Raw genomic sequence first — 57,671 nt, 5'->3', positions numbered from 1 at the left:
TCTCCCTGATGACTCCCATCGAGGGCACCCAGATGCCGGCGGCGTCAGCAGTGAACACGGCGTCGTTTTCGGGGTCCTCGAAGACGACCTGGTGGGGAGCGTGGCCGGGAGCCTCGTGGACCCGGAGCTCGTGGCCCCCGAGGTCGATGGCGTCGCCGTCCTCGATCCCCGTGATGCGATCCTCGGGGACCGGCTCGGGTTCGACATAGAACTCCCACTGGTCGCCGACCGCGCGCTTTGTTCCCTCGACGAGCCGCGAAGGGTCGGCGAGGTGGTGGGCGCCCACCTCGGGAACGTAGACCTCGGCGTTCGGACAGGCCTCGGCGAGAAAGCCCGCGCCACCGGCGTGATCGAGGTGGACGTGGGTGACCGCGATGACCGCGAGCTCCTCGCGGTCGATCCCGACCTCCGCCAGCGCGTCGAGGATCAGCTCGTGGTTCGTCCCGATCCCCGACTCGACTATCGCGGGCCGGTCGTCGTTGAGAAGGTAGACCGCGCCGTACTCCGACGTCCCGTACATCCCGGTATCGACGTAGTGGAGGTCGGCGCAGTCGCCGACCGTGCGGACGTCTCCGATTCCCATACCGGTAGCCCGACGGGCGCGTCCAAGTAGCTCCCGGTCCCGGACGGACGGTCCGGAACCGCCAGGGGAGGCCAACGCGACCAACCCCCACGCCCATCCGTCTCACAGCAGGACTAAATACTCTACCATAGTATATGATACTATGAATGAATCATATGAAAACTTCTCAAGTTCGACCGCGGATCCCGGGACCGGGCGTCGGACCGTCCTGAAGGGGCTTGCCGCCGGCACGGTCGGTCTCACGGGGATCGCGGGGACGGCCGCCGCCCAGGGGACGAAGGTCGCCGCGGACGAACGCGCGCTCTACGTCTGGGGGTACGCCCCCGTCCTGGCGACCGACGGTGCCGCCCGGGAACGGTTCATAGAGCGGACCGACCGCTTCGGGATCGACACGGTCTACCTCTCGTGGGGTGCCCTGCGGAGCGCATCCCCGGCAGCGATCGGCGGACTCAGCGAGGCGGCCCACGCGGCCGGGCTCGCGGTCCACGCGATGACCGGCGCCTACGGACTGGGTGCGACCGACATTGCCCGCGAGGTCGTAGGGGAGGTGCGTGCCCACAACGACGAATACGGGCCGGACGCAGGGTTCGATGGGCTCCACCTCAACCTCGAGTGTGCGCCCGGAGACCTCCGGCCCTTCCTCGAGTCCCTCGTCGCTCTCCTCGACGAGCGTCCATCGATCGCACCCGACCTCGAGGTTTCGGCGACGGTCGCCTGGTGGTGGGCGCTACCCGACTACGAGCCCGCCCTCGCGCGGGCGGTCGCGGCCCACCCCGCGCTGGCAGCCAGCGTGATCATGGCCTACTGGGACGAACCCGAGGAGGTCCGCCGGCGGCTCGCGACCATCGTCGAGGGCCTCGATGCGCCCCACCTCCTCGCGATAGAGACCCAGGAGTTTCCCGGTGGCGCAAGCTGGGTGACGACATACGAGGAGGGCTGGTCGGGGCTCCGCACGATCGAAGAGGCGATCGCGGCCGACCCGCCCGGCGGCGGGTACGGGGGAATCGCGATCCACTACTACGAGAGCGGGCTCGCCGCCTGGGACGCCCTCCGGGATGCACGGTTCGACCGGGAGACTGCCCGGCCTCGCGACCGGGTTGCCGTCGAGGCAACCGTCGTCTTCGACGATACGTTCCCGGCGTCGGCCCACGAGAGCGATCTGACGGTCGTTTTCGACGGCCCCAAGCGGTACACAGCGACGACGACCGTGACGCCTCCATCGAACGAGCCCGTGACGGCGAGCGTCGAGTGGCACGTACCCCACGACGCCCCCGCGGGCGAGTACGCGGTGCGGGCGACGCTGTCTGACCCCACGGTCGAGAACGGCGACCGCGAGGCCGTCGGGCGCCGGGCGGAGCCGGTCGTCCTCGGCGAACGCGACCTCGGGACGCTCTCGGTGCTCGGGCGCGGCCGTCCCGGCAGGTAGGGTCGACGCTAGTGGCCGCATCGACACTGTCGTGTCCGGCGAGTAGAACGACGGATCCCGGACGAGGGGGCCGCTGCGTGGCCGACGGGCGCGTTCGGGCGCCGGAGGGACGGATGCGCTAGATTTAGGTGAATCCGTGGTCCCTTCGAGAACGGATGGCGACCCGGCGACGGATGCAGTTCGTTCGCGGACAGGTCGCGTGGATGGTAGCGACGGTGCTGGCGCTCTCCCTGCTCGGCTCGCTGTCGTACGAGCTCTTCTTCGTCTGCTCGCTGATCGGGTTGCTGATCGTGACCGAGTTGACCGCGCCGTTCAACGTCACCCCCGAATGGCGGAGCCGGCTGAAGTGGCTCATCCTGGCCGGGCTGGCGGGCTTCGCCTACGTCGTCGTGCGGCGGATCGTCGAGATCCTCCCGCCGGAGGTGGTGCCGTGGTAGGCGTCGAGTGGCTCCGCAAACGGGGCGGCGGCGCCGACTGGCCCCGAGTGCTCCTGGTCGCGCTCGCGGCCACCGTCCTCCTCGCGGTCGGGGTCGCGGCGGCGACCTCGACGACTTCCTTCGGCCCCTACAACCCCGGCTGGGACGGCTCGAGCGACCTCCGGAGCCAGATCCAGGCGGAGCCGGGCGTCGAGGCGGAACTCCTCCGGGACACTGCCGGATACGAGGGGATCGAACCAGAGGGCACCGTCGCGTTCGTCGCCGCGCCCGACGAGCCCTACACCGGCGAGGACGCAGAGCGACTCCGGAGCTTCGTCGAGAACGGGGGCACTCTCGTCGTCCTAGAGAACTTCGGCGAGGGCGGCAACACCGTCCTCGCGGCGGTCGGCGCCGACGCGCGGTTCCACGGCGACCTGCTTCGCGACGAGCAGAACCACTTCCGGGGGCCGCCGATGCCGATCGCCGACAACGTCACCGACCACGAGCTGACCGACGGCGTCACCCAGCTGACGCTGAACTACGCGACCGCGGTCGAACCCGGGGAGGCGACCGTGCTCGTCCGGACGAGCGACGTTACCTATCTGGGGAGCGAGGAGACCGAGCTCGCCGAGGTCGAGGAACTCGACGCCTACCCGGTCGCGACGAGCGAGAACGCGAGCGCGGGGACGGTCGTCGCCGTCGGCGACCCGAGCATCACGATCAACTCGATGTTGGCGGAGCCGGACAACGCCGCGTTCGTCTCGGGGCTGTACGAGGACGCCGACCGGGTCGTCCTCGACGTCTCCCACGTCGGCGACGTCCCGCCGCTCGCGGCCGCGATACTGACGCTGCGGGACTCGCCGTTCCTTCAGGTCGTCGTCGGGTTCGGGGCGATCGGCGCGGTGGCGGTCCTGTCGGGTCGGCGGCTCCCGACCAACCGACTCCGTCGGACCCGGGCCGGCCGGGCCCGCGATCTGGAGCGGGCGGAGCCGGGCCGGGAGCTCTCGACCGCCGACCGGGCCGCCTACCTCCGGAAACGGTACCCCGACTGGGACGACGACCGGATCGAGCGGGTGACGGCGGCGGTCGAGCGCGCCGAACGACGCGGGCCGGACGGACCGGGGACGGAACCGACGAGGGGGAGCGACGAACACGACCAATGAGCGAGAACACCGACGACCGACCGGACGTATCGACCGACGCCGACCCCCAGGAGATATACGACGCGCTCTCGACGGAGATAGAGCGCGTCCTCGTGGGCAACCGGGAGGCGATCGAACACCTCACCATCGCCCTGCTCACGCGGGGCCATGTTCTCCTGGAAGGGGTTCCCGGGGTCGCGAAGACGACGCTCGCGAACCTCTTTGCCCGCACGACCGGCCTCGAGTACCGCCGCATCCAGATGACCCCCGACATCCTTCCGGCCGACATCACCGGGACCCACGTCTACCACGAGACCACCGGTGAGTTTACCCTCCAGCGCGGTCCCGTCTTCTCGAACCTGGTCGTCGCCGACGAGATCAACCGGGCGACGCCGAAGACCCAGTCCGCGCTGCTGGAGGCGATGCAAGAGCGGACGGTGACGATCGAGGGCGATACGCTCGAGTTGCCGACGCCGTTCATGGTCGTCGCGACCCAGAACCCCATCGAGATGGAGGGGGTCTTCGAGCTCCCCGAGGCCCAGCGCGACCGCTTCCAGTTCAAGCTCACCGTAGACCTCCCCGAGCGGGAGGGCGAACGCGAGCTCCTGGAGCGGTTCGACGACGATCCCGAACTCGGCCCCGACCGGGCCGAACAGGTCATCCCCGTCGACTCCCTGGTCGCGGCCCGCGAGCAGGTGAACGGGGTCCACGTCGCCCCGCCGGTCAAGGAGTACGTCCTCGATATCGTCGCCGCGACCCGCGACCACCCGGACGTCGTCTACGGCGCCTCCCCGCGGGCGAGCCTCGCCTTCCTCGACGGCGCGAAGGCCCGGGCGGCGATCCACGGCCGGCCCTACGTCATCCCCGACGACGTAAAGACCTTGGCGGAGCCGATCCTGATCCACCGGCTCGTCCTCGACACCGACGCCGAACTCAGCGACGTCGGCCCCGAGGAGGTCGTCGCCGATCTGGTCGAGGGCGTCGAGCCCCCGGGCGCCGAGGCGATCGAGCCGGCCGAAGCGGTCGGCGACGGCGGCCGCGAAGAGGAAGAAGAATAGTCACTCCGGGATCCCGAAGGTGTCGTCAGTCCAGTCCGTCGGCGAGAGGGTGTAGACGGACCGGTCGCGATCGAGTCCCTCGAGCCGCTCGAGGTCCTCGTCGGTCAGGTTCCAGTCGAACAGGTCGAGGTTCTCCCGGATGTGTGTCGGGTCCGTCGAGCTCGGGATCACCGCGACGTCGTTTTCGACGGCCCACTTGAGCGCGATCTGTGAGGGCGCCCGATCGTGGGACTCGGCCAGATCACGGACGACCACGTCCTCGAACACCTCCGTGCGCGCCACCGGCGCGGCGGCGTCGACGACGATCCCGGCCTTCCGGCAGTAGTCGCGGACGTCGGGGCGCTGTCGCCACGGGTGGCACTCGATCTGGTCGACCGCGATCGGGACGTCCGTGACGTGGCGAGCACAGCTGAGCCCGTAGGCGTCGAAGTTGGAGACGCCGACGTTGTCGACCAGCCCGCGGTCGCGAAGCGTCGCCATCGCCGCGAGCGACTCCCGGAGCGAGATCGTCGGGTTCGGCCAGTGGATCAGGTAGAGGTCGAGGTACTCGGTACCCAGGCGATCGAGCGACGACTCGCAGGCGTCGATCAGCGACTCGTAGTCGAGGTTCTTCGGGAGCACCTTCGAGGCGAGAAACAACTCCTCGCGGTCGTAGGGCTCGAGGGCCCTCCCGAGATCGGCCTCGTTGCCGTACCCCTCTGCGGTGTCGAACCGCGTGTACCCCGCCTCGATCGCCTCCTCGACGGCGTCTTCGAGCTCTTTGCCGGCCAGTCCGCCGGTTCCGAACCCGACGACGGGCATCGCGTCGCCGCCCGGGAGTTCCGCTGTTGGGACGGTCATCTCCGTTACCTCGTCGCTCGAACGGACGAACCTATCGGTTCGGCACTCCTACGTGACCCTCTCGAGGTCCCACCGGCAGGTCACCAGCCAGTCGTGGCGGTCGTCGCCGGGGCGGACCTCAAGGGCGACCGGCCGGTCGAGCCCGGTCGCGACCCCCGTGGCGACGAAGGCGGCGACGGGGTGGTCGAACCGGTCGGCGTCGCCGAAGGCGCTGCCCGTGACCGCGAGCGTGAGCCGGTCCCCCTCGGGGTCGGCGTCGGGCTCGGCGCTCTCGACGAGTTCGAACCCCTCGACGAGCCCGTCGGCGAGTTGGGTTCCGAGGGGGGCGGGTGCGGTCGCGAGGTCGCCCGCCAGGGAGTCCTCGAACTCGGCGAACAGTCCGCTCCCCGTGGTTTCGAGCAGGAGCCCGCGGCTCCCCTCGGCGGTGACGATCGGGCCCGCGCGGGCCTCGGGGAGCTCTCCCCCGGATCGCTGGGGGACGTAGAGGCGGACGGAGCCCTCCCGCGGGAGGTAGATTCGGTCCTCGCCGAGGCCGAGGTCGTCAGCGATGGCGGCCTCGTTTCCGGCCAGCGGGGCGTAGACTCGCTCGCCGACCTCGCCCGCGACGAACCGGCCAGGGGTGAGGTAGTAGGTGAGCACCGCCCCGAAGAGCCCCGTCGCGGCGAGGGCGAAGAGAACGTCCCGGGCGTCGGGAAAGAGCAGCCCGCCGAGGGCGGCGAGGGCGCCGATCGCACCGAGCCCGATGGCGGTGTGGCGATACCGCGACTGGCGGGCCCGGGCGTACTCGTCGCGCAGCCGGCGGTTCTCGGCGGCCAGCAGCTCGATCTGGGCCGCGAGGTCGAGGTCATCCTCCTCGCTCTCCGCATTCTCGTCGGTCTCGGGGGTCATCTCGTCGATGTCGTGTGCGCTCATGGCTCGGTGGGAGTGTCGGTCGTGGTGAGCCCCCCGGTCGCGAGGAGCCCGTAGCGGTGGAGGCCATAGACCGCGGCCCCGAACGCGAGGAGGAGGACGGCGGCGGCGACCGGAACCGACTGGGTCGCCCCGAGGCCCCAGGCGAGCGCGCCCAGCCCGGCCGCCGCGGCGACTCCGGCCGTCGCGAACCGACGGGGCGCCGGAGTTGCCGGCGACTCGAAGACCAGCAACGCGAGGAAACCGGCCTCGACGAGGCCAACCGAGAGGGGGTGGGCCCCGTCGGGAAAGATCGGGAGCAGGAGGACGTGACCGGCGGCGACGGCGTAGGGCGTGCCCAGCCAGTAGCCGACGGCGGCCGTCGCGAGGCCCGCAGGAATTCCGGCGAGCGGGCCGACGGCGACCGCGTAGGCCGCGACGACGACCGCGAGCCCGAGGAGGTATCGGCGCTCGCGCGGCGGGGTCACGCGAACTCACCCCGCGTGCTCCGCGAACGCCGGGAGCGCCCCGCCGAGAGCACCGTCGAGAGCCGGTCGCCGGGGCCGACCTCCAGGGCCCGCACCCGGTCCATCCCCGAGAGCTCGCGGCGAAAGCCCTCGAAGGCGACGTAGCGGTCGTAGGCGGCCTCGACGTCGGCGAGCCCCCCGGGCTCGTAGAGTACGGTCGGCGCGAGCAAGACGAGCACCTCGCCGCTCTCGCGGGCAACGGTCACGGTCTCACGGAGCTCGTCGGGCGCCGCGTCGTCGGTGAAAATCACCGTCCAGAGCCGCCCGGTGGTCCGGCCCTGGGCCGCCCGGACCGCGGCGTAGAGTGGATCGTCGTCGAATCGCTCGCGGTAGCCCTGCCGCCCGGCGTAAAAGGGCCGGAGCTGCCGTGAAAAGGCGTCGTCGGCCTCGAGGTCGGCGATCGTTCGCCGGAGGTCGGCGGCCCCGCCCGCAGTGGCGTCGGGCGCCGACCGCCCGCTGACCGTCGAGGGCGGATCCTCGGGGACCGTCGGCTCCATGTCGAGCAGCCGCCGGCGGACCGAGACGTAGGTCCGCGGGCTCGAGGCGGGCTCGATCCGGCCGGTGACGCCGGCGTCGCCGACCGCGAGCAAACCCAGGGGGTCGCCAAGCTCGCGGGTCGAGGCCGCCGTTGCGAGCGCGACCTCCCGGAGGTAGTCGAGTTTGGTCTCGCCGGGCCGGCCCGTCGCGAGCGCCCCCCGGTGGTCCGCGACCAGCAGCGTCCGCCGTTCGGTCTCGGCCTCGTACTCCCGGACGTGGGGGGAAGCCAGCCGGGCGGTCGCCTTCCAGTCGATGTTGTCGGCGGTGTCGCCGGGGACGTACTCCCGGAGTTCGGCCGGCTCGAGGCCCGACCCCTGGCGGCCGGCCTCGTGTTCGCCGTAGGCACTCGCGAGCCGGTCGCCCCCCTCGCCGACGTGGACGTTTCGCGGGCCCGGGGGTTCGGCGGTCACCGTCGGCCCCGAACCGATCGGAACGGAGTCGCGAAACCAGCCGTCGGTCGCCGACAGCGTCGCCGGCCCGAACCGGTGGCGCCCCGCGGTCGGCCAGGAGACCTCGCTCGTCGCCGCCCGGTCGGTCTCGCCAGGCTCCATATCGAGTTCCAGCTCCTCGTCGGCTGCCGCGGCGGTCGGCAGCCCCGCCCGGACCGAGAGCTCGAGGGTGGAGGGCTCCGCGAGGCGGGCGGCCAGCGTGACGGGGGTCGAGGTCGTCGTCCGGACCCCCAGCCGGGTCGGGGACTGCTCGACCGAGAGGTCGGCGGCGGCGTCCTCGAGGGCACGAACGAACGCCGCCTGGCGGGCGAGGAACCACCCGCCGGCCACGGCCGCCCCGCCCAGCAGGAGGGGGCGGGCGACGGCGACCGCGAGGGCGGCGACGGCGGCAACGAGGCCGGCGACCGCCCACGACCGGCGCGTGGGGTACATGGTTCCAGGGCGACGGCGTAGCGTATTTAAGGTACTGGTTGGCGGATCAGTCACGGAGAGCAGACCTTTTTGTGACCGGTCACGAACGGGGCGTCGTGTCCCGCTCGCGCCGGTACGCGTTCGCCCTCGCCGTGGCCGCCCTCCTACTGGTGGCCGCCGCGGGAGCGACGGCGGGGGCGCCCGCCGACGGCGTCGTCCTCCAGACCCAAAACGAAAGCGACAACGAGACCGTCCGCCACCAGGACCCCGACGAGTACAGCGAGGACGGCGACGTCGAGGAACTCGAGGGCTGGCTCTCGGGGTGGATGAACGGCCAACTCGAGGAGGGGGCAGTGGAGTTGAGCCAGGGCGAGTACGACGCCGCAAGCGGGTACGTCGACGAGGAGTACTACGACCGATTGGAGCAGTACGTCGACGTCGCCGGCGAGACCGGCGGCGAGAGCAGCGAGGAGAGCTTCCGGGAGGCCGGCGAGCGCCAGGAGGAGATGACCGACTCCGCCCGGGAGTACGAGGAGACCCGCCAGGAGTACGAGGACGCCAGGGACGAAGGCGACGAGCAACGCGCCCGCGAACTCGCCCGCGAACTCGAGGCGCTCGCCGGCGACGTCGAGGAGTCGAGCGAGGCCGTCCGGACCCAGTACGACGAGATCGAAAACGGGACGGGCGCCGACCTCGGGGAGGCCGACGCGGCGATCGAGACGGCAAACGAGGACGTCCAGGAGAGCCAGGCCGAGATCCGGGAGGCCGAGTTCGACGAGACGCAACTGTCGCTCGCTATCGATGAACGCGCCGAGATCTCGTTTACCGATCCCCTCGAGGTCGAGGGCGAGGTCCGGACCGCCGAGGGCGATCCCATCGACGACGAGGAACTGTCCTTCGAGGTCGGCAACCAGACGGTGACGACCGAGTCCGACGGCGAGGGGGCCTTCGCGTTCGAGTACCGGCCGACGACGCTCTCGCTCGCGACGGAGGAACTCGAGGTCGCCTACCGCCCCGACAACGAGTCGGCGTATCTCGGGACAAGCGAGAACGTCTCCGTGGCCGTCGAGCAGGTCGAGCCGACGATCGAGGGGCTGTCGGTCCCCGACCGGACCGCCTACGGGGAGGAGGTGACGGTCGAAGGCGAGATCGCGGTCGGCGACGTCGACGTCGAGAACGTCGCCCTCGCGGTGGTCGCAGACGGACAGCGGATCGGGTGGGTCGGCGTCGCCGACGGCGAGTTCGAGGGGAGCGTCGAACTCCCGGTCTCGGTCCCGGCCGGCGAGGTCGAACTCGGCGTCGCCGTCCCCTACGAAGGGCGGGCGCTGGCGCCGGTGACCGCGACCGAGACGGTGACCGTCGCGGAGATCCCCACCGACCTCTCGGTGTCGGCCGAACGGACCGGCGATGGCGCCCTCCGGGTCGACGGGAGCCTCTCGAGCGAGGCGAGCGGCGTGGTCGGCGAGCGAACGATCGACGTCGCGGTCGACGGCTCGACCGTCGGGACGGCGACGACCGGCGACGAGGGTGCCTTTTCACAGCGAGTCGAGATCCCCGAGAGCGCGTCGGGGAATCTGACGGTGCGGGCGGAGTACGACGGCTCGGAGACGAGCCTCGCGCCCGCGGCGACGACGACGCAGCTCGCTGGCGGGGGCGGTGGCGGCGCGCTCTCGGCGCTACCCGGCTGGCTCCGGTGGGCCGGCCTCGCCCTCGCGGGATTGCTCGTCGTCGGCGCCGTCGTTGGCGCCAGACGGTACCGCCGGGACGAGACCGCACCAGCGGGGGGCGCGGCCGCGTCGGCCGCCTCCGGGGGCGAGGAGAGAGGCGAGCGGGAGACCGCCGCCCGCCTCGCGCTTTCGCGGGCCGCCGCGGAGCTCGAGGACGACCCCGAGGCGGCGATGGAACACTGTTATGCCGCGGTCCGCCACGAGCTTGCCGCCCGCGTCGGCGGCGATCGCTCGATGACCCACTGGGAGTTTTACCGACGGTATTCCGGAGAGGACGACGACCTGCTCCGGGACGCCACCGAGAGCTACGAGCGGGCCGTCTTCGGCCGGGAGGACATCCCGCGCGGCGAGGTTCGGGGACTGCTCGAGCGCGCCCGGGAGCTCTCCGGGGTCGAGGACGGGTCGGAGTCGGGCGACGCCGGGTGAGGATCGGGAACGAATTTATACCCGTGGTCGTGGTGCCCCCGCTATGGGAGACGATATCACTCGACTGGGCTTCGGGACGCCGGTGTACAGCGAGGAGGGGACGGAGGTCGGCCGGATCCGGGGGTTCGACGAGGACGGCTTCTACGTCACCCTCCGGGAGGGAATCGAGGGGATGAGCGTCCAGCACGTCCGGTCGGGCCACGCCTTCGGCGAGGCCGAACTGATGTGGCGCTGCTGGGAGTGTGGCGAGATGGACGAGATCGAGGACGACCTCCCCGAGAACTGCCCGAACTGCGGGGCCGACCGCGAGGAGATCTACTACTGGACGGAGGATTAGGGGTCGGGCCGAACGGTTTTGGTTCCCCGCGAGCGAGGGCCGCGTATGGAGATCGTCGTCCTCGGCGCCGGCAGCCTCGGCAGCCTCGTCGGCGGACTGCTCGCCGGCGCCCACGACGTGACCCTCGTCGGCCGCGAACCCCACGTCGAGGCGATCGAGGCCGACGGACTCGAGATCCGGGGCGAGTACGACCGCCGGGTCTTCCTGCGGGCGACGGCCGAGGGCGAGGGGCTAGCTGCGGACTGTGCGGTCGTGACCGTCAAGTCCTTCGACACCCCCGATGCGGCTCACGTCCTCGCGACCGGGGAGTACGGCGCCGTCATCTCCCTGCAAAACGGGATGGGAAACGAGGCGGTTCTCGCCGGCCACCACGACACGGTGCTGGCGGGAACGGCGACCTACGGTGCCGTCCGGCGCGAACCGGGCGTCGTCGACTGTACCGGCCGCGGCGAGGTCGTCCTCGGGGCGCCCGGGGGCGGGCGTTCCTCGATGGCCGACCGGGTCGGCGAGGCGTTTCGGTCGGCAGGGCTCGAGACGACCGTCGCAGCCGACATGCCTCGTCGGCTCTGGGCAAAGCTCGCGGTCAACGCCGGAATCAACGCCGTCACAGCCCTCGCACGCGTCGAGAACGGCGCCGTCCTCGAGGCACCCGCCGAGGAACTCGTCCGGGCGGCGGTCCGGGAAACCGCCCGAACCGCGCGCGCCCACGGCGTGGACCTCTCGAACCGGGAGGCCATCGCAGCGACCGAACGAGTCGCCGACCGGACGGCCGGAAACGAGTCCTCGATGCGCCAGGACGTGGAAAACGGACGGCAAACCGAGATCGACGCGATCAACGGCTACGTGGTCGATCGGGCCGAAGACGCGAGCGTGGCGGCGCCGACGAACCGGCTGCTCGCGGGGCTGATTCGGACGTGGGAGCGCGGGCGAAAACTGCGATAACTACCTATTACCGCGGAAAACGGATCGCAAGACGGGGTTACGCGCGGGTCAGAACGGGGCCTGAGGGCCTTCGTCGTCCTCGCCGTCGTCGACGGTCTCGCCGGGGAACGAGGGGCTCATGCCGCCGCCACCGCCGCCCATGCCGCCGCCGTCGCCCTCCATCCCGGTCTGGGCGTGGACCTGCTCGATCTCGGGGATCTCCTTGACCATCCGGCTCTTGATCGCCTGGATCGTCATCGGCGAGATGCCACAGCCGCTGCAGGCACCGCCGAGCGCGATCGAGACCTCTCCGGTCTCGCGGTCGATGTCCTGAATCGCCGCCGACCCGCCGTGCATCTGGATCTGCGGGAAGTTCCGCCGCAGGAAGTTCGTGACCCGCTCCTCCAGATCGTCGCCGCCCTTAGTCTCCGTGCTCATGTACGGGCGTTGGGCGCGAGCCTCCTTAAGACCTCCGTCGGCTCACTCCGTGTCGAAGACGCGCTCGAGTTCGCGTTCAATCGTCTCGACGTAGGTTTCGAGGACGTCTTCGAAGCGCTCGCGCTCGACGACGATCGCCGACAGCCGGTCGTAGGGCTTGTCGGGGAGCTCGACCTCGAACTCCCCGTCGCGGTAGAACGGTTCGCTCTCGTTTAGCACCTGCTGGTCGATCGCGTGGACCAGTTCGGAGTCGTAGCGGTCGTTCATCCGGTCGAAGGCGTTCTTGTAGGCCTGCTGGAGCTCGGTGAAGTAGTTGGCGTACTTGTCCTCGAACTTCTCGGGGTCGAAGGCGGCCATGTCGGGGGCGACGGGCGGAGCCGACAAAAGTCGGCCGATCGGTCGAGGGTCGGGCGGCCGACGGCGCAACGGCGGCCGGCCGCCGATCGTTCACACACGCCGTCTGACACGGTATGGGGACCCTACATATCCGGGGTGAGTGCGCAAGCCGAACCCCCACCCCGGACGGCGTGGTTTCTCAGTACACATGCCAACCGATCAGGAACCCATTCCGCCGGAGGCGCTTCCGCCCGGGTGGGGACCCGCCGACAACGGCACGGATCGGATCGCCTACCGCCGGAGTCGGCCCCGTATCGAACTGAGCGCCGCCCTGACGGAGGGCGTCCACTCCCACCCCTCGCTCGGCGTCGAGCGCTGCTGGGAACTGCGCTACGAGTACGACATCGGCGAACTCGCGGTCAGCGACGCGATCTGTCGGGTTTCGACGCGCCACGCCGCCATCGAAGGCCTCCTCGAGTGCATGGCCAGGGTTCGGGACGCCGCCGGCGACGACGACCCCATGGGGATCCGGGCGGCTCTCGAGGGTGCCCGGTTCGGCGACGTCGTTCCGGACCGATCTCCCTAACCGGCAGTCGAACGATAAGTGATTGATTTCAAGAGTGAGAACAGGCAGATAATCGATACAATCACTATAGAACACACCCATATCCGAATATATGCCGCTATAATTCCGATTTAGTGCAAATTTCGTATTTAATTCTAGTGGAATATATTGGCCGCTAGAACCGATAATCGAGTGTTGGGCAGTATAGAGTGCGTTACTCCGCCGTTCATACCAGGCCGATATAGATACTTAGGAATGATAAATTTTCTTATTATATATTGGACAGATATCGTATGTTATTTGAGGTCGAGAGCGATCGCGACGGGAAGGTTTAGTAGCGGTCCGCGAACAGGGAGAGACGATGGTGCTCGATACTCACACCCATGCCTGGGGACCGCCGTCGCCGGCCCACCCCTGGACGAACGGGCCACTGGTCGAGGACGGCGTCGACTCCTTTTCAGTCGAGACGGTCTACCGCGGGGAATCGTTACTCGCCGACATGGACGCGGCCGGAATCGACGAGGCCGTCGTCGTCGGCTACCCGATCGGCGAGTGGACGGACAACCGGTACACCGAGCGGGTCGCCCGGGAGTTCGACCGGCTCTACGGCGTCGTCATGCTAGATCAGTTCGCCGACGGCGCGAGCGAGGAACTCCGGGGATCGATGGACGTCGAGGGAATTCTCGGCTTTCGTCTGGGTGCGATCTGTCCGTACGACCGGATGTGGGAGACGTTCGACCCCGAGGTAGAGTGGCTCCGGGAGGCGATCGACGAGACCGCCTTCTGGGAGGCCGCCCGGGAGACCGACGCGCTCGTTCAGATTCTCGCCCACGAGGACCAGTTGGCGCAGGTCGTCGAGCTGGTCGAGACCTATCCCGATCTCACCTACGCGCTCGATCACTTCGCCCATGCCGACCCGGAGGTTCCGCCCGCGGAGGGACCGTTCGCCCGCCTCGCCGACCTCGCCGATCACGACGTCGCGGTGAAGGTCTCGGAGATCCCCCATCGCTCGCTGGAAGGCTTTCCCTACCGGGACGTACACGACCACGTCCGGTGGCTCGTCGAGACGTTCGGTCGCGAACGGGTCGTCTGGGGCTCTGACTTCCCCAACGTGAGCGACGTCGCGGGCTACGGGGAATCCCTGCGGTGGCTCGACCACGTCGACGGACTCTCCGGGGAGGACCGCAAGTGGATCTCCGGGCGGGCGTTCCGGGATCTGGTCGGGCTCGAGTGAATCGCCGACGGATTCTTGCGCTCCCGGTCGAAACGGGGGGTCGATGACGCCATCGGAGATATCGCTTTCCGGGACGTGGGAGCTTCGTCTGGACCCCGACGGGGAGGGTGCGGTCGGCTGGCCCGACGCCGAGACCGACGGGACGATCACCCTTCCGGGGACCACCGACGAGTACGGCTACGGCGAGCGTCCCGAGGAGACACCGCGCGAACACCTGACCCGCACCTCGCGCTACGAGGGGCCGGCATGGTACAGGCGCACGATCCCGGTTCCCGACTCGTGGGCCGGGAAGCGGGTCACGCTGACTGTCGAGCGGAGCCGCGAGACGACGCTGTGGGTCGACGGCGAGCGGATCGGTTCGCGGGTCTGTCTGAGCACGCCCCACGTCTACGACGTGACCGACGCGCTCGAGCCCGGCGACTGCGAGGTCACCATCCGAGTCGACAACGACGGCGATTCGATGGATCGCCGCGGGGTGAGACGGTCCCATGCAGTGGCCGAGCACACCCAGACGAACTGGAACGGGGTCGTCGGCGACCTCCGTCTCGAGGCGACCGACCCGGTCCGGATCGAAGATCTCCGGGCGATCCCCGACGGCGACGGCTTCGCCCTCGAAATCACCACGGTGAACGACGCCGGGGACGACCGCGAGGGACACCTCCGGGTCGCCGCCGAGAGCACGAACGCCGACGAGAGCCACCACCCGGACCCGATCGAGCGGCAGGTCGAACTTCCCGCGGGGGAGACGACCCACCAGCTCCGGTACGCCCTCGGTCCCAACGCCCTGTCGTGGGACGAGTTCTCCCCGGCGGTCTACGAGCTGCGCGCGGCTCTCGATAGCGGGGAGTACGCCGACGAGATCGAGACGACCGCCGGGCTCCGCGAGGTCGCCGTCGAGGGGACCCAGCTCGCGATCGGGGATCGAACCGTCTTCCTCCGGGGGCGGACCGACTGCTGTGTCTTCCCCGAGACGGGCTACCCGCCGACCTCGACCGCAGAGTGGGTCGAGCACATGGAGGTCGCGAAGGCCCACGGGCTGAACCACTACCGCTTTCATAGCTGGTGTCCCCCCGAGGCGGCCTTCGAGGCGGCCGACCGCGTCGGGATCTACCTCCTGCCCGAGTGCTCCCAGTGGGACGCCCGGGGGTCGCTGGTCGAGGACGACGACTACGACTACTACCGACGGGAGGCCGACCGGATCCTCGCGGCCTACGGCAATCATCCCTCGTTCGTCGCGTTCGGCCTGGGCAACGAGAACCAGGGCGACGAGGGGCGGATGGCCGACCTCGTCGCCCGCTGTCGGGACCGCGACGGCCGCCGGCTCTACGTCTCGGGCGCGAACGACTTCCTCTCGGCGCCCCGTCCCGGCCCGCAGGACGACCTCTTCATCACCGCGAACGTCCCCGAGGATCCCGACGCTCCCAAGGAATCGGATCTGGTCCCGGTCCGCGGGACGGGCCACGTCAACGATCGCCCGCCCTCGACCACGACCGACTACCGCGAGGAGATCGCACCCTACGACCTCCCGGTCGTCGGCCACGAGATCGGCCAGTTCCAGATCTATCCAGACTTCGACGAGGCCCGGAAGTACACCGGCGTCCTCGAGGCCCGCAACCTCGAACGGTTCGAGCGTTCGCTCGCCGACCACCACATGGCGGGCGACGACCGGCGGTTTCAGGCCGCCTCGGGCGCGCTCGCGGCGACGTGCTACCGCGAGGAGATCGAGGCCGCGCTGCGAACCCCGGGCTTCGGGGGGTTCCAGCTGCTCGACCTGGCCGACTTCCCCGGCCAGGGGACCGCCCTCGTGGGGGTCCGCGACGCCTTCATGGACTCGAAGGGCGTGATCGAGCCCCACGAGTGGCGGCGGTTCTGTGCCCCGCAAGTTCCCCTCCTCCTGATGGACCGCTACGCCTGGACCGACGGCGAGACGCTCGAGGCCGAGGCGAAGTTCGCGAACTACGGCCCGGCGGCGGTCGAGGACGCCGCGGCCGACTGGGCGATCACGGACGGCGAGCGGGAGGTCGCGGGCGGCACCCTCCCGGACCGGACCGTCGACCAGGGCGAACTCGCCCCGCTCGGAACGATCGAGGCGTCGCTCTCGGAGGTCGACGCGCCCGCCGCCCTCGAGATCGATCTCGAAGTTTCGGGGACCGATCGCCGGACGAGCTACCCGATCTGGGTGTACCCCGACCGCTCGGACGACCCCCTCGCCGACGCGAACGTCGCCGTCCGGCACCGTTTCGACGACCGGGCCCGGGAACTGCTCGCGGAGGGCCGGCGGGTCCTGGTCGTGCCCGACGAGGGGGCGCTCCGGTACTCGCTGCGAGGGTCGTTCCAGCCGGACTTCTGGAACTACGAGCTGTTCAAGCAGAACGGAAAACCGGGGACGCTGGGGATCGCCTGCGACCCGGAGCACCCGCTGTTCGAGTCGTTCCCGACGGCGGGCCACGCCGACTGGCAGTGGTGGCACCTGCTTCGCCACGCTCGGCCGATCGTCGTCGACGACGCGCCCGCGGCGTTCGAGCCGACGGTCCGGGCGATCGACACGATCTACCGCAATCACAAGCTCGCGCTGTTCGCCGAGACCGCCGTCGGCGACGGACGGCTCGCGGTCTGCTCGCTCGACCTCGAGCCCGACCATCCGACGGTCGACCAGTTCCGGGCGAGCCTCGCCGCCTATCTCGAGTCGCCGGCGTTCGACCCGGAGCCGGCGATCACGACCGGCGTCCTCGAGAACCTCCTCGGCGGCGAGGACGAACGAGGAGCGTACGGCGACGACGCGAACGGCCCCTGGATCGACGGCTGAGCCCGGATATCCGTGTGGAGAGGGAGGACATCCGCGCGGCCGGCCCGGTGGAGCCACACCACTAAGGTCCCGCCCGCCCTGCTCCAGTCATGGGAACGTCCACGTACGATTTCGAGGGCGAGACGGCGATCGTGACCGGCGGAAGCTCCGGCATCGGCCGGGCCGTGGCCCGGCGGTTCGGGGAGGCGGGCGCGACGGTCGTCGTCGCCGACGTCCGCGCGGAGCCGAAGGGCAAAGGCGGGCCGACCCACGAAGCGATCGAGGACCAGGGGGGACGGGCGACGTTCGTCGAGACCGACGTGAGCGATCCGGCGGCCGTCGAGTCGCTGGTCGAGGGCGCCCGCGAGTTCGGCGGCGTCGACGTCATGGTCAACAACGCGGGGATCTTCCGGGGCGCCCCGCTGCTCGAAACCAATACCGACACGTTCGACCGGCTGTACGCCACCAACGCCCGGAGCGTGCTCGTGGGCACCCGCGCGGCCGCCACGGACATGCTCGATCGAGAAGAGCCGGGCACCGTCGTCAACACGGCCTCGATCAGCTCGGAGTTCGCCCAGGCCGGCCACGCGGCCTACGACCCCTCGAAGGCCGCCGTGATGATGCTTACTCGCGTGGCGGCTCTCGAGCTCGCCGGCCGGGGGATCCGGGTCAACGCGGTCGCCCCCGGTGCCGTCGCGACCGGGATCGGTTCGGGGGGCGAGGAGTACTCGATCCCCGACTCCGCTCGCGTCGAAAAGGAGGCGCCGATGGGCCGGCGGGGGGATCCCGAGGAGATCGCCGGTTCCTACCTCTTTCTGGCCAGCGAGGATGCCTCGTTCGTGACCGGACATCTGCTGTACGCCGACGGCGGCTACGCGATCCACTGAACAGTTATGATCGTCCGACCCCTCGAGACCCCATGACCGACGATCGCTCCCCCGACTCGTGTTGTGCGCCCGAGCGCGGATCGGACGGCGAACCCGACCGGTCCGAGAACGTCGATCGTAGCGTCGGCGCCCCCGGTGGAACGGGGATCGGGCCGACCCGCCGCCTCGAGGGCGGTCCCTTCAGGATGGGGACCGACGAGGACGTCGGCTTCGAGGGCGACGGCGAGGGCCCCGCACGGGAGGTCGTCGTCGATCCCGTCGAGATCGAGATCCACGCCGTAACGAACGCCGAGTTCTACCGGTTCGTCGACGACACGGGGTACACGACCGACGCCGAGCGCTACGGCTGGTCGTTCGTCTTCGAGCCGTTCCGCCCCGAGGGAGCGCCGGTGGCCGGGTCGGCCGGCGGCGCGGAGTGGTGGACCGGCGTCGAGGGCGCCTGCTGGCACCGTCCGGAGGGGCCCGGCTCGTCCGTCGTCGACCGCCTCGATCACCCGGCCGTCCACGTCTCCTGGAACGACGCCGTCGCCTACTGCGAGTGGGCCGGCGCCCGGTTGCCGACCGAGGCCGAGTGGGAGTACGCCGCCCGGGGCGGGCTGGAAGGCCGACGGTTCCCGTGGGGCGACGAACTCGAACCCGGCGGAAACCATCGATCTAACGTCTGGCAGGGCGAGTTCCCGACTCACGACACCGGCGCCGACGGCTACGTCGGGACGGCCCCGGTAGACGCCTTCGAGCCCAACGGCTACGGTCTCTACAACGTCGTCGGCAACGTCTGGGAGTGGTGTGCGGACGCGTTCGACCCCGACTACCACGAGCGGACGGCGTCGTCGAACCCGATCGGTACCGACGGCGAGGCCCGCTCGATGCGCGGGGGCTCGTACCTCTGTCACGAGTCGTGGTGCAACCGCTATCGCGTGGCCGCTCGGAGCAAGAACACGCCCGACAGCTCGACGGGGAACATCGGCTTCCGGTGTATCCTCGAGGGCTGAGCCGGGAACGTTATACGACCCGGCCGGGATGAACGTTCCATGTCACCGGGAGGCATGGAAACCCCGAGCTCCGATCGCCGGGAATGCGGGAGCCGACGACCGGCCCAGCGTCGCGTCCGTTCTCCAGTTGGGCCGGACCGTCGATCGCGACGATCCCCGCCCTCACCCTGTGGTTCTAAGTTCCCGCCGGGCGCGGGAGGCGACATGGCAGACGAGTCCGAGCTGCGTGCCGGCTTCCGGGCCCCCCCGGCGGCCGAGTACGGCAACGTTCCCTTCTGGTGGTGGGACGGCGACGAGCTGGACGAGCAACGGCTGACCGACCAACTCGAGACCCTCAAGGAGCAGGGCGTCGAGGCCGTCTGCTTCGAGCAGAAGTACCCCCACGGCCCACCGGAGGGGCCACAGGTAGCGTACTTCTCCGAGGAGTGGTGGGGATACATGGAACACGTCGTGGCAGAGTGCGACCGCCTCGACATGGCCCTCTGGATCCACGACCTGACCTACCACCACAGCCCGCCGCAGTGGAAACGCTACTGGCAGAACGCGGTCGAAGAGGAGATCGACGACCACCCGGAGTTCCAGGGGCGCGTCGTAGATCGGATCGCCGAGACGGTCGAGCCGGGCGAGACCGTGACCCTCGACCTGCCGGCGGAGTTCGAGGCGGAGTCGGTCGCCGCGTATCCGGTTGTCGGTGATGGAGACGGCGAGGAGATGACCCTCGACCTCGACGCGGCCATCGACCTCGCAGGAGAACTGCCGGACGTCAACGGGGACGCCGCGAGGACTCTCGAGTGGACCGCACCCCCTGAAGACGCAGAGGGCGCTTCTGATCGCTGGCACGTCGCTGCCGTCGGCACCCGTCCCGAGGGCCTGTGCCGGACGAGCCGGGATGTCGTCGACCGGATCATCGAGCGCCACTACGGCGCCTACGTCGAGCGTCTCGGGGACTCCCTGGGCGACCCCATCGTCGGCACCTTCCAGGACGAACTCTACATGCTCCAGGGGCGGGTGCCCTGCGACGACCGTCTGCTCGCGCGCTATCGCGCGGAGTGGAGCCGGGAGCCCGCGCTGATCGCGCTGTTCGAGGACTGCGGGCCCGGGACGGCGGCGTTGCGGGCGCGATACTACGACGTCGTCACGACGATGATAGAGGAGAACTGGTTCCGGCCGCTCTACGAGTGGCACGAGCGCCGGGGACTGCAGTTTGCCCACGACAACTGGGGCCGGAACGACCTCACGGAACACGCCACCGAGTACGGCGATTACGTGCGGACTATGCGGTGGTTCCAGGAGCCGGGGTACGACGACGGCGGCGCCTTCGAGGGAATCGGCACCCGGAACTTCTTCGACGCGAAGCTCGCGGCCTCGATCGCGGCCTGTTACGACCGCGATCGGGTCTGGGGCGAACTCCTCCATACGACCGGCTGGGGGTTCCCGCCCGACCTCCACCTCGCCGCGATCGCCGAGAACGCCTGCTACGGGCTGAATCGGTACAACAAACACGGTCTCTACTACGCGACCCTCGGCGGGTGGTACGAACACGCGCCGCCGGACACCCATTTCCGGCAACCGTACTGGGAGATGATGGACGCGTTCAACGACGCGGTCACTCGCCTGATGTACCTCTGTAGCCGGGGCGACCCGGTCGTCGACGTCGCCATGTACTACCCGATCGAGTCCGTCCAGTGCCACCGCCTCGCCGGCGGCGAACCCGAGGTCGACGGCCCGGGCGGCCACCACCGCCCGGAACTCGAACCCGAAGCCGAGGAGATCGACGAGGGGACCCGCGCGGTCGCCGAGGGCCTGTATCGAACCGTCGCTGACCTCCTCCTGGTCGACCACGAGACCCTCGTCGATAGCGGCGTCGCGAACGGCCGGCTCGCGTTCGCGGGCCAGGAGGCCGACGTCCTCCTGATCGGGCCGGCGACGACCGTCCGCGGGGCCGTCCTCGAGCACGCTGCGGAACTGGTCGCCGACGGCGGCTGCGTCGTCTCGCTCGGCCGGCTCCCGACGGCGACCGTCGAGGGCGGCGCAGGAGCCACCCAGGGAGTTCTCGAGGAGCTGTTCGGCGACGCGGCCGCCGACCCCGACGAGCCGGTTCCGGGAGTCGTCGAACACGAGGGCGGCGGCCTCGCGGTGATCGCCGACGTCGACCTCGGAAGGGGAGTGGAGAGCGAGGAGAGGAGAATCGACGAGGAACGGTGGACCGAACTCGCCGACACCCTCGATCGGTACGTCGATCGGGACGTCCGTGTCCCGGCCGACGTGCTCTCGACCCACCGGCGGACCGGCGACTACGACCTCTATCTCCTCATGAACACCCGCGACGAGGCCCGCACGCTCGAAGTCGACCTCCGGGCGACCGGGAAGCCCGAACGATGGGACGTCCACGACGGCACCGTCGAACCGCTCTCCGAGTTCGACCGGGAGGGAGGGTACACGAGCCTCGAGCTCGAGTTCGACCCCCACGGGTTCCGCGTGATCGGCTTCGACGCCGCCGAGGAGCCGGGTGCGTGCGTCGCCGACGCCACGCTCGATTCGATCGAGGCGGTCGAGGCAGGTCCCGATGGCGTCCGTGTCGAGGGACTCGCCCGAGAGGGGGGCGTCCACGAGGTTTCGGTCGCCGACGGGGAGGAGGTCCGCACCGCGGAGAGCGAGCCCGTCTCGGTTCCCAAGTCGATCGAACTCGAAGCCTGGGAGTTCGAACTCGAGCCGACCCTCGACAACGAGTGGGGCGACGCGCGATACCCCCGCGGCGGGGTGGTCGGTCCCGAGGTTCGCGAGTTCGTTCATCGGACCGAACCGCCGGAGGAAGACGGACTCGAGGCGGGCTGGCACGAGCCCGACGCCAGTCCGGAACGGTGGGGGTCGGTCCGGTGGTCGTCCGGCCAGGGGTTCTGGTGTCGGCCCGCGGGAACGGCAGAGAGCGAGGGGAGCGGGAGGCCGAACCCCGAAGAGGACGACGGCTGGGAACCCTACCGATTCTCAGAACTGACGGGGAAACCGGGAACCCACCCGGACGACCACGGGTTCAACGGGGTCATCGGCGAGGAGTTCCTCGTCGCCGGCGAGGAGCCGACCCGTTTCTGGACGACCGTCCGTGCCGGCGAGGGCGGGACGATTGCCTGCCATCACGGAAACAAGATTCGATCGCTCGAGATCGACGGGGAACCGATCGACGTGCCAGTCGGGAGTGGGACCCTCGAGATCGACCTCCCGGCGGGACCGACGCCGGTTTCCCTCGTCGTCGAGGCCGGGAGCGAAACCCACCTCGCCTTCGAGACCCTGCCCGCGGAGGCTCCCGACCTGGACCTGGCCCACGTCCCCCGGCTGCGGTGGTTCCAGGCCGACGGCGCGCTGTCGTTCGACCCCCGTCCCGAAACCGACGATCACGTCGACTGGTTCCGGTTCGAGGCTCCCGTCGGCGCGACCGCCCTCTCGCTCCCGATCGAGGGAGAGGCCCGCGTCTGGGTCGACGGCGAGGAACGGCTCCTCGAGGACGGTCGGATCGAACTCGACGGAGCCCTCGAGGAGCCGACCACCGTGGCCGTCCGGAGCGTCCACCCGACGTGCTACGGCGGCGGCCGGTTCACGGGACCCGTTGAATTCGAGACCGAGGCCGCCACCGTCGAGCCGGGCGACTGGTGTGACCTCGGCCTCGCGGAGTACTCCGGGATCGGCGTCTACCGGACCGAACTCCCGTCTCTCGACCACGGCGAGGACGATCGGCTCGTCCTCTCGCTTGGCGACGTCGGCGTCGCAGCGACGGTTCTCATCGATGGCACGGAAGTCGGAGCGGCGTTTTCGCCGCCGTACGAGGTCGAACTCGGGAGCGTCGAGGAGGATTCGACTCTCGAAATCCGCGCCGCGAACACGATCGCGAACCACTTCGCGACCGAGACGCCGACCAGGTACGTCTACGACGGCCAGCGTCGCTCGGGGCTGTTCGGGCCGGTCTCTCTCCGGGTCGAACGGAGGATTGTGCTCGAGGCCGACGGCGAGAACTGAGGGCGATCGCGTCTCGACGCGTTGCACCGTAGTCCGCCCCGACGCCAACCCTTTTCCTCCGCCGACGCGAGGAGCCAGTGATGGACACCGCGCTTCGACAGGGGCCAGCAGCCGGAACCGAACGCCCGGCCGAGTGGTCCGAGTACGACGATCCCGAGACCGGCGCGACCGTGACCCGGCTCACCGACACCGCCGACTCGGGCAACTGGCACCTCTACTTCACCGAGAACGGCTGGGACGACGGCGGGCGCCGGCTCCTGATCCGGTCAGACCGAACGGGGAGCCGACAGCTCCACTCGGTCGATCTCGAGACCGGGGAGATCACACAGCTGACGGACCTCCCCCATCCGATCGATGGCGTCACCCGCGCCGGCGAGCGCGCGCTGTTCTGGTGTGGCGACCGGCTGGCGGTCCTCAAGCTCGACTCCCTTCGGGTACGAGAGCTGTACGAGCGCCCCGAGGGCTACGGCGGGAGCCATACCGCGGGTACTGCCGACGGCGAGCGTGTGGTGGTCGCGATCGCGGCGGAGACGGAGTTCAACCGCGAGTTCGAGAACCGGGGAGCGTGGATCAAGGCGCGCATGGACGCGAACCCCCACTCACAGATCATCTCGGTTCCCATCGCGGGCGGCGAGCCGACGGTCCACGTCGAGGACGAGCGGTGGCTGAACCACGTCAACGCCTCGCCGACGCGCCCCGACCTCGTGACCTACTGCGAGGAGGGTCCCTGGGAGGCCGTCGACCGGATTCGGGTGCTCGACCTCGCTTCGGGCGAGCAGTGGCGCGCCCGGCCGACCGACGAGGGGGAGGCCGTCGGCCATGAGTACTGGCTCGCGGACGGCGAGCACGTCGGCTACCACGGCTGGCGCGGCACCAGGGACGAGCCCGACCCGTTCTTCGGACGGGTTCGCTACGACGGGACCGACCGCCGGGAGTGGCCCGCGCCCGACCTCTACACCCACGTCCACTCCAACGGACCTGAGCGGGTCGTCTGCGACGGTACCCACCGGGGCGCCCCCTTCGACCTGCTCTGGGAGCGCCGGGAAGAGGACGGCGGGGACGGGAGAAGCGAGGAGTACACCGGCCCCTGGAAGCTCGCTCACCACGGCTGGGAGAGCGACGACGACGCCCACCCCCACTCGAGACTCTCGCCGGACGACTCACAGGTGGTGTTCGACGCGAGCGAGGACGACGCCGACGCGGGAAGTGACGTCTACCTCGTGGAGGTCCCCGACGACGTCACGGAGCTTCCGCGATTCGACCTCGAGGGATTCGAACCAGCGACCGATCGGTGACCGGACCGCGTCGTCGACGGTGTGACCCCGCGAGACGGCCTCGAAGCGCGTGGTCGTCCCACGTATCACGCCCCCGGGGGTTCGGCATCGACGGACCATCGAACCACCGGGTCATACGACCGTGTCAGCATATCCACGAGGTCGTACACTACCCGGACGAAAGTCGCTGTCGCCCCGATACATCCGAGCTGGGGGCGGAATCCGTGCGGCATCGTCGGACGGACCGGACGCGAGCGGGGAGAGACCGCCGAACTAGACCGCCCGGTTCGAATCCCGCGAGCGGCCACCGGAGCCGGCTGGAGTTACAGGCGTAGGACTGTCACATCGCCCGGCACCGGCGGTACCATCCGCTCTGTGTTCGCTATCGCCGGACACCATATTCGGGTCGATTTTATGAGGCGACCGATCGAACGCCCCGCCATGAAGACGTACACGATCCGCCGCGCCGACGGGGACGTTCCGCTCAGCGAGACGGTCGCCGGAACGCCCTGGGTCAAGGCAGACACCGTCTACATCGACGAGTTCTCCTGGCACGACGAGGGACCGAAACCGGCGACGCAGGGCCACGTCCTCTACGACGACCGGGCGCTCTTCCTCCAGTTCTTCGCCGAGGACGACGAGATCCACGCTGAGACGACCGAGCTGAACGGACCGACGTACGCCGACAGCTCCGTCGAGTTCTTCGCGGCGCCCGGCGGCGATCGCTATTTCAACTTCGAGGCGAACTGCTGTGGACAGTTCAAACTCGCCTGGCAGGAGCCCGGTTGGCAGGACCACGGCCAGCGCGAACTGATCTCGCCGGAGCTGGCCTCCCGGATCGACGTCCGGACATCGGTCCCGGGCTCGACGAAGGAACCCGCTCCCGGTGACGACGGCTGGTGGCTCGCCGCCGCTATCCCCTTTTCGGTCCTCTCGGAGCTGACGGGCCGCGAGATCGGCCCCGAAACGGGGACCGAGTGGCGCGGGAACGTCTATCGCAGCGGCGTTCCCGATCCCCGGAAGGCGACCTGGAACCCGATCGAGGAGCCCGAACCGGCCTACCACTCCCCGGAGTACTTCGGTCGCCTGCGCTTCGAGTAGTTAGAGAAACCGGCTACAGGAGCGCCTCGAGTTCGCCCGCCAGGTTCTCCCCGATCCGGATCATCGCGTCGTCGCCGGGGTGGACCAGGTCGGTTGTGAGCCCGCCGATGTCCGGGAGGAGTTCGGGCCCCTCGAGCAGGACGACGTTGTCGTGGGGCGTCCCGGCGACGATTTCCCGGAGGATCTCGCGGAACTCCTCGGCGAGTTCTCGCTCCTCATTCCCGGCGAGGACGTCCCTGGTGTGGGGAAAGAGAGTGATCGCCGCGACCGGATCATCGGGGTGGGCCCCCGCGACGGTATCGATCATCCGGGCCGCGCGCTCGCGAAACTCCGCCGGGGAGAAGGTCCCGACCATGTTGACCGACAGCGAGAGCGTCGCGACGTCGAAGGACTCGCTCGCGATGTGGTCGGCCATCGCCCGGTCGCAGTAGGCCGTGCCACACGACCCGAGGTTCACGAGGTCGGCGCCCAGCCGGCGGGCCGTCTGGCTCGCGTAGGTGAGGTGTTCGGCGCTCGGAGCCTCGCCCTCCGTGATCGAGGTCCCGTAGGCGAGATACCGCCGGTCGGGGAGTTCCTCGGGGCGGGGCGGTCGGACGTCGCCGCTCACGCCGTGGTACCGCACGAACCCGCCGCGATGTTCGCCGGGCAGGCGAACCCGACAGACCCGCGGGTCGAACGCGAGGTCCTCACTGATACCCGGCCGGAGGTCGGCGAGTTCTTCGGGCGGGGAGAGCTCGAGGGTCTCGCGGTCGCCGACGACGTGGCCTTCGCCCTGGATCGGGCCCCAGAAGACTTCGACCCGGCCCTCCGGCGCGTCCCCGGGGACCGTCGAGAGCGTCAGCTCGACCGGGCCGTCGGGGACGAACCGTATCTCGACGCCCGCGGGGTGGCGCATCCGCCGGGCGGCGCCCTCGTTTAACTCCGCACGGACCTCCTCGGGGACCCGCTGGAGGAGCCGTCCGTCGCCGCCCTCGGTCCCGCGGAGTTCGCCGACGTTGTGGAACTCGAGCCCGTCGTGGTGCATACCGGAGGGTCGCGGGCGGAGCCCTTAGACGTTCGGTCCCGGGCCGAAACCGGGAACGGGCCGGCGAGAACGGACCCCTGGGACCACAACGTATTTGTGACCGTACCCCGAGCCGCTAGTGTTGCAAGTACACGGAGTGCGATGTGGTACACGAGAGGTCTATCCATGAAGCAGATAGTGCAAACGGGACCGGAGGCCGTCGAACTGCGCGAAGGAGAGAGGCCGTCGCCCGGTCCGGGTGAGGTCCTGGTCCGGGTCCACTCGGCGGGCCTCTGCGGGAGCGACGCCCACGCCTACCGCTACGAGGGGGGCTACGAGTGGATCCCGATCCCGCGGGTGATGGGCCACGAGTATTCCGGCGAGATCGTCGAGATCGGGAGCGACGTCGAGGGGTTCTCCCCGGGCGACCGGATCGTCGAGGAGCCGATCCACCACTGCGGGGAGTGTTTTCAGTGCAAGAACGGCCAGGAGAACGTCTGTCAGAACTTCTCGATCACCGGGATGCACCGCGACGGCGCCTACGCCGATTACACGACCGTCGAACCCCGCCACCTCCATCCCGTCCCCGACGACGTCCCGCTTCGCCACGCCGCGATCACCGAGCCCACGAGCATCGCCACCCGCGCCGTCTTCAGCCAGTCCGCGGTAACGCCGGGCGACGAGGTGCTCGTCGAGGGACCGGGTCCGATCGGCGTCCTGGTCGCCGCCGTCGCCGATTCGATGGGCGCAAACGTCGTCGTCAGCGGCCTCGGCCGGGACGCCCGCTCGCGGCTCCCACAGGTCGAGGGCCTGGGAGTCGACACGATCAACGTTGAGGAACGAGACGTCGAGGGGTACGCCGACGCCCGAACCGACGGGATCGGCTTCGACGTCGTCTTCGATACGACCGGCCACCACACCGGCGTCGAGACGGCGATCGAGGTCGTCAGGAAGGGCGGCCAGGTCGTCGTCGTCGGCCTCCCCGGCGAACCCAGCGAGGTGTTCATGACCCCCGTCGTCCGCGGCGAGATAGACGTCAACAGCTCCTACGGCTCGAGCTGGTCGAACTTCGAGCAGGCCCTACGGCTGATGGAAAACGGCACCATCGACGCAGAGGGGATCATCGACACCGGCTTCTCGACCGCCGATCCCGCCTCCGCCTTCGAGGCGTTTCTCGACTCCGAGGTCATCAAGCCCGTCTTCAGCTTCAACGGCGATAGCGCGTAGCCGGCGGCGAGAACACGAAGGATTAACTGCCGATCGTCGGTACCCTCTCGCGTGCTCCGAACTGCCCTGTTCGGCGTCGGCGGCATCGGCCGCCGGCTCGCCGACGAACTCCGCGACCATCCCGAGACGAGTCTCGAAGCCGCAGTCGACGTCAACCCCGAGAACCTCCGGGAAGCCGGTATCGACAAAGGCGATCGCTACACCGGCGAGGAGCGACTGTACGACGAACGGGGCGACCGGCTGGACGCCGTCGTCGTCGCGACGCCGCCGGCCTTTCACGCCCGTCAGATCCGCGAGGCCGCCGACCGGGGGCTCCACGTCCTCTGTGAGAAACCCCTCGTCGCCGACCGCGAGGAGGCGGAGGCGGTCGTCGAGCGCTTCGCGAACTCGCCGGAGACGCTGATGGTCTGTTACCAGCGCCACCTCGATCCGGCCTTCCGCCAGGGGTACGAGCGCTGGCACGACGGGGACCGCGAGCCGACCTTTCTGACCGGCCAGCTCACCCAGGACTGGACCGCCCACTTCGAGGGCGGCGAGAACTGGCGGACGGACCCGGAAATCGGCGTCCGCGGCCACCTCTTCAGCGTCGGCACCCACGTCCTCGAGTCGATGCTCTGGATGACCGGCCTCACCCCCGAATCCGTCTCGGCGGAGATGGCCTTTCACGACGATGGCGGGGAGATCGACACCCAATCGTCGCTCTCGATCCGCTTTTCGAACGGTGCCGTCGCGAGCATGGCCGACTCGGCGGTCGTCCCCGCCCAGCGCGAACACCTCCGGATCTGGGACGACGAGGGCGCTTTGGAGCTGAGCGCGCGAGACTGGGGCGAGCCGACGCTGACCCGCATCGACGGCGGGGGCGAGGAGTCGGTCGTGGACGTGGATCGAAGCACTCGAAGGACGAAGGTCGCGGCGTTCGTCGAGGCGGTCGAATCAGGTGAAAAGCCGCCGGCGACCGCCGAGGACGCCCTCCGGGTGACCGCTCTCCTCGATGCGGCCTACGAGTCCGCCCGGACCGGCGAGCGCGTCGAGGTCGATCTCTGATACGACAACTAGCGGTCGCGCATCGCCGCGTCGGCGACGAACTCCTCGGGGAGGGCCTCGACTTCCCCAACCTGCACCCGCCAGAGGTTGGCGTAGAGGCCGTCCTCGTCGAGCAGCTCCTCGTGGGTGCCTCGCTCGACGATCCCGCCGTCCTCCAGGACGAGGATCCGGTCCGCGTCCCGGACCGTCGAGAGCCGGTGGGCGATCGCGAACGTCGTCCGGTCCTCGATCAGCTCCTCCAGACTGCGCTGGATCACGACCTCGGTCTCGTTGTCGACGTGGCTCGTCGCCTCGTCCAAGATGATAATCTCGGGGTCCTTGAGGATCGCGCGTGCGATCGCGATCCGCTGGCGCTGGCCTCCCGAGAGCTTGTCGCCGCGCTGGCCGACCTCGGTCTCGTAGCCCTCCTCGAGTTCGGCGATGAAGTCGTGGGCGTGGGCGCGTTCTGCGGCCTCGCGGAGTTCGCCCTCGGTGACGTCCATCCCGTAGGCGATGTTCTCGCGGATCGTTCCCGTGAAGAGAAACGGGTCCTGGTTGACGTAGCCGATCGACTCCCGGAGGTCGCGCACCGAGAGATCACGGACGTCGTGGCCGTCCACCCGCACCGCGCCCGATTCGACGTCGTAGAACCGAAGCAGGAGCTTGATCGTCGTCGACTTCCCCGAGCCGGTCGGGCCGACGAGCCCGACGAGTTCGCCCGGCTCGACCTCGAAGTCGACCCCCGTGAGCGCCTGCTCGCCGTCGGGGTAGCTGAACGTGACGTCGTCGTAAGCGATCTCGCCGCGGACGGACTCGAGGGCGACGGCGTCCTCTGGCTCCTCGATCGCCGAGGGGTAGTCCATGAGGACGAACACGCGCTCGGCGGAGGCTTTGACCCGCTGGTAGTTGTTCAGCAGCTGGCCGGCCTGGGTCATCGGCTGCTGGATCATCCGGGTGTATTGGAGAAACATGACGATGATACCGACGCTGACCGCACCGGTGAAGAACAGCGGCGGGCCGAAGAGGAGCCACCAGCCGCCGACGAAGAGGACGGTCGCGAAGCCGACCCCGGTGATCAGCGTCAGCGCCGGGCCGAAGCGGACCCCCCACCGGCGGGCGGCCCAGCGGGCGTCCATGTGTTCCTGGGAGGACTCACGGACGCGTTCGGACTCGAAGTCCTCGGTCGTAAACGACTTCACGACGGTGATTCCGCTGACGTTGTTCTCGAGGCGCGCGGCGAGGTCGCCGAACGTCGAGCGGGCCTCGCGGTACTTCGGTTTGACCTTCTGGATGAACTTGTAGCTCACCGCGAGCAGGAGCGGCGCCGGTAGCAGAGTGACGAGTGCGAGCTGCCAGTTGATCCAGAGCATGACGGCAGTGACGCCGACGACCATCACGACGATGTTCATGATCCGGCCGACCCAGCCGTTGAGAAATCCCTCGAGGCGGTTGACGTCCGAGGAGAGGATCGCCATGATCTCTCCCGTCTGCTTGTCCGAGAAGAAGTCCATCCCGAGATACTGGACCCGGTCGTAGACGTCCGTCCGCAGGGAATGCTGGACGTGTTCGGCAAAGAGCGCCCACCCCCAGCTTCCCGCCCACGTCAGCAGCGTCGTGAGCACGTAGACCGCGACGAGCAGCCCGAAGACGAGGATCAACTGCTCGCGCAGTTCGGTCGGAAGCCAGGCGTCGGGAACGAGCGGCAGCCCGAACTCCTGTTCCTGTGTGAACAGCGAGTCGATCGAGAGCGCGAGCAGGTAGGCGGGAACGAGCGTCAGAAGCGGCGAGACCATGTTCGCCGCGAGCGCGACCCCCGCAGGCACCGGATACCGCCTGCCGTACTCCCGGAACAGCCGGAGCATCGGCCACTCGACGTCCTCGCGCTCCTCAACGAAGAGGTCCTTCCGGTCAACCATCGCGGTACGGAGCCACCCCGGAGACCGCGCCGCGTCGGGACTGCGCCGAACTCCCCGTGGGGCGTCTCGAGGGGCGCCGGCGTCCGTTCGGTTCGTATATCGCGTGCATCGTCACTTTTTGGAGGGACGACCGGTGAAAACGGTTTGGGAACCAGCGAACCGTTCGGTCAGTCCGTCCAATCCCTGTCAGGTTCGCCACCTGTCGGCGGCCGGCGACGCCGACGACGACCGGCGGCGACCGGGAGGTCGGTCAGTCCCGCCGGTGAGAGGGCTCGACCTCGCCGTAGACCGCCTCTGCACCCTCTGTCGGCGCGGTCCACCGGACCGCGTTCGCGAGCACCTGCCGGACCTCCTCCTGGAAGAGGATCGGATACTCCTCGTGGCCGGGCCGGAACGCGAAGATCCGGCCGCGACCGCGCCGATAGCAGATCCCCGACCGGAACACCTCGCCGCCCTCGAACCAGGAGACGAACACCGTTCGATCGGGTTCGGGCACGTCGTAGGGTTCGCCGTACATCTCGGTTTCCGGGATCTCGAACGATTCGGGGAGGCCGTCGGCGATCGGGTGGCCGGGATCGGAAACCCACACTCGCTCGGTATTGCCGCCGTGACGGTACTTGATGTTACATGTGGTGCCCATCAACCGCTTGAACGGCTTCGAGTTCTTCCCCGAGTGCACGGGAACGAACCCCATCCCTTCGTGGACGCGGTCGACGACCCGATCCGCTACCGCGTCGCTTACCTCGTCGTTCGCGCAGTGAGACCACCAGACGAGGACGTCCGTCCCCTCGAGCGTCGCCTCGTCGAGCCCGTGGTCGGGTTCCTCCAGGGTCGCCGTCCGGACCGAGACGTCGGAGAGTTGGGTCTCGATCCCTTCGGCGATGGCACCGTGAATCCCGTCGGGATAGCGCTCGGCGACCGACTCGGATTCGCGTTCGTGGACGTTCTCGTTCCACACCGTCACATCGAGTGTCATACCCGAAAGGGGTCTGGAGGCGTTATGAAACTGACGGCAGGTCGCCGAACGCCGAAACGACTAACACCGAGGAGTTCGTCGTGGGATCCATAACCATGTCAACCCAGACCGATACCGATTCCGGAACAGGCGGATCCGGAGGGTCGACGGCCGGAACTGCACTCGAGACCGTCCGAAACTCGTTCGCGCTGAAGATGGCCCTTGCCGGAGTCGCGTTCATCCTCGTCGGCTACGTCATCAACACCGGCGTCGTCCCCGCGATGCTCGCCGTCTGGGGGACCGCACTCGTCGTGATCGGGCTCGGCGCGTTCCTCTTCGTCCGGCTCTCTCGGCGGGGCACACAAGGATAAGAACACTCGAGAAGCCTTCATCCAGCGGCTGACGACCCAGCTGCTGTGCCGTGAACGCGGTTCTTTTCAAACCCGACTCGACGGTCGGCCCGATCAGGAGATCGTATGGATGCAGAGATCTACAGCTGACGGCCACAGGACACCGCGTATCTCAAGTAATACAGCCCTGCACTGCACCCACCATCGCATAGCAAACTGCGTTATAGCTTTTACACATGATTTATGGAAATTAGTGTTGGTCTATTTACCAGAATATTTATAATTATGGAGCAGGATCACAGAAAGTGCGGTAACCAATACAATGACTGATTCGAGCAAGAACAAGCGACGGTTTCGACAGTCTCGACGCACGCTCCTCGGCGGAATCGCGACCGGGACGACGGTACTCGCAACGAGCGGTATCGGTCCAACGGCCGCAAAGGGACGAAACAATCGGAAGGGGGGAAAAGGGAAGAACGAGAACGGGCCGATCCGCCAGATGGAAACACTCGACCGGGGGCTCGTAGCCGTTCCGGCTGAAGACGGGGTACTCGTTCGATGGCGACTGTTCGGAACGGACCCCGACGACCTCGGGTTCCACGTCTATCGCGACGGCGAGCGGGTGAACAACAAGCCGGTCACCGACAGCACGAACTTCCTCGATCCGGAGGGAACGACCGATTCGACCTACACGATCCGACCGGTCGGACATGGCCGGGTGAAAACGGAAGGAAACCGCGGAAAGCGCGGTGGTCGCAAACCCGGTATGTCCAAATCCGTCGAGGTGTGGGATCAACAGTACAAGGAGATCCCACTGAATAAGCCCGATCCGGTCGAGGGCGAGGACGGGGAGACAGTCACGTACCACGCGAACGATGCGAGCGTGGGCGATCTCACCGGCGACGGCACGCTCGACATCGTCCAGAAGTGGACCCCATCGAACGCGAAGGACAACTCCCAGTCCGGGCACACGAGTGACGTCCTGATCGACGGGTACACGATGGACGGGGAGCATCTCTGGCGGATTAATCTCGGCCAGAACGTCCGGGCCGGCGCACACTACACGCCGTTCGTCGTATACGACTTCGACGGTGATGGCAAGTCCGAGTTCGTGGTCCGGACGGCGGACGGAACCGAAGACGGAGCCGGCAACGTCATCGGCGATCCGGACGCCGATTGGACGAACGCCTCCGGCTACGTCCTCGAGGGGCCGGAGTATCTCACCGTCTTCGACGGGGAGACGGGCGAGGAACTCGCGACGGAGGAGTTCCAGCCCGCACGCGGAGACGCCTGTGACTGGGGCGATTGCTACGGGAACCGCGTCGATCGATTCCTCGCGGGGACCGCCTATATCGACGGCGAGCGACCGAGCATCGTGTTCACGCGAGGCTACTACGAGAAGACGATGCTCGCCGCGTGGGATTTCCGGCAAGGCGAACTCGAGTTGCGCTGGATCTTCGATAGCGAGGACGGCCACCCCGACTACGAGGGCGTGGGCGCACACAGCCTCGACACTGCGGACGTCGACGGGGACGGGAAAGACGAGATCGTTTTCGGGGGCGCAGTCATCGACCACGACGGGAGCCCCCTCCACACGACGACGATGTCGAACCCCGACGCGATACATTGTGGCGATTTTCTCCCCGACCGCGAGGGCCTGGAAATCGTCGTTCCCGCCGAGTATCCGGCCGAGGGGGCACCGAGCCTATCGATGCGCGACGCCGAGACTGGCGAGTACATCTGGGCCGTCAGGAACGGTGCAGACATCGGCAGAGCGATGGTCGCCGACATCGATCCGGACTACGAGGGTGCGGAAGCGTGGGCGGGCGTGCCCCTGGAAACCGACAGTGAGATCGCCGGTACGTTCACCGCTGACGGTGAGAAGATCAGCGAGACCGGCGTCAATTCGGTGAACTCGGGGATCTGGTGGACCGGCGACCTGCACCGAGAGCTGTTAGACCACGACTTCCTCGGCTGGGATGCGGGATACGGCGTCGGCTGGGTCAAGAAGTACAACCCCGAAACCGAGGAACTAGACGCGTTGAAGTCCTTCGAGGGAACCCGCTCGAACAACTCTTCGAAGGGGAACCCGTGTCTTTCGGGAGACATCCTCGGTGACTGGCGTGAGGAAGTGATCTGGCGAACCGACGACAGCGAGGCGCTGCGCTTGTACGCAACGCCCCACGAGACGGATCACCGGCTGTACACGCTGTTACACAACCCAATGTACCGGACCGGGATCGCGCGCCAGAACGTCGGCTACAACCAGCCGCCGTGGCCCAGTTTCTTCCTCGGCCACGGGATGGACGACCCGCCGAAACCCGACATCAAGACGTCGTTCGAACCCGCTGGCCACGACCGACTCGCCGAGATATCCGCCAGCGAGACCGAGGCGAGCCCCTGCGACCAGGTCGAGTTCGAAGCGGTCGACCGGACGAGTAATGGCCGGAAGATCAGCTCTCTCTCGTGGGACCTGGGCGACGGCACGACCGCGACGGGCCGGTCGGCCAGTCACACCTACGACGAACTGGGCACGTACTCCGTCAAGCTAACCGCGACGGACAAGCACGGGGAGACGACGACCGACTTCGAGACGATCACCGTCGAGGAACCGGAGCCGATAGCGCGGGCCGTTCCGAGCGCGACCCGCGTCGACGCGGGCGAGTCCGTCGACTTCGAGGCGGAGGACGTCTCCGGCGAGTACTCGATCGACTCCCTAACGTGGGACTTGGGCGACGGCACGACTGCGACGGGGTGGTCAGCTACGCATAGCTACGACGGTCCCGGCGAGTACACCGTCACGCTGACCGCCACCGCCGAAAGCGGTTGCACGACATCGCACTCCGAAACGATCACGGTCGACCTCACGGAGGGCACCTACCGTCTGACCGCCCAACTCAACGACGAGGACATCGTGATGAGCGTCGACGGCGAACTCGCCGACGGGGCGAACGTCTACAACGACACCGTGGGCGAGGCCAGCGGCCAGACGTGGGAGGTGACCGAACTCGAAGACGGCGTCTACCGCATCGCCGCGGCCGACGCCGACGACCTCGTCCTGGAGGCCGCCGACGGCGGCACCGACACCGGAACGAACCTCGAACTCGGTCAGTGGGAGGGCGCCGACTACCAGAAGTTCGCGGCAGTGCCCGAGAGCGGCACGGGCTACACGCTCGAACCGACCCACGCCGACCTCGCGGCCGACGTCTGGGAGCGCGACCCCGAACCGGGCGCGGACATCCGCCACTGGGACGTGACCAGCACGGACAACCAGCTGTTCGCCTTCCTCGACCCGTCGGCCTGATAGCAGAACGTCAGCTACAACCAGCCGCAGTGGCCGAGGAAGTAACTCGGCCACGGAACGGATGATCCACAAACACCGGATATGGAGACGATCTAACGTACAAACCTCGGGGCTATTGTATCGAGTTCGTTCGAACGACGAAATCGACTACACGTCGTCGATGATCGACTCGCTCGTTCGGTAGTCGGGATCGTCCTGGGCCCGGAAGCAGGCCGTCGGTTGGCTCGCGCCCCCGCCGATGTCGACCAGCTCCGGCTCGCGTTCCACACAGACCTCGCGGGCCTCGGGACAGCGGGTGTGGTATCGACAGCCCGACGGCGGGTTCTTCGGGTCGGGAATGTCGATCGACCGGATCGGGCTCTCGGTCTCCTCGGTTTCCGAGCCGAGTTCCGGCGTCGCCCACCGCAGCGCCTGGGTGTAGGGATGCTGGGGGTCGTGGATGATCTGCTCGGCGGGCCCGATCTCGACCAGTTCGCCCAGGTACATCACGCCGATCCGGCCGCCCGTCTTCTCCGCTAAGTACCGGGCGTTCGAGAGGTCGTGGGAGACGGCGAGGAAGGACGTGTTGAACGAGTCCTGGAGGTCGATCATCATGTCCATCATCCCGACCCGCAGAGAGACGTCCAGCGCGCTTACGGCCTCGTCGGCCAGGATCAGGTCCGGGTTGATCAGCATCGACCGGATCAGGGCGACGCGCTGTTTCTCCCCGCCCGAGAGCTGGTGGGGATACCGGTCGACGTAGTCCCCCGGTGGACTGATCCCGACGTACTCGAGCATCCCGAGGATCCGCTCACGGCGGTCGTTGCCGTCGAGGTCGGGATGCCACCGTTTGAGCGGTTGTTCGAGGATCGTCCGCACCCGCTGGTGGGAGTTCAGCGAGCTTCCCGGGTCCTGGTGGACGATCTGGAGCGCCCGCCGGGCCTCGTCATCCGTCAGCGAGCTGCCGGAGGCACCCTCCCAGACGTCCCGGCCTCGGTACTCGACGGTCCCGCCGGTCGGTTTCTGGAGTCCCACGGCGGTCTTTCCCAGGGTGGTCTTCCCACACCCCGACTCGCCGACGAGGACCAGAACGTCGTTCTCGTAGATGTCGAAGCTCACGCCGTCGACCGCGGTCACCGTCTCGTCGTCGCCGAAGTCGAACCAGCCGTCGTTGGCCGAGCCGAAGGTGACTTCGACGTCCGACAGCGAGACCACCGGCTCGCCCGACGCTGTCTCGGCGGCACTGGGTCGCGTGCCCACGTCGGCGGCCTCCTCGAAGGCAACGTCGAGGTCCTCGATCGACTGCTCCCAGTGGTGACAGTGGACGTCGTGGTCGGCGCCCGCGTCGTAGGGACCCGGATCGATGTCCCGACACTCCCCGTCGGCGAGCGGACACCGCGGGTGGTACGAACAGCCCTTCGGGATGTTCACCGGATCGGGGCTCTCGCCCTCGATCGGGCGCATCTCCTCTAACGGTGCCGAGAGGTTCGGCGTTGCGTTCAACAGCGCCCGCGTGTAGGGATGGGCTGGCCTCTCTAAGACCTCCTCGGCCGGACCGACCTCCGCGAACTCGAAGGCGTACAACACGGCAAGGCGGTCGGCGAGGTCGGCGACCAGCGGGAGGTCGTGGGTGATGAAAACGATAGTCAGATCGTGTTTGTCCTTGATCTCTTCCAACAGCGAGATGATCGAGCGCTGCATTAGAAGGTCGAGGGCGGCGGTCGGCTCGTCCATCACGAGCACCTCCGGATCGAGCACGAGCGAGAGTGCGATCAGCACCCGCTGTTTCATCCCGCCGCTGAGCTCGTGGGGGTAGGACTCGAGCATCCGCTCGGGATCGAGGTAGAGATCCGCGAGCAGGTCCTTCGCGCGTGCCAGGCCCCGATCGATGTCGTAGTCGTGGGCCGAGAGCGTCTCGACGAAGTGGGTACGGATCGTCACCACCGGGTTGAACGAACTCATCGCGCCCTGGAACACCATCGAGATCTCCTCCCAGCGTAGCGATCGGAGCTCCGCCTTCGAGAGGTCGGTAACGGAGACCGGTTCGCCGTCGTCGGGGAAGTAGGTGACCTCTCCGGTCGTGACGCCGGGTTCGGGGACCGCGTCGAGCAGCGCCGAGGCGAACATCGACTTGCCGGAGCCGGACTCCCCGATCACGCCGAGGACCTCGCCGCGGCGAACGTCGGCGTCGACCTCGTTCAAAACCGTCGATTTTCCGCGGTCCATTCCGAACTGGACCGAGGTGTCCCGAAGTCGGACGACGACGTCCCCGTCCGGGACGTCGGCGGTCGCGTCCGAGCCGGTGATCGTCATCGTGGGACCTCCGTCGTCGACAGTGCTGAGTCGTCAGTGAAAGCGTGCTGAATCGTGCGTGGAATCATACTTGCATCACGTCCATGGCTTCGTCTTCGGCGTCCGGTTCCATCGGTTCGTCCTCTTCCCCGCCCTGGTGGCGGGCCCTGGCCCGGGGGTTGAACACCCGGTCCAGCGACTGGGCCAGCAGGATGAACCCGATCGCGATCCCCGAGATGGCGATCATGGGGACGAGCAGCCAGTGGTAGGCATCGGGCCGGTAGAGCGCCCCCGCGCTGTAGGCGTTGTTCAGCATGACACCCCAGTTGGCGTCCGAGAACGGGAGGACGCCCAGGAAGTACAGCGCGACGGCCGCGAAGATGATGTAACGGGCCGCGTTGACCATGTTGACGACGACATAGGGCATCAGGTGCGGAAGGATCTCCTTGGTGAGGATCCATCGCGTCGAGAGGTCGATCGCCCGTGCCGACTCGATGAACGATTCGTTTCGGATCGTCAGCACCTGCGACCGGATCGCCCGGGCCAGCCCCGCCCACGCGGCGACCGCCAGCAGGATCCCGAGCGTGACGGGGTTGTTGATCCAATCCGACAGGAGCGTCGCGAGGACGATCACGAGCGGCAGTCCGGGGATGTTGATGAAGACGTCGGTGATCGTGCTGAGTACGGTGTCGACCATGCCGCCCTTGTAGCCGGCAACGATGCCGAAGGCCGTGCCCACGCCGATAGTGAACAGGGCACCCGAAGCCATCATGATGAGAATCGACGGCGTCGAGTGAACGGCCATCGCAAAGACGTCCCGACCTGACGAGGTCGTTCCAAGGGGGAACTCCCAGTTCTGGAACGCACCCAGTAGCTGTGGACCGTCGCCGGGATGAGTGTTCTCGACGAGGTAGACACCGAGGGTCCCGACGAGGACGTAAAACCCGAGGATCGACAGTCCGGCGAGCGCCCGCCAGTCCTGGCGCATGATCGACCAGGGAGTCCGGACGTAGTCCTCAAAGAGGCGATCGAGGCGGTCGCCGCGGGTCTCCTCGACGCTCGAGGTCGTCTCGAACGGCGAGCCGACGGTGCCGCCGTCGCTTCGGACCGTTTCGTCCGCGCCCCGGTCTCCGGGGTCACCGGGCACGAGGTCGCCCATCCGGTTCGTGTCGCTCCGTCGGCGCGTCTCGGCGTGGTCATCGTCGGTCATGGGTGGATCGTCAGAACGAGTCATTGGCCTCGTTTCCTGCACGGGGGTCGATCTTGCCGTAGGTCAGGTCGGCGACGAGCAGGGCGATGACGACGGCGATCGTGATGATCGTGAAGGCACCCATCATCAGCGGGTAGTCTCGTGCCCTGACCGCCTGGATCATGTAGTACCCCATCCCGCGGTAGGTGAAGATCTCCTCTAAGACGACCGCGCCGCCGAACATCGAGCCGATGGCGATCATCAGCCCGGTGTACATCGGGAGGATCGCATTGCGGGCGATGTACCGGACCGCGATCGTCCGGTCGGGGAGGCCCCGGAGGCGGGCGACCCGGAGGTAGTCCTCGCCGAGGACACGGATGCTGTTGCCCCGCATCGTCAGCGAGGCCACGCCGCTGCCGACGAACATCGAGAAGACGGGCAACGCCGCGTGGTGGACGATACCCGTGATGAACGGGAGGTTGAAGCCGGCAGTGACGCCCTCCGGACGGCGGCCCGACGTCGGGAACCAGCCGAGCCGGTAGGCGAAGGTGATGAGGAGGAGCAAGGCGAGCACGTAGAACGGGATGGAGGTAATGACGGTCGCGTAGCCGGTGAGCGCGACGTCGAATTTGGTTCCCTCCCAGTAGGCCATGAGCGCGCCGATCGAGATTCCGACGGCGAAGCCGATGAAGATCGCCCAGCTCATCACGAACAGCGTCCACGGGATCGCTTCGGCCATGATCTGGGCGACGGGAGCGTTCTGGCTCATCGACTGACCCATGTCCCCGACCATCATGGAGGTCATGTAGTTCCAGTAGGCGACGTGCATCGGCGCCTCGGGGTTGATGTTCATATAGATCTCCGCCATCTCGTAGGCTTCCTGGGGGTTGTCTAGCTGGGGGCCCACCTGAGCAACGAAGGCGTCAACGGGGTTGCCGGGCATCATGCGCGTTAAGAAAAACGCCAGCGTCATCACCGCCCAGACGGTGAACGCGGCTTGGCCGAACCGTCGTATTTTCCAGTCCATAGTGTGAAAGCGATGTGTGGTGTGATTAATGTTGTCGTAAGTCGTTGTCGGTGCGGGCCCCGAACCGGGCTACTCCTGGCGGGGGATGAGTTCGGCGTCGGGGACCTTCGTCAGATTGAACTCGGCGACCCGGTTGTCGAGCAGTTCCTCGGGCGCGTCGACGTGCCAGTCCTCGGCCTGGATCCCGCCGTAGTCGCGGCCGACGACGCAGCCGTACATCGGCAGGACCTGGTTGTACCACCACGTGAGGTTCGCGAGGTACTCGTCGTCACCGGTGAGGTGGAGCTGCTGGATCTGGTCCATGACGTTGATCGTCATGGTGTCCTCGGCATCGGGGTTACCGACTTCGGCGGGAATCTCCCACTCGCCGTCGGGGTAGTCCGCGTGGTTCAACTGGAGGAACCACTCCCAGATCGCCTCGACGTACGTCAGACCCATGACGGAGAATATTGGGTGGTTGTCGAAGAGAATGTCGTGGTCCCCGTTGAACCGGCTCTCGCCGTAGGTCGCCTCGTCGACCGCGTTCAGAGTGACGTCGAAGCCGAACTCCTCCATCTGGTACTGAACCGAGTCCAGCCCGTCGACCTGGACGGAGACGCTCGACTGGCCCAACAGGATGAGCTCGGCCTGTTCGCCGTTCTCGTCGACCCACTGGCCGTCCTGGCGTTCGTAACCGGCCTCCTCCATGAGCGCCGTGGCTCGCTCCTGATCCCGATCGTAGTTGTCGTACCCCTCGATATCGACCCGTCCGTTGTCGACTGCGGTCTGATTGAGGAAGGTCGGGGGGAGCTCGTAGAGTTCGTACTGTTCGGGAACCGACGTCGCGATATCTTGGCGGCTGAGCGCACAGGAGATCGCCTGGCGGACGCGACGGTCGGCAGTGATGGGCTGGTGGCTCGGATTAGTCGCCGGCGAGGCCGGCATATCGTAGTTCCCGAAGTTGAACAGGACCGACCATAGATGGTTGTAATCGCGGTTGATCCGGTAGTGGTCGGGAACCTGCTGCATGACGTCCGGCGAGGCGGGGAGCGCGAACGGAATCGCATCGACCTCGTCCTCGACGAACGCGAGCACCTTGTCGTCGTGGCTCTCGATCGCGTACTCGCTGAAGTAGATGTTTTCGGCGTTGGGATGGTCCTCGTAGACCTCGCCGACGAACGTGGTGTCGGTGGTTTCGCTGATCTGGAACGGACCGTTCCCGATGATCTCGTCGATGCTGGGGGACCACTCCTGGAACTCCGAGACGAGCTGGGTCGCCCCGTCGCCCTCGGCGTCCATGAGGTCGTCGCGCCACTGGCCGTAGGAGGGATCGCCAAAGTCCTCCTTGATGATCACGAGGTTGTTTGCGAGTTCGTTGATCAGAACCGACTCGATGGTGAAGTCGTCGACCAGATGGTACCGGATGGCGTAGTCGTCGACGACCTCGTAGTCCTCGATGTAGCTGCTCGCTGGCGAGTCCGGACTCGTGATTTCGGAGATGCGAAAGTCGATGTCCTTGTCGGTCTTCAAGTCGTGGGCCGTGACCGGATCGCCGTTGTGCCAGGTCCAGTCGTCGTTCAGCTCGAGGAGGATCGACTGGTCTTCTTTCTCCCAGTTGTTGGCGATGACGCCCTGAAACGTATCGTGGCTCTGGTAGTGGATGAGCAGCGGATCGTAAATCAGTCCCGGGGGGTCGAAGTTCGCCATCTCCCCGGTCGGATCGTAGGGGTTCCAGGACGCGTTCTGGATCTCGTACGTTCCCCGGTGTAGCGCCTTGGTGAACCGTCTGTCGACGCGTTCCTCGACGGGATCGGCGTACTGGTCCTCGGAGACGCCGTTGCCACCGTTCCCGCTGTCGTTTCCATCGCCGTTCCCGTTGCCGCTGGCGTTCCCGTTCCCGTTTCCGTTCCCACCGTCACCGCCGAGACAGCCTGCCGCGAGTACGGTTCCCCCGACCAGCCCGTACTTGACAGCGTCTCGCCGTGTGAGCTCCCGATGCCGATCGCTACTGAATGGCATGCCCCCCGATTTTAGGTCTACCTACATAAACTATTCGGTTAGTTCGCCGTTCCGACTCTCGGCTGACCGACCGAACGCCTGCCTCCCCGGAACCCTGGCGCCGTTTCGACACCCCTTCGAGAGCAAGCTATTTCCACGCCCGCGACCGTGTTCCAACCGATGGAACGCACTCGGCCCGTCCTGAAGGTGATCGTCGGCGTCAACGTCCTCTTCCTGGTGTTGCTCGCGTTCTCCGCTCCCTACCTCGAGCCCGGAAGCGGCTCGTACGTCGTCGCCGTGATCACGGCGGGGCTCTGTCTCGTGATGCTCACCATCTCCGCCGCCATCACCTATTTCGAGTGGGACGTCTTCGGCCAGTTCTAGGGAGGTGCCGGCAGCATCCCGGCGGATCATATCCCTCCGAGGGTACGTGAAGGTATCCACGGCGTTCGGGTTCCCCGGCGCCGAACAGGAACGCGAGAGGGAGTAGCACAAGAGGTAAGTAGGAGTATAGGCGATAGCGACAGTGACACATGAAATTCGGGATCTTTCCAATCGAGGGCGGCGATCGGTGGACGGGCGTCGTAGACCAGTGTAAGCTCGCCGAGGACGTCGGCTTCGAAACCTGCTGGGTCAACGACCACCAGGCCACCGAGGGCGACAACTACTGGCCCTCGCCGCTGACTCGCCTGACCAGCATCGCCGAGGGGACCGAAGAACTCGAGCTCGTCACCTCCGTGTTGATCCTCCCGCTGTACCACCCGCTGCACGTCGCCCAGCGCGCGGCGATGCTCGACAACATCTCCGACGGCCGGCTGACGCTGGGCGTCGGCCTAGGTTACGTCGAAAAGGAGTTCGAGGCGTTCGGCGTCCCGATGGACGAGCGCGCCGGCCGGATGATCGAGGGGATCCAGTTCATCGAGGAGTTCTTCGAGGCCGAAGAGCCGATCAGCTACGACTGTCCGTTCTTCACGGTCGAGGACTGGGAACCCCTCCCCGATACCGTTCAGGAGCCGCGCCCGCCGCTGTGGATCGGCGGCTGGGGAGACAAGCAGATCGCCCGCTCGGCGAAGTTCTCCGACGCCTGGGTCCCCGGCGTCGTCGCCGACCTCGGCATCGTCGAGGACCGCAAGGAACTCCAGCGCGAGCACATCGCCGACTCCGCCCAGGAGTGGGACGAGATCGATCATCCGCTGATGCGCGAGGCCGTCATCGCCGAAACCGAAGAGGAAGTGATGGAGCGCAAGGAGTACCTCCACGAGACCTACATGGAGGAGTACGGCGGGGAGTTCTCTCACCCGCTGATGACCGCCGACAGCGTCGAGGACTTCGAGGAGCTCGCCGACGACCGCTTCATCTACGGCACGCCCGACCAGATCGTCGACCAGATCGAGGCGATCCGCGAGCGGTTCCCGCTCGATCAGCTCGCGCTCCGATTCCACCACTCCGGGATGCCAAAGGACCTGGTCGAAGACCAGATCCGGCTGTTCGGCGAGGAGGTCATCCCACAGGTAGACTGATCCGTTCGGCATTATCGGACGGATCCGATCGTTCCCGTCCGGGGAACTCCGACGAGCATGAGATTGTAATAAGTCGGCCGGTCAGTACGACCTCCTCGCTCGTCTAAGTGCTCCCACACGGTCGGGCACTCGCTAAGTATCGATGTCGGACGGACTAACAGAACTGGCCGAAGCGGCTGGCCACGCGTGGAAATGGCCCGGTCGTCCGGCGAACGGCCAGACGTCTCCGGAACGTCCCTCTCCGGCCAGTGATCCAAGTAGCACACAGGCAATCTGTCCGATCATGCCGAACGGAAAGGGTGGGACAGACCCACTACCAGCCCGTGTTCCCCAGCAGAAACCGGAAACCGATGACGGCCGGAGGCGCGACTCACGATCCATCTCGAACCGAGGTTGGTGTCCCCATCATGGATACCCCGTGATCGACTACGGCACGGGGACGAACACGAAGAGGAGCGACACTCACAGCGGCCGTGACCGACGTGGGGTCCGCGTGATCGTCTCTACCGGTTCGAGAGAGCCTAGGCCGACATCTCCAGCCACAGTCATCACGCCCCCACGGACGACATCCGCGCAATCGGCGAGAGAACACCGGAAGGTCCTCACGAACCCGTCGAACCGCTCGAAGACCGGGATCCCGAGATGGGAAATTCATCGTCGAAATACGGCGGGGCCGGCCGGATATCGGTCCCTCGAGCAGCCGATCCACGACGTCCCGCCTTGTCCAAACGCCGAAACCCGGACGACGAGATGCTCGCGTCCCGAGGACTGGACTGTGGAGACGGTGATCATTCGAATCGATGCCGACCACTGAGGACGACCGAAAGGTGGCTCCTTCGGACTCTCCGGAGGGTGCATTACGATCGTACCACCGTAACGGGTGCTTCGGCATTACCGGACGGGTTTCACGGATCGTGCTACGCGAACACGGGCATCACTTCGTCGGCGAACAGTTCCATCCCGTCGGTGTCGGGGAAGTCGACGAACCAGCCCTGGAACTTCGTGACGCCGACCGCGAGGCGTTCCTTGATCGCCTCCGCACACTCCTCGGGCGTGCCCATCACGAAGTACTCGCGGGCGTCCGCGACGGTCTCGATGGGTGCTCTGTCCTGGTACTCGGCTTCGAACTGGATCGGCGTCATCAGATCGACCAGCTCCTCTAACTTCTCCTCGTCGCGCGTACAGATGACGTGGCCGTCCCAGGAGTACTCGATCTCGTCGGGGTCGCGCCCGACGGTCTCGCAGTGGTCCTCGATGACGCCGATCTTGTGTTCGAGGGTGTCGGGGTCGCCGTTGAAGACGTCGGTGTTCCAGACGTCGGCGTGTTTCGCGACCAGCTTGAGGGTGACCTCCTCGCCGGTCCCCCCGACGAGGATCGGCGGGTGTGGCTCTTGGACCGGACCTGGCTCACAATGAGCATCCTCGATCTCGTAGCGCTCGCCCGCAAAACTCGCCCCCTCGCCGGGGTCGGTCGCCCACATCGCCTTCATCAGCCGGATCGCCTCGTCCAGGCGCATCAGTCGTTCGAACCCGTCACGATACTCCCAGCCGTAGGCCTCGTACTCGGGTTCGTGCCAGCCCGCACCCAGGCCGAGCTGGAGCCTACCCTCCGAAACGACGTCGAGGGTCGCGGCCATCTTCGCGACCAGCGTGGGGTTCCGATAGTCGTTACAGAGCACGAGCGAGCCGACGTCGATCTCGTCGGTGAAGCCCGCGATCGCGCTCAAGAGCGTCCAGCACTCGTACTCGGCCTTCTCGCGCCCGAGCATCAGGTGGTCGGGCGCCCACGCGGCGTCGAAGCCCAACTCCTCGGCCAGCACGACCGATTCTTTGGTTTGTTCCCAGTCCAACTCCTCGAGACGAGGCGTGTCCCGATGGACCGGTTCCTCGTCGCCCTCCTCGGGGGCGCCCGCGAACACGGGGACGTTGAACTCGAAGTCGATCTCCCCGCTCATGGCTCAACCGCGAAGTGCTCGACGGCCTCGCGGTTCAACTCCGAACTCAGACCCGTTCCATCGGGAAGCGAGAGCGTCCCGTCCTCGGCCTGGGGCGGGTTCGCGTAGATCGCGTCGGCGTACGTCGACTCTTTCTCGCCCTGGCGCTCCTGGTACCACTCGGGGATCGGGAAGTACTCCGCCATCGGCGCGTTCGTCGAGGCCGCGATGAAGTGGAGGTGGGGGTTGGTTCCCGTATGCGGGACCACCGGCACGTCGTGGGTCGAGGCCAGCGCGTCGATCTTCAACAGTTCCGTGAGCCCGCCACAGCGGTGGACGTCGGGCTGGAGGATGTCCACAGCGCCGCGTTCGAGGAGTTCCTCGTGGCCCCAGCGGGTGAACTCGTGTTCGCCACCCGAGATCGGCATCGGAGCCGCTTCACGAACGGCGGCGTAGCCGTCGATGTCGTCGGGGATCACGGGTTCTTCGACCCATGCCATGTCGTACGGTTCCAGGCGCTGGGTCATCTCCTTTGCGTACTTCACGGACCAGCCCATGTAGGCGTCGCCCGCGATGGCGAGGTCGTCGCCGACCGCGTCCCGAACGGTCTCGACGATCTTCTCGTTTTCTTTCATCCCCGATCGGCCCGCCTCCGGCCCATGACGGAATCGAAGCTTCATCGTCTCGAAGCCGGCCTCGGCGTACTCGAGGGCCTCTCGCTCGAGGATCTCGTGATCGACGGGGTGGAGGTTGCTCGCATAGCAGTCGATCTCCTCTTTGGTCGGGCCGCCCAGCAGTTCGTACACCGGCTTCTCGGCCTCCTTGCCCGCGATGTCCCACAGTGCGAGATCGACGGCGCTGATCGCCTCGATCGCCGCGCCCTTCCGGCCGAACGGGATCGTCGCTCGGTACATCTGGTCCCAGAGCTTCTCGCGCTCGCGGGGGTCCTCGCCGACGACCAATTTGGAGAGGGTCTCATCTACGATCGTCGAGATCGCACCCGTCGCCCAGTTGCCCTGGCCGACGCCCGTGATCCCCGCGTCGGTCTCGACTTCGACGACGACGTCGCCGACCGGTCCCATCCACTTTCGGCGGGCCTGGGGGTTCTCGCCTTCCGCGTTGCGATACTCCTCGTAGCCGCTCATCACGGTGACGAGCGGGAACTCGACGAACTCGCCCCACGACTCGGTACCGACGTTCGTTGCACTGACGCTGGTGATCTCCATCGACGTATACGACCCCCAGCCCCGAAAAAAGTGTTTCGGCACCCGGCGAGCGAGGGCTACTCGTAGCTCACGCCCTCTTCTTCGAGAACGCCCCGGAACGCCTCCGCCGCACGGCCGTAGCCCTCCGGCCCCGAAAACCCGCTTCGCTCGCCCGCGATGTCGAGGTGGGGCTCCAGCGAGGCGTACCCCTCCCAGCCCCGGCGATCGAGCGCTGCGACGGTCTCGGAGAAGGAGCCGTCGCCCTCGCCGGCAACCCGGATCGCGCCCTCCTCGCCGTAGACGCAGTCCTTGACGTGGAGCTGTTCGACGTACTCGATCAGGTCGAGCAGGGCCTCGGGATAGGGCGAGACGCCGATCTCGAGGAAGTTCGCGGGGTCGAACGCCGCCCGCAGTGCGGGCGAATCCACGCTCTCGAAGACGTCCCGGCATCGCCCGGGCGTATCGCCGTAGATCCGCTTTTCGTTCTCGTGGACGAGGACGACGCCCGCCTCCTCGGCGCGCGCGGCCTTCCGTTCCATCCGCCGGAGGACCTCCTCGCGGTGGGTTTCGGGCTCGTCGCCCTCCGGGATGTAGTACGAGAAGAGCCGGACGTAGTCGGCGTCGAACGCTCCCGCGAGTTCGATCGCCCGCTCGAACTCCTCGAAGTGAGGTTCGAAGTCGTCGGTGATCGGGATCTTCCCGATCGGCGACCCGATCGAGGAGACCGCGACCCCCGCCCGGTCGAGGCGCTCTCGCACGTCCTCGACCTCCTCGTCGGACAGATCGAGGACGCCGGACCCGTCTACGGTCCGGAGATCCAGTGCTCCGATGCCCTCCCGCTCTAGAACTTCGAGTTGCTCGTCGAACGACTCGGCGATCTCGTCCGCGAACCCGCTCAACACGACGTGGCCGTCCCGTGGTGGCATACGCCGCGGTTCGATGCTCCCCTACTTAGTCGTTCCGTCGACGTACTGCCATTACGTACCAATCCAATATGATAGACGAGATATCGACAAGAAATTAGATGTCGACCGCGTCGTCGTGGTCGGCGGCCTCGTGGATCGCCCTGATCGCGCGCATGTCCGCGAGCCCCTCGTGGCCATCGGGGCCGATGTCGCCGCCCGACAGGACGCGGTCGGCGAAGTAGTCGAACTCCTCGCGCATCTCACCGGTCGCGTCGATTCCCGTATCCTCGATTTCGGCCCGGACGTCCCCTTTCGAGACGTGTAGCGTCGCCTCGCCGTGAAACGCCGGATCGAGTTCGATCGAACCCTCGGTCCCGATCAGCGTGAGGGAGGTGTCCTCCTGGGCGTTCTGGCTCGCCGTCGCTTCTAGGGGAACCCCTCCCTCGAAAGTGAGCGTGAACTCCGCGACCTCGTCGGGGACGTCCGCGAACGCCTCATCGTCCGACCGCATCGTCGCTCGCGCCGAAACCGGCTCCCGGTCGAGGAGGTATCGCGCGGTGTTGATCGAGTAGATCCCCAGGTCCATCACGCTCGCGCCGTATCCAGCCAGATCGGGATTCAGTCGCCACTGATCGGGATCTGGGATCATCTCGAGCAACGGCTGGGTGTTGGTACTCTTGACCGAAACCGGATCGCCGACGAACCCCGCCTCGATCAGCTCCCGCGACCGCCGGACCGCGGGCTCGGTCTGCATCCGGTAGGCCGTCATCAGCGGAACCTCCCCCTCCGCGGCCTCGACCAGTTTCTCGGCGCGCTCGACGGTCGCCTCGAGGGGTTTCTCACAGAGCACTGCCTTGCCGAGGTCGGCGGCGGTCTCGACGTACTCGAGATGGAGGGCGTTGGGCGTCCCGACGTAGACCGCGTCGTACTCCTCGGCCGCCTCGCCGTCGTGGAACTCCTCGTAGGAGATCCCGGTCTCGACGCCGTTTTCGGCCGCGATCCGCTCGGCCTTCTCGGTCGAGCTGCTCACGAGTACCGTCGTTGCACAGAGGTCTCCCTCCTCGATCGCCGGGATCGCGACGTCGACGGTCCACCAGCCCAGCCCGATCAGAGCGAGCCGGAGCTCCCCGTCCTCGATACGCTGCCAGTCCCGCCGCGAGAAATCGCCGACCCCGGTTGCCAGGTCCATACGCGCCCATACGGCGACCGGTGGTAAAGTGATTCGATCCGTGACGGATAATATCAGTACCTGTCGAGGTAATCGAAATAGACACATATAATATGGTTCCTGAAACGCGATGCTCCCGAACGGCCAGGCGAGAAAGAGAGAAACGAAAACGGTCCGTCGACGCCCTCAGAAGTTGTCGTAGACGGTCTTGTCGATCGTGTAGAAGTCCAGTCCGGCGTCGCCCTGCTCGCGCCAGGTCTCCGAAGAGGACTCCTTGAACCCGCCGAAGGGCACGTGGAGCTCCAGACCCGTAGTCTTCGCGTTGACCTTCGCGACCCCGGCTTCGATCTCTTCGACGAACCGCTCGGCTTCCGTGTGGTCGTCGGTGACGATCGATGCGGAGAGGCCGTAGCGCACGTCGTTCGCTACGTCGAGGCCCTCCTCGAAGTCCTCGACCTCGATCACGGCGAGGACCGGGCCGAACACTTCTTCTTGGGCGATGCGGTAATCGCTCTCGACGTCGGCGAACACCGTGGGTTCGACGAAGTAGCCCTCGCCGAAGCGGTCGCCCGACAGGGTGTCGCCGCCCGCGACGAGGCGGGCGCCCTCTTCTTTGGCGACGTCGATGTACTCAAGGGTGCCCTCGAGTTCGTCCTCGGAGACCTGCGGGCCCATGTCGTACTCGTCACCCGGGCCGACCTCGATGGATTCGGCCTCCTCGACGATGGCCTCGACGAACTCCTCGTAGACGTCCGTGTGGACGATCGCTCTGGAGCAGGCGGTACACGCCTGGCCGGTGACGCCGAAGCGGCCGTTGGCGACGATCTCCGCTGCTTCTTCGACGTCCGCGCTCGAGGAGACCACCGTGGGGTTTTTGCCGCCCATCTCGGTCTGGGCGCGCTTGCCCGCCTGGGTCGCCGCGTCGTACACCATCTGGCCGACCTCGCCAGATCCGGTGAACGACACGGCGTCGACCTCGTCGTGCGTGGAGATCGTATCCCCGACGCTGCTACCTGGACCCGTCACGAGGTTCGCGACGCCGTCCGGGAGCCCTGCCTCGTCGAGCGCTTCGAAGATCGCCACGGAGGGCCCCGCCGCGATCGACGCCGGCTTGTGCACCAAGGTGTTGCCCGCGGCGAGCGCGGGCGCGATCTTCCATGCGGGGATCGCGATGGGGTAGTTCCACGGCGTGATCAGCCCCGCGACGCCCACGGGCTCGGCGACCGTATACAGGTTCGTGTGCTGGCTGCTGGGGGACTTGACCTTCCCGCCGAGGTCGCGGGTCTTCTCGGCGTAGTAGTAGAAGATGTCGATCGTCCGCTGGACTTCACCACCTGCTTCCGCGTGGGTTTTCCCCTCCTCGCGGGTCAGCTCCTCAGTGAGTTTCTGTTTCCGGTCGGCGAGGATCCCCGCGGCCTCGCGCAGGATCGCCCCCCGCTGGGGCGCGGGCGTGTTCGCCCACTCGTCTTCGGCCGCCGCCGCGGCCTCCACTGCCTCCGCGGCGTCCTCTTCGTCCGATTGCTGGTACTCCGCCACTACTTCGCTCGGGTCCGCGGGGTTGACCGTCTCGAAGGTCTCGCCCGTCCCTGCCTCCGTCCACTCGCCGCCCACGTAGTTCCGGTTTGTTTCGCTCACGGGCGTCGGTTCGGCGTCCCGGTACACGTCCCTTACGGTTCGGGCGGGGTTCGCCGCGGCTCGGCGACGGTCCTCTAGCAGCGAACCCGGTTGGTGGAGAAAGAGGGGAGCGTTCCCTATGTGTTGGGGCCGCCACGGCGTCGGTTCGGCCCCGACCGATCCCCATCCGACAGCCCCGTCGACTGAAGCGCCGATCTCGGCCCTGTTACAGCCGTAGGAACGTGAGAGAACGGTGGACCGGACCGAACAGGAATGTTCGACACTCGAACTGTGTTCGTGTATAGAACACGGAGGTGTACTTTCGGAGAACAGGACCCGTCAGCACTCGACCCGTTCGCCGGTTTCGGCCGACTCGTAGATCGCTTCGAGCGCCCGCATGTCAACGAGGCCGTGTGCGGGCGTAGCTTCGGGCTCGCGGTCGGCAAGCAGGCAGTCGGCGAAGTACTCGAACTCCTCTTCCATCTGATCGACCTCCGGCGAGTCGATCTCGACGGTCGTCTCCCCCACCGAGAGTTCGAGAGTGCATTCGCCGTGGAAGGCCGGCTCGATCAGGAGGGTCCCCTCGGAGCCGACGATCCGGAGGTGGCTCCCCAGATCCGCGTTCTGGCTCGCAGTGAAACTCGCGAGGACGGCGTCCTCGTAGGCGACGGTGAAGGCGGCGACCTCGTCGGGAACCTCCGTGAAGTAGTCGTGGTTGCTTCGCATCGTCGCCGTCGCGGAGACGGGATCCCGGTCGAGGACGAAACGGGCGGTGTTGACCGAGTAGATGCCGAGATCCATCACGCTCGTTCCGTAGCCCGCCAGCTCGGGGTCGAGGCGCCACTGATCGGCACCCCAGCCGACGATGCTCTGGGACATGTCGCCGTGGACGTGGACCGGCTCGCCGATCGCCCCCTCCCGAACGAGTTCGCGCGCCCGGCGGACGACCGGCTCGGTGTGCATCCGGTAGGCGATCATCGCCGGGACGTCCTCGCAGGCGTCGACGAGGTCCTCGCTTCGCTCGACGGTCGCCTCCATCGGTTTCTCACAGAGGACGGCCTTGCCGAACTCCGCGGCGGCCTCGACGTGCTCGAGGTGGCGGGCGTTTGGCGTACAGACGTAGACCGCGTCGTAGGCGTCACGTGCCTCCCCGTCCCGGAACTCTTCGTAGGTGAGTCCCGCCTCGACGGTCTCTTCGTCGTCGGCCACCTCCTCGGCTTTCTCGGCGGAGCCGCTGACGACGACCGTCGTCTCACACCTGCCGGAGTCGGCGACGGCCGGCATCGCCTGATCGCGGGTCCACCAGCCCAGCCCGACCATCGCGAAGCGGATCGGGCCGGCGTCCTCCTCGGACTCCGCCCAATCCCGGTGGGAAAACGAGTCGAGAACCTCCCGGATGCCGTCTGATACCATACCCGGACGGTTTACACGGTCCGTAATAAATCACCGCCGTTCCGATCGAACGGTGTCGATGACCCCGCGGAGGTAGCCGACGGTAAAGCCCCGGCCACGGTGGCGCCAGTCGTCGTCGCCCTCCATCAGCGGGACGTGATCCGGGATCACGGCGCCGTCGTAGCCGATCTCGTGGAGTGTCCTGACGACCTCGCTGGTGTCGAAGTTGCCCTCGTCGACGAACGTCTCGTGGAATTTCGGGACCTCGCCCTCGACGTCCCGGAAGTGGATGAAGACGATCTCGTCGCGGGCGCCGAACGTTCGCAGAACCTCCTCGACGTCCTCGCCCATCTGGGAGAAACAGCCCAAACAGAGCTTGAGTCCGTGATTGTCGCTCGGAACGAGCTCCATCGCCTTCTCGAAGTTCTCGACGCTCCGACAGAGCCGCGGGATGCCACACATCGACTCGAGGACGGGGGGATCGACCGGATGCAGTGCCAGATCGACGCCCGCCTCCTCGGCGACGGGCAGGACCTGCTCGAGGAAATACTCGTAGTTCTCCCAGAACTCCTCCTCGGTGTACTCCCGGTCGATTCCGGGCGCGAGCTCGTCGGGCGCCTCGAGTTCGTCGTAGTCGAAGGCGGTTCCGATCGCACCCCCCCGGATCTCGACGGGATCAGTTCGCATCGGTACCACGCCGCGGGGATTCCACTGGTAGCCCAGAATGGGGATTCCCGCTTCGCCCAGATTGCGGATCAGTGTCGCGATCTGTTCGATGACGTCCTCCTTGCCCTCGCGGTCGAACATCACGTCGCCGTACAGCGAGTACGGCAGCGACTGGATCCCGGTGAGGGTGAGGCCGGCAGCCTCGACGTGCTCGCGGGCCTCTACCAACTCGGCCACGGAGGGGATCGCGTCTCGGCCGACCTCAAGGGTGACCGAGGCCTCGCGGTCGTTGAACTCGTCGGGCTCCTCGTCGACGTCCGCGTGATCGACGAAGACGTCGGTCGCGCCTAACTGGCGGATATATCGCAGGCGCGGGGGCGACAAGGACCGCGTCCGGACGCCCACCCGGACGTCCGCGCCGGCCTCTGCCTCTCGATCCCGGTCCCCGTCGGGGGTGTGTGTGTCGGCCATACCCGTCGTAGGCGGGGGACGGCCCAAAACCCTACTGGCTCCCCCCGCTGCCCGCCGCCTCCTCGACTGCGCTCTCCGCGAAGTAGGTCCGGCCGCTTCGCGGAACCCGCTTCGTCCCGGTAACCGAGAGGGAGTCGCTCGCTTCGATGTCGGCGGCCGATCGGCCGACTCGAAGCTCGTAGTCGCCCTCCTCGACCGCGAGGTCCATCGCCAGGTCGTGGAAGGCCATCTGGGTCGCCGACAACGAGAACGTGACCCGCGCGGACTCTCCGGCCTCGAGCTCGACGCGCTCGAAGGCGATCAGTTCCTGGACCGGCCGGGCCTGGCTCGGGTTCTCGGGGGTGGCATACAGCTGGACGACCTCGCTTCCCGCCCGGTCGCCGACGTTTTCGACCGTGACGCTCGCCTCGAACTCGCCGAGCGGGGCGACCGACTCCGTCGAAAGCGAGAACTCGTCGTAGGAGAAGTCGGTGTAGGAAAGGCCGTAGCCGAAGGGGTAGACCGGCTCGCTGTCGGTGTAGACGTACTCTTTCTCGGCGGTGTTTTCCTTCCGGTTGTAGTAGACCGGGAGCTGGCCGACGGACTTCGCCAGCGAGACGGGAAGGCGCCCGCCGGGGTTCGTCTCGCCGAAGAGGGTGTCGGCGATTGCGGGACCGCCCTCGTCGCCGGGCAGCCAGGCGTAGAGGACGGCGTCGACGCCCTCGCTCTCCGCGATGTCCTCGATCGAGTGGGGCTTGCCGCTGACGACGACGACCGCGAGCGGGGTGTCGGTCTCGGCGAGGCGGGAAACGAGTTCGTCCTGGACCCCCGGAAGCCCGAGGTCGGTGACGTCACAGCCCTCGCCGCTCGTGGGGACGCTCGGTTTCTCCTCCTGGTCGGCCTCCACGTCCGAGAAGTCCACGGCCGAGCGCGCGCCGACGAACGCGAGCGCGACGTCGGCGTCATCGGCCGCTGTGACCGCGTCGTCGAATCCCTCCGTGGAGGGCCCCGAGATCGTACAGCCCCCTTCGTGAGTGACGTCGATCCCCTCGCGCTCTTCGAGCGCGGCAAGCGGCGTGACGGCGTCGGCCTCGTACTCCTCCTCGGGGTAGTGGGCGGCGTAGGCGTAGTCGCCCATCAGCTCCTTGGGGTCGTCGACCTTTGGCCCGATGGCGGCGACCGACTCGATGCCCGAAAGGGGGAGGAAGTCGTCGTCGTTTTTCAGGAGCGTCATCGACTGGCGGGCCGCACGGGCGGTGACCTCCCGAGCCTTCTCGGTGTGGAACGCGTCGGCCGCGGCGTCGGGATCGACCGTCGGCTCGTCGAGAACGCCCTTTCGGACTTTCTCTCTCAACACTCGGCGGACGGAGGTATCGAGGGTCTCCTCTGCGAGGTCGCCGTTCTCGACGGCCTCGACCAGGAACTCGCCGTAGTAGTCGGTGTAGGGGAGTTCGACGTCGATCCCCGCCTCGACGGCCGCGGCGCCGGCCTCGGGTTTCGTCTCCGCGACGCGGTGTTCGGTCTCCAGGTGGCGGACGCTGTAGTAGTCCGAGACGACGGTGCCGTCGAACCCGAACTCGCCCCGCAGGACGTCGGTCAGGAGCCACTCCGAGCTCGCACACGGGACGCCGTCGATGTCGTGGTAGGCGTTCATCACCGACTCGGCACCGGCTTCGGCGATCACCGCCTCGTAGGGAAAGAGGTGGGTCTCGCGGAGTTCCCGGGGACCGACGTTGAGCGACGAGCGGTTCTTCCCGCCGTCGGTCGCGCCGTGGCCGACGAAGTGTTTGAGCGTGGCACTGATGCCGTCCTCGCGGCCCTCGCCCTGGAGACCCGTGACGTACTCGGCGGCCATCCGTGCGATCAGATAGGGGTCCTCGCCGAACGTCTCCTCGACACGGCCCCACCGGAGGTCACGCGCGACGTCCAATACAGGAGAAAGCGCGTGAACCGTTCCGAGTGCCTCGAGTTCGCCCCGGATCGTGTGGGTGACCTCACCCAGCAACTCGGGGTTCCAGGTGCTCGCCATCCCGATCATCTGGGGGAACGTCGTCGCCTCCGGACCCATATACCCGCTCAGACACTCCTCGTGGGGGATCGCGGGGACGCCCAGCCGGGTTTCGCCGAGGATCTCCTGGAGTTCGTTGGTCACCTGCGCGGCCTCTGCGGGCGAAAGTCCGCCCTCGCCGCCGATCCGGGTCAGGTGACCGATCCCCTCGCCGAGCCACTCCTCGGCAGCCTCGCGGTCGACCTCGCCGTCTTCGACCACGCGGTCGGCGTTGACCGATCCCAGTTGGGCGGCTTTCTCCTCGACCGTCATCCGGGAGAGCAGGTCCTCGACGCGCCGGTCGACCGGCGCCTCGGCGTCGCGGTACGTCGGATGGGCGTCGTCTCGTGTCACGTCTCCGCCCTCGCGGGCGGCGGACTTAGTGTTTCTGACAGCGGGTGGGTGACTCTACGACTCCTCGTATGGGCTGACGGTGACCGTCTCGTCGTCGAGGACGGTCGCCTCGACCGTCCGCTCGGTGCCGCCGTGACAGACGGTGATCTCGTAGTCGCCCTTGAATGCGCGGGTCTCGTAGCTCCCGCCCGCGGTCTCGCCGTCCTCGTCGGTCCACCACTCCCCGAAGACGAGGTCGGTGTAGTGATCGTGGGCCGGCTTCGGGTTCCACTCCTGGTCGAAGAGGACGCCGTCGGGCTCGGAGCCGTCGTAGTCGGGCGCCCAGTGGACGCCATCCCAGTGACCCCAGACGAGGAAGGAGTCGGTGCCGGGATGGCTGAAGAAGGCCTTCAGGAACGTCCGGAGGTACTCGCCCTGTTCCTCGGGGTCCGCCCAGTCGCCCTGAAAGGTGTCGAACTCGGTCGCCCGGAATCCGGCGCCGTACCCCTCGTAGCGGTCGAGTCCCGCCGTGATCTCCGCGGGGGAGAGTCGTTCGTCGTCGGCGAAGTGGCACTGGAAGCCGACGCCGTCGAGGTCGATTCCCCGCTCCTCGACCAGATATTCGATCTGGCGCTCGTAGGTGTCGCGGGTGTCCTCGTAGCCGCCCGCGAGCGTGTTGTAGTCGTTGATCGCGATGTCGACGCCCTCCTCGTCGGCGACCGTTTGGGCGTGTTCGAACCAGTCGCCCAGGATCTCGGCCTCGACGGGGTCGACGTCCTCGCCCTCGACGGCCTCGATCATCGCGGGCTGGTGGATGACCTCGTTGGTGATCTCCCACTCCGCGATGTCGTCGCCGTAGTGGCTGATGATCGTCTCGATGTGATCCATCGAGCGCTCGACGACGTACTCCGGATCGTGGTCGGGGTCGGTCGCCCCGCCGGCCTCCCACTCGACGCCCATCGCCTCGACGACGTCCGCCGGAATCGCGTAGGCGCCGACGTTGCCCCACAGACAGACGTGTCCGCGGACGTCCATCCCGCGCTCGATCGCCCAGTCGACGGCCTCGTCGGCGATTCCCGCGTTGTCCTCCCACAGGTTCCACTTGTGGAGGTTCTCGAGGACGACCGTGTTGAACAGGTCCTCGACAGTCTCCTGATACTTCGCCTGATCCTCGGGGGTATAGATCTCCTCGCCCCACTCGGTGCCGTTGGTGAGGAACTCGGCGGCGATCATCGTGCCGAACTCGTAGGCGTGGTCGGTCATCGAAACCTCGACCTGGGCGCCCTCTATGGGCTCGCCCTCGTCGTCGACGACCTCGACCGCGAGGTCGGCCATCCGGTGGTCGGCGATCCGCTCGTCGGCCGCCGCCTCCCAGTCGTCGGCCGCGGCCAGCGCGTTCGCGGCGGCCGTAGTGCGGTCGGTCGGCCGGGCTGCGCCGGCGGTGCCGGAACCGGCGGCGAGCAGGCCCGCCGCGCCGGCCAACTGGAGATAGCGTCGGCGGTCGATACCGTCGTCTGAATCGGAGGAGTTAGTCATGGTTATTGGTGGTACTCCGGGTACCGTGTCGGGGAACGGACGTATGGACTATAAAACTGATTGTTGCAGTGATCGACGAATCCGGCCCGTCGACCTTTCACCCCTCATCCACTTATATTGGATCCTTCCGGCGGAGCTGATCGGTCCACCTCCGCGGGAACCGTACGACGATAAAATTACAGCCATACGGGCGTAATCAAAAGCGAGGTGTCAGTAGTGACGGAGCCGCAGTTCGATCACGTTCGCACGGCCCTCGAGGGCGGCGACCAGCTCCGTTCCGATCCGGGCGTCGGAGAAACGAGAGACAGGACCCGAGACCGAGATCGAGCCGGCGACCGCGCCGTCGGTGAAGATCGGGACGGCGACCGCCCGGATGTTCTCCCGGCGCTCCTCGTCCTCGATCGCGTACCCGCTCTCCCGGATCGACTCGAGTTCGGCGAACAGCTCGTCGCGGTCGGTGATTGTCCGCTCGGTCGCCTCCGGCAGGCCGTGGTCGTCGACGATCGCGTGGACGCGCTCCTCGGGGAGGTGTGCGAGGATCGCCTTCCCCAGCGAGGTCCAGTGCATGCGGGTGAACTCCCCTGTCGGCGCCTTGTCGTAGACCGCGTTCTCCCCCTCGACCTTGTCGAGGAGGACCCGCTCGCCGCCCTCCTCGACGCCGAGGCTCGCGACCTCGCCGGTCGCCTCCGCGAGCGAAGCGAGTTCGGGGCCGGCGACCTCGTAGATCTCGAACTCGCGGCGCAGGTGGGCACCGTGACAGAGAAAGCGGAGACTCAGCCGGTACCGGCCGTCCGCCCTCGCTAGATACCCCGCCTCCGCCATCGTCTTGAGATAGACGTGGGCCGTGCTCGTGGGCATCTCCAGGGTGTCTGCGAGTTCGGTCGGCGTCGTCCACCCCACCTCCGCGAGTCGTCCAACGATCGTGAACGCCGTCTCGACCGACGTCAGCGATTGCCCCGTTGTGCCGCCCATGGAGCGAGTTCTCCCCGACGCTACTTAGAACTGACTGCGCAGCTCGGCTCGAGGGCAGCCGATTCGCCCGCGACAGAGGAGCGACCGGCGGTAGATCCGTCGAAAAATCTATCCAACTATAATGGATTCAGCGCTGTCAGAGCGGGAGCCAAGCTTTATGATCGACAGCAGGACAGTACCGGTATGGGATTTATCGACGACGACTACCTGCTCGAGACCGAGGCCGCACGGAGCCTCTACGGGGAGATCGCTGACCTCCCGATCGTGGATCCCCACACCCACGCCGACGTCCGCGAGATCGTCGACGACGACGGCTGGGACGACATCTGGGAAATCGAGGGCGCGACTGACCACTACGTCTGGGCGCTGATGCGCAACC

The 57,671-nt window shown here is 67.4% G+C and carries 47 protein-coding genes (1 of these 47 running past the window's edge); 23 read left to right on the top strand and 24 right to left on the bottom strand.

Annotated elements, in window-relative coordinates; genetic code table 11:
• Window positions 1-583: the 5' portion of an MBL fold metallo-hydrolase gene (locus DVH23_RS02880; protein WP_114575941.1), read on the bottom strand. 314 nt of this gene lie to the left of the window's left edge; the window shows 583 of its 897 coding nt (coding positions 1-583); its start codon is at window positions 581-583; its stop codon lies off the left edge, out of view.
• Between the two features lie 142 nt (window positions 584-725).
• On the opposite strand from DVH23_RS02880, the gene DVH23_RS02875 reads away from it, so the two are divergent.
• The 4 genes from DVH23_RS02875 to DVH23_RS02860 all read left to right on the top strand — a co-directional run bounded on the left by DVH23_RS02875 (window position 726) and on the right by DVH23_RS02860 (window position 4,625).
• The gene (locus DVH23_RS02875) at window positions 726-2,009 is read left to right on the top strand and encodes a hypothetical protein (RefSeq protein WP_114575940.1); all 1,284 of its coding nucleotides are present in this window, start codon (window positions 726-728) and stop codon (window positions 2,007-2,009) included.
• Between the two features lie 155 nt (window positions 2,010-2,164).
• Complete coding sequence (locus DVH23_RS02870) at window positions 2,165-2,446, top strand: hypothetical protein (RefSeq protein WP_114575939.1); 282 nt, start codon at window positions 2,165-2,167, stop codon at window positions 2,444-2,446.
• Complete coding sequence (locus DVH23_RS02865; protein WP_232833688.1) at window positions 2,440-3,588, top strand: DUF4350 domain-containing protein; 1,149 nt, start codon at window positions 2,440-2,442, stop codon at window positions 3,586-3,588. Before DVH23_RS02870 ends, DVH23_RS02865 begins: the two co-directional genes overlap by 7 nt.
• Complete coding sequence (locus DVH23_RS02860) at window positions 3,585-4,625, top strand: MoxR family ATPase (protein WP_114575937.1); 1,041 nt, start codon at window positions 3,585-3,587, stop codon at window positions 4,623-4,625. The genes DVH23_RS02865 and DVH23_RS02860 overlap by 4 nt, the downstream gene beginning before the upstream one ends.
• Here the strand turns inward: DVH23_RS02860 and DVH23_RS02855 are convergent, their stop codons facing one another.
• From DVH23_RS02855 to DVH23_RS02840, 4 genes are read right to left on the bottom strand one after another with little or no spacing between them, the layout of a single operon-like run.
• Window positions 4,626-5,465, bottom strand: coding sequence for an aldo/keto reductase (locus tag DVH23_RS02855; protein WP_114575936.1), 840 nt, complete (start codon window positions 5,463-5,465; stop codon window positions 4,626-4,628). It lies immediately after the preceding gene.
• Between the two features lie 48 nt (window positions 5,466-5,513).
• Entirely contained in the window at window positions 5,514-6,377 is an 864-nt protein-coding gene (locus DVH23_RS02850) for a hypothetical protein (protein ID WP_114575935.1), read from the bottom strand.
• Complete coding sequence (locus tag DVH23_RS02845; protein WP_114575934.1) at window positions 6,374-6,841, bottom strand: hypothetical protein; 468 nt, start codon at window positions 6,839-6,841, stop codon at window positions 6,374-6,376. Before DVH23_RS02845 ends, DVH23_RS02850 begins: the two co-directional genes overlap by 4 nt.
• Entirely contained in the window at window positions 6,838-8,298 is a 1,461-nt protein-coding gene (locus DVH23_RS02840) for a DUF58 domain-containing protein (protein ID WP_114575933.1), read from the bottom strand. Before DVH23_RS02840 ends, DVH23_RS02845 begins: the two co-directional genes overlap by 4 nt.
• A 95-nt stretch (window positions 8,299-8,393) precedes the next feature.
• Between DVH23_RS02840 and DVH23_RS02835 the strand changes: the two genes are divergently transcribed.
• Genes DVH23_RS02835 through DVH23_RS02825 form a run of 3 tightly spaced genes read left to right on the top strand, consistent with a single transcriptional unit; the run spans window position 8,394 to window position 11,709 of the window.
• Window positions 8,394-10,430, top strand: coding sequence for a DUF4129 domain-containing protein (locus DVH23_RS02835; protein WP_157972308.1), 2,037 nt, complete (start codon window positions 8,394-8,396; stop codon window positions 10,428-10,430).
• A gap of 43 nt (window positions 10,431-10,473) precedes the next feature.
• A complete protein-coding gene (locus DVH23_RS02830; RefSeq protein WP_114575931.1) occupies window positions 10,474-10,767 on the top strand; it encodes a hypothetical protein in 294 nt (97 codons plus the stop codon).
• 45 nt (window positions 10,768-10,812) lie between these two features.
• A complete protein-coding gene (locus tag DVH23_RS02825) occupies window positions 10,813-11,709 on the top strand; it encodes a ketopantoate reductase family protein (protein ID WP_114575930.1) in 897 nt (298 codons plus the stop codon).
• 48 nt (window positions 11,710-11,757) lie between these two features.
• Here the strand turns inward: DVH23_RS02825 and DVH23_RS02820 are convergent, their stop codons facing one another.
• Window positions 11,758-12,126 carry a NifU family protein gene (locus tag DVH23_RS02820; RefSeq protein ID WP_114575929.1) on the bottom strand — a complete coding sequence of 123 codons (369 nt, stop codon included), beginning with the start codon at window positions 12,124-12,126 and terminating at the stop codon, window positions 11,758-11,760.
• A gap of 42 nt (window positions 12,127-12,168) precedes the next feature.
• Window positions 12,169-12,483: a DUF5783 family protein gene (locus DVH23_RS02815; protein WP_114575928.1), complete on the bottom strand. Its 315-nt coding sequence runs from the start codon at window positions 12,481-12,483 to the stop codon at window positions 12,169-12,171.
• A 187-nt stretch (window positions 12,484-12,670) separates the two neighbouring features.
• On the opposite strand from DVH23_RS02815, the gene DVH23_RS02810 reads away from it, so the two are divergent.
• From DVH23_RS02810 to DVH23_RS02775, 8 genes are all read left to right on the top strand, one after another.
• Entirely contained in the window at window positions 12,671-13,048 is a 378-nt protein-coding gene (locus DVH23_RS02810; RefSeq protein ID WP_114575927.1) for a hypothetical protein, read from the top strand.
• A 343-nt stretch (window positions 13,049-13,391) separates the two neighbouring features.
• A complete protein-coding gene (locus DVH23_RS02805; RefSeq protein ID WP_114576314.1) occupies window positions 13,392-14,261 on the top strand; it encodes an amidohydrolase family protein in 870 nt (289 codons plus the stop codon).
• A gap of 43 nt (window positions 14,262-14,304) precedes the next feature.
• The gene (locus DVH23_RS02800; RefSeq protein WP_114575926.1) at window positions 14,305-17,067 is read left to right on the top strand and encodes a sugar-binding domain-containing protein; all 2,763 of its coding nucleotides are present in this window, start codon (window positions 14,305-14,307) and stop codon (window positions 17,065-17,067) included.
• An 89-nt stretch (window positions 17,068-17,156) separates the two neighbouring features.
• Window positions 17,157-17,933, top strand: a complete 777-nt coding sequence (locus DVH23_RS02795) for an SDR family NAD(P)-dependent oxidoreductase (RefSeq protein ID WP_114575925.1) — start codon at window positions 17,157-17,159, stop codon at window positions 17,931-17,933.
• Between the two features lie 32 nt (window positions 17,934-17,965).
• A complete protein-coding gene (locus tag DVH23_RS02790; protein ID WP_114575924.1) occupies window positions 17,966-18,925 on the top strand; it encodes a formylglycine-generating enzyme family protein in 960 nt (319 codons plus the stop codon).
• 204 nt (window positions 18,926-19,129) lie between these two features.
• Window positions 19,130-22,933, top strand: a complete 3,804-nt coding sequence (locus tag DVH23_RS02785) for a glycosyl hydrolase (protein WP_114575923.1) — start codon at window positions 19,130-19,132, stop codon at window positions 22,931-22,933.
• 80 nt (window positions 22,934-23,013) lie between these two features.
• Complete coding sequence (locus DVH23_RS02780) at window positions 23,014-24,228, top strand: oligogalacturonate lyase family protein (RefSeq protein WP_114575922.1); 1,215 nt, start codon at window positions 23,014-23,016, stop codon at window positions 24,226-24,228.
• Between the two features lie 420 nt (window positions 24,229-24,648).
• Window positions 24,649-25,308 (top strand): carbohydrate-binding family 9-like protein, encoded by a 660-nt coding sequence (locus DVH23_RS02775; RefSeq protein WP_114575921.1) that lies wholly within the window; start codon window positions 24,649-24,651, stop codon window positions 25,306-25,308.
• Window positions 25,309-25,321: 13 nt separating this feature from the next.
• Here the strand turns inward: DVH23_RS02775 and DVH23_RS02770 are convergent, their stop codons facing one another.
• Window positions 25,322-26,332, bottom strand: a complete 1,011-nt coding sequence (locus tag DVH23_RS02770; RefSeq protein ID WP_114575920.1) for an SGNH/GDSL hydrolase family protein — start codon at window positions 26,330-26,332, stop codon at window positions 25,322-25,324.
• Window positions 26,333-26,497: 165 nt separating this feature from the next.
• Between DVH23_RS02770 and DVH23_RS02765 the strand changes: the two genes are divergently transcribed.
• A complete protein-coding gene (locus tag DVH23_RS02765; protein WP_114575919.1) occupies window positions 26,498-27,538 on the top strand; it encodes a zinc-binding dehydrogenase in 1,041 nt (346 codons plus the stop codon).
• 51 nt (window positions 27,539-27,589) lie between these two features.
• On the top strand, window positions 27,590-28,582 hold the full coding sequence (locus DVH23_RS02760) for a Gfo/Idh/MocA family protein (RefSeq protein WP_114575918.1): 993 nt from the start codon (window positions 27,590-27,592) through the stop codon (window positions 28,580-28,582).
• Between the two features lie 8 nt (window positions 28,583-28,590).
• On the opposite strand, the gene DVH23_RS02755 is transcribed toward DVH23_RS02760, so the two are convergent.
• Window positions 28,591-30,477 carry an ABC transporter ATP-binding protein gene (locus DVH23_RS02755; RefSeq protein WP_114575917.1) on the bottom strand — a complete coding sequence of 629 codons (1,887 nt, stop codon included), beginning with the start codon at window positions 30,475-30,477 and terminating at the stop codon, window positions 28,591-28,593.
• A 250-nt stretch (window positions 30,478-30,727) separates the two neighbouring features.
• Window positions 30,728-31,453 carry a ThuA domain-containing protein gene (locus DVH23_RS02750; RefSeq protein ID WP_114575916.1) on the bottom strand — a complete coding sequence of 242 codons (726 nt, stop codon included), beginning with the start codon at window positions 31,451-31,453 and terminating at the stop codon, window positions 30,728-30,730.
• 95 nt (window positions 31,454-31,548) lie between these two features.
• Here DVH23_RS02750 and DVH23_RS02745 point away from each other — a divergent pair, with 95 nt between their 5' ends.
• The gene (locus DVH23_RS02745) at window positions 31,549-31,803 is read left to right on the top strand and encodes a hypothetical protein (RefSeq protein ID WP_114575915.1); all 255 of its coding nucleotides are present in this window, start codon (window positions 31,549-31,551) and stop codon (window positions 31,801-31,803) included.
• 478 nt (window positions 31,804-32,281) lie between these two features.
• Window positions 32,282-35,086 carry a PKD domain-containing protein gene (locus DVH23_RS02740; RefSeq protein WP_114576313.1) on the top strand — a complete coding sequence of 935 codons (2,805 nt, stop codon included), beginning with the start codon at window positions 32,282-32,284 and terminating at the stop codon, window positions 35,084-35,086.
• Window positions 35,087-35,233: 147 nt separating this feature from the next.
• Here the strand turns inward: DVH23_RS02740 and DVH23_RS02735 are convergent, their stop codons facing one another.
• The 4 genes from DVH23_RS02735 to DVH23_RS02720 form a co-directional block, all read right to left on the bottom strand.
• A complete protein-coding gene (locus DVH23_RS02735) occupies window positions 35,234-37,378 on the bottom strand; it encodes an ABC transporter ATP-binding protein (RefSeq protein WP_114575914.1) in 2,145 nt (714 codons plus the stop codon).
• Window positions 37,379-37,442: 64 nt separating this feature from the next.
• Window positions 37,443-38,567, bottom strand: a complete 1,125-nt coding sequence (locus tag DVH23_RS02730; protein WP_232833686.1) for an ABC transporter permease — start codon at window positions 38,565-38,567, stop codon at window positions 37,443-37,445.
• A gap of 10 nt (window positions 38,568-38,577) precedes the next feature.
• The gene (locus DVH23_RS02725; protein ID WP_114575912.1) at window positions 38,578-39,573 is read right to left on the bottom strand and encodes an ABC transporter permease; all 996 of its coding nucleotides are present in this window, start codon (window positions 39,571-39,573) and stop codon (window positions 38,578-38,580) included.
• 69 nt (window positions 39,574-39,642) lie between these two features.
• The gene (locus tag DVH23_RS02720) at window positions 39,643-41,571 is read right to left on the bottom strand and encodes an ABC transporter substrate-binding protein (RefSeq protein ID WP_114575911.1); all 1,929 of its coding nucleotides are present in this window, start codon (window positions 41,569-41,571) and stop codon (window positions 39,643-39,645) included.
• A gap of 159 nt (window positions 41,572-41,730) precedes the next feature.
• Between DVH23_RS02720 and DVH23_RS02715 the strand changes: the two genes are divergently transcribed.
• The 3 genes from DVH23_RS02715 to DVH23_RS23435 all read left to right on the top strand — a co-directional run bounded on the left by DVH23_RS02715 (window position 41,731) and on the right by DVH23_RS23435 (window position 43,884).
• Complete coding sequence (locus DVH23_RS02715; RefSeq protein WP_114575910.1) at window positions 41,731-41,934, top strand: hypothetical protein; 204 nt, start codon at window positions 41,731-41,733, stop codon at window positions 41,932-41,934.
• Window positions 41,935-42,083: 149 nt separating this feature from the next.
• The gene (locus DVH23_RS02710) at window positions 42,084-43,070 is read left to right on the top strand and encodes an LLM class flavin-dependent oxidoreductase (protein ID WP_114575909.1); all 987 of its coding nucleotides are present in this window, start codon (window positions 42,084-42,086) and stop codon (window positions 43,068-43,070) included.
• 418 nt (window positions 43,071-43,488) lie between these two features.
• A complete protein-coding gene (locus DVH23_RS23435; RefSeq protein WP_157972307.1) occupies window positions 43,489-43,884 on the top strand; it encodes a hypothetical protein in 396 nt (131 codons plus the stop codon).
• A gap of 103 nt (window positions 43,885-43,987) precedes the next feature.
• On the opposite strand, the gene DVH23_RS02705 is transcribed toward DVH23_RS23435, so the two are convergent.
• From DVH23_RS02705 to DVH23_RS02660, 10 genes are all read right to left on the bottom strand, one after another.
• Complete coding sequence (locus DVH23_RS02705; protein ID WP_114575908.1) at window positions 43,988-45,025, bottom strand: LLM class flavin-dependent oxidoreductase; 1,038 nt, start codon at window positions 45,023-45,025, stop codon at window positions 43,988-43,990.
• Window positions 45,022-46,230, bottom strand: a complete 1,209-nt coding sequence (locus DVH23_RS02700; RefSeq protein ID WP_114575907.1) for an enolase C-terminal domain-like protein — start codon at window positions 46,228-46,230, stop codon at window positions 45,022-45,024. Before DVH23_RS02700 ends, DVH23_RS02705 begins: the two co-directional genes overlap by 4 nt.
• A gap of 56 nt (window positions 46,231-46,286) precedes the next feature.
• Complete coding sequence (locus tag DVH23_RS02695) at window positions 46,287-47,135, bottom strand: sugar phosphate isomerase/epimerase (protein ID WP_114575906.1); 849 nt, start codon at window positions 47,133-47,135, stop codon at window positions 46,287-46,289.
• Between the two features lie 94 nt (window positions 47,136-47,229).
• Complete coding sequence (gfo6, locus tag DVH23_RS02690) at window positions 47,230-48,297, bottom strand: D-xylose 1-dehydrogenase Gfo6 (protein WP_394342621.1); 1,068 nt, start codon at window positions 48,295-48,297, stop codon at window positions 47,230-47,232.
• Between the two features lie 171 nt (window positions 48,298-48,468).
• Window positions 48,469-49,917, bottom strand: coding sequence for an aldehyde dehydrogenase family protein (locus DVH23_RS02685; RefSeq protein WP_114576312.1), 1,449 nt, complete (start codon window positions 49,915-49,917; stop codon window positions 48,469-48,471).
• Between the two features lie 318 nt (window positions 49,918-50,235).
• On the bottom strand, window positions 50,236-51,309 hold the full coding sequence (gene gfo6 / locus DVH23_RS02680; RefSeq protein WP_114575904.1) for a D-xylose 1-dehydrogenase Gfo6: 1,074 nt from the start codon (window positions 51,307-51,309) through the stop codon (window positions 50,236-50,238).
• Between the two features lie 30 nt (window positions 51,310-51,339).
• Complete coding sequence (locus tag DVH23_RS02675) at window positions 51,340-52,425, bottom strand: mannonate dehydratase (protein ID WP_114575903.1); 1,086 nt, start codon at window positions 52,423-52,425, stop codon at window positions 51,340-51,342.
• Window positions 52,426-52,456: 31 nt separating this feature from the next.
• Window positions 52,457-54,724 carry a glycoside hydrolase family 3 N-terminal domain-containing protein gene (locus DVH23_RS02670; protein ID WP_114576311.1) on the bottom strand — a complete coding sequence of 756 codons (2,268 nt, stop codon included), beginning with the start codon at window positions 54,722-54,724 and terminating at the stop codon, window positions 52,457-52,459.
• 135 nt (window positions 54,725-54,859) lie between these two features.
• Complete coding sequence (locus DVH23_RS02665) at window positions 54,860-56,320, bottom strand: endo-1,4-beta-xylanase (RefSeq protein WP_114575902.1); 1,461 nt, start codon at window positions 56,318-56,320, stop codon at window positions 54,860-54,862.
• 210 nt (window positions 56,321-56,530) lie between these two features.
• The gene (locus DVH23_RS02660; protein WP_114575901.1) at window positions 56,531-57,292 is read right to left on the bottom strand and encodes an IclR family transcriptional regulator; all 762 of its coding nucleotides are present in this window, start codon (window positions 57,290-57,292) and stop codon (window positions 56,531-56,533) included.
• Window positions 57,293-57,475: 183 nt separating this feature from the next.
• Here DVH23_RS02660 and DVH23_RS02655 point away from each other — a divergent pair.
• Window positions 57,476-57,671, top strand: a 196-nt coding sequence (locus tag DVH23_RS02655; RefSeq protein ID WP_198667821.1) for a glucuronate isomerase, incomplete at its 3' end; no start/stop codon positions are given.

The sequence above is a fragment of the Saliphagus sp. LR7 genome (genome assembly GCF_003344565.1).
GTDB lineage: Archaea > Halobacteriota > Halobacteria > Halobacteriales > Natrialbaceae > Saliphagus > Saliphagus infecundisoli.
The sequence above is the reverse complement of the archived record's forward strand: the minus strand, read 5'-3'. Positions and strand labels throughout refer to the sequence as shown.

Bases quoted from the DNA above. Each gene is read 5' to 3' on its own strand.
- DVH23_RS02775 (WP_114575921.1), top strand. From the start codon at position 24,649: ATGAAGACGTACACGATCCGCCGCGCCGACGGGGACGTTCCGCTCAGC.
- DVH23_RS02800 (WP_114575926.1), top strand. From the start codon at position 14,305: ATGACGCCATCGGAGATATCGCTTTCCGGGACGTGGGAGCTTCGTCTG.
- DVH23_RS02825 (WP_114575930.1), top strand. From the start codon at position 10,813: ATGGAGATCGTCGTCCTCGGCGCCGGCAGCCTCGGCAGCCTCGTCGGC.
- DVH23_RS02810 (WP_114575927.1), top strand. From the start codon at position 12,671: ATGCCAACCGATCAGGAACCCATTCCGCCGGAGGCGCTTCCGCCCGGG.
- DVH23_RS02850 (WP_114575935.1), bottom strand. From the start codon at position 6,377: ATGAGCGCACACGACATCGACGAGATGACCCCCGAGACCGACGAGAAT.
- DVH23_RS02855 (WP_114575936.1), bottom strand. From the start codon at position 5,465: ATGACCGTCCCAACAGCGGAACTCCCGGGCGGCGACGCGATGCCCGTC.
- DVH23_RS02715 (WP_114575910.1), top strand. From the start codon at position 41,731: ATGGAACGCACTCGGCCCGTCCTGAAGGTGATCGTCGGCGTCAACGTC.
- DVH23_RS02765 (WP_114575919.1), top strand. From the start codon at position 26,498: ATGAAGCAGATAGTGCAAACGGGACCGGAGGCCGTCGAACTGCGCGAA.
- DVH23_RS02780 (WP_114575922.1), top strand. From the start codon at position 23,014: ATGGACACCGCGCTTCGACAGGGGCCAGCAGCCGGAACCGAACGCCCG.
- DVH23_RS02860 (WP_114575937.1), top strand. From the start codon at position 3,585: ATGAGCGAGAACACCGACGACCGACCGGACGTATCGACCGACGCCGAC.
- DVH23_RS02830 (WP_114575931.1), top strand. From the start codon at position 10,474: ATGGGAGACGATATCACTCGACTGGGCTTCGGGACGCCGGTGTACAGC.
- DVH23_RS02665 (WP_114575902.1), bottom strand. From the start codon at position 56,320: ATGACTAACTCCTCCGATTCAGACGACGGTATCGACCGCCGACGCTAT.
- DVH23_RS02785 (WP_114575923.1), top strand. From the start codon at position 19,130: ATGGCAGACGAGTCCGAGCTGCGTGCCGGCTTCCGGGCCCCCCCGGCG.
- DVH23_RS02840 (WP_114575933.1), bottom strand. From the start codon at position 8,298: ATGTACCCCACGCGCCGGTCGTGGGCGGTCGCCGGCCTCGTTGCCGCC.
- DVH23_RS02870 (WP_114575939.1), top strand. From the start codon at position 2,165: ATGGCGACCCGGCGACGGATGCAGTTCGTTCGCGGACAGGTCGCGTGG.
- DVH23_RS02710 (WP_114575909.1), top strand. From the start codon at position 42,084: ATGAAATTCGGGATCTTTCCAATCGAGGGCGGCGATCGGTGGACGGGC.
- DVH23_RS02875 (WP_114575940.1), top strand. From the start codon at position 726: ATGAATGAATCATATGAAAACTTCTCAAGTTCGACCGCGGATCCCGGG.
- DVH23_RS02700 (WP_114575907.1), bottom strand. From the start codon at position 46,230: ATGGAGATCACCAGCGTCAGTGCAACGAACGTCGGTACCGAGTCGTGG.
- DVH23_RS02720 (WP_114575911.1), bottom strand. From the start codon at position 41,571: ATGCCATTCAGTAGCGATCGGCATCGGGAGCTCACACGGCGAGACGCT.
- DVH23_RS02745 (WP_114575915.1), top strand. From the start codon at position 31,549: ATGTCAACCCAGACCGATACCGATTCCGGAACAGGCGGATCCGGAGGG.
- DVH23_RS02730 (WP_232833686.1), bottom strand. From the start codon at position 38,567: ATGACCGACGATGACCACGCCGAGACGCGCCGACGGAGCGACACGAAC.
- DVH23_RS02740 (WP_114576313.1), top strand. From the start codon at position 32,282: ATGGAAACACTCGACCGGGGGCTCGTAGCCGTTCCGGCTGAAGACGGG.
- DVH23_RS02735 (WP_114575914.1), bottom strand. From the start codon at position 37,378: ATGACGATCACCGGCTCGGACGCGACCGCCGACGTCCCGGACGGGGAC.
- DVH23_RS02820 (WP_114575929.1), bottom strand. From the start codon at position 12,126: ATGAGCACGGAGACTAAGGGCGGCGACGATCTGGAGGAGCGGGTCACG.
- DVH23_RS02795 (WP_114575925.1), top strand. From the start codon at position 17,157: ATGGGAACGTCCACGTACGATTTCGAGGGCGAGACGGCGATCGTGACC.
- DVH23_RS02675 (WP_114575903.1), bottom strand. From the start codon at position 52,425: ATGGCCGACACACACACCCCCGACGGGGACCGGGATCGAGAGGCAGAG.
- DVH23_RS02695 (WP_114575906.1), bottom strand. From the start codon at position 47,135: ATGCCACCACGGGACGGCCACGTCGTGTTGAGCGGGTTCGCGGACGAG.
- DVH23_RS02815 (WP_114575928.1), bottom strand. From the start codon at position 12,483: ATGGCCGCCTTCGACCCCGAGAAGTTCGAGGACAAGTACGCCAACTAC.
- DVH23_RS02670 (WP_114576311.1), bottom strand. From the start codon at position 54,724: ATGACGGTCGAGGAGAAAGCCGCCCAACTGGGATCGGTCAACGCCGAC.
- DVH23_RS02755 (WP_114575917.1), bottom strand. From the start codon at position 30,477: ATGGTTGACCGGAAGGACCTCTTCGTTGAGGAGCGCGAGGACGTCGAG.
- DVH23_RS02705 (WP_114575908.1), bottom strand. From the start codon at position 45,025: ATGAGCGGGGAGATCGACTTCGAGTTCAACGTCCCCGTGTTCGCGGGC.
- DVH23_RS02725 (WP_114575912.1), bottom strand. From the start codon at position 39,573: ATGGACTGGAAAATACGACGGTTCGGCCAAGCCGCGTTCACCGTCTGG.
- DVH23_RS02790 (WP_114575924.1), top strand. From the start codon at position 17,966: ATGACCGACGATCGCTCCCCCGACTCGTGTTGTGCGCCCGAGCGCGGA.
- DVH23_RS02660 (WP_114575901.1), bottom strand. From the start codon at position 57,292: ATGGGCGGCACAACGGGGCAATCGCTGACGTCGGTCGAGACGGCGTTC.
- DVH23_RS02750 (WP_114575916.1), bottom strand. From the start codon at position 31,453: ATGACACTCGATGTGACGGTGTGGAACGAGAACGTCCACGAACGCGAA.
- DVH23_RS02770 (WP_114575920.1), bottom strand. From the start codon at position 26,332: ATGCACCACGACGGGCTCGAGTTCCACAACGTCGGCGAACTCCGCGGG.
- gfo6 (WP_114575904.1), bottom strand. From the start codon at position 51,309: ATGGTATCAGACGGCATCCGGGAGGTTCTCGACTCGTTTTCCCACCGG.